Raw genomic sequence first — 57671 nt, 5'->3', positions numbered from 1 at the left:
GATCGACCGTCTGGCGGCGGTGCATGAGAAACTCATTGCCAACGAGGACAATGGCCGCTGGTTCGAAGCCGTCCGCGACAATTGGGAATTCCATCACTCGATCTACCAGGCGGCGCAAATGCCGGAGCTGCTGGCCATCATCGAGGGAATCTGGCTGCGCAACGGACCGCTGGTGAACTACCAGTACCCGCACGCCCGGCCGACCTATGACGGCCGCCACCGGCATCTCGACATTCTTGAAGCGCTGCGGGCGCGCGACGAGAACGGTGTGCGCAAGGGCATTCAGCAGGACATGATCGAAGGCGGCCGCCTGCTGGTCAAGGTTCTCGAACGGCTGAACGACGGCGCGGTCACGCCGGAGGAACTGCGCCGCGCTGCGCAGAACGGCCGACTGGTGTCGGCCACCGGCTGAACAGTTTGTTCCTTTCCACCGCATTGGCGCCGGTCACGCCACCTGCGCCGCGGCGGCCATGCCCGCATCGGCAGCCTGCAGGGCGAGATCTATATCTTTTGCGGTGTGCGCAGCACTCAGGAACATGTTGTGCCGGGGATGGAAATAGGCGCCTTCGCGCAAGGCGGCCGAGCAGAAGGCGTTGGCCAGCTTGAATTCGGTATCGCCGTCGAACAGCACCATCGGCATCGACACCGGACCTGTCTGTCGCAGCGAAAGACCATGCTTCTTCGCTGCAGCATCGAGGCCTGAGCGCAGCCTGTCGCCGGCCTGTGTCATGTGGGTGACGGCGTCGGTATCGCGCAGTGTGCTGATGGTGGCGATCGCCGCGGCCATTGCGACGGCGCCATACCAGAACGAACCCGTCACATAGACCTTTGTCGCGGCTTCGCGAAACCGGTCGGTGCCTGTGATGGCGGCCAGCGGATAGCCATTGGCGATCGCCTTCGAGAAGGCGGACAGGTCCGGCCGTACGCCGAGCGGCTCCCAGCTACCGGCGAGGTCGATGCGGAAGCCGGCGCGCACATCGTCGACGATCAATGCCGCATCGGCAGCGGTGGTGAGTTCGCGCGCCCGTTTGGCGAAGGCGGCGGTCGGCAGTTCCTGGTCGCGGGCGATGTCGTGCCGGAAGGCAGTGACGACGACAGCAGCGAGATCGTTGCCGGCCTGCTCGACGGCCGCTTCGAGGCTGGCGACGTCATTGTAGTCGAAATGGATCAGATGGGCGCGGTCCTCGGCGGTGACGCCGGCCAGCGATGGCGTGCACCACGGCACGGCGCCGTGATAGGAGCCGCGCGCGACCAGCACCTTGCGTCGGCCGGTGCCGGCGCGCGCGATCGTCACGCAGGCCGTGGTGGCGTCGGTGCCGTTCTTCTGCAGCATTGCCCAGTCGGCATGCGCGACCGTCTTGACCAGCAGTTCCGCCAGTTCGACCAATACCTCGCCGGGGCCGTTCATCGCATCGCCGAGGCGACGCTGCCGCTCGGCCGCCTCTTCGACCGCTTGATGATGGTGGCCGAGAATGTTGGGCCCCCAACTGCACATCAGGTCGATGTATTCGTGCCCGTCGACGTCCCAGACCCGGCAGCCGTCGGCGCGTTCGAAGAATTGTGGATAGGCGGAGCCGAGATAGCGCGTCGCCATGTGTCCCCACATGCCGCCCGGAATGACCGAGGCCGCACGCTCGCGCAGCAACTGGTCCTTGGAGTTGATCAGGGAAGGCATGACGAGGTCTCCGCTCATTGATATATCATATATTGAATGTGATGTTGGAAGAACAGGATTTGCTGGCCTTCCGGGATGGAGAACAGGGAGGCGACTGTCGCCTCCCCGTATTGTTTTGCTCAGTGGCTGAGTTCTGCCAGCGGCAGGTTGCAGCAGGCGCTGTAGCGCACGCCCTTGACGTCCGACTTGTAGGCCAGGATCAGGTTCGGGCTGATCAGCGGCAGGATGATCCTGTCCTTGATCATCTCCTCGCCGGCCTGGTGCCACAGCTTGGCGGCCTCGTCGCCGCTTGCCGCAAGGGCTGCCTTGTAGATATCCGCTTCCTTCGGGTTGAGCACCGACGGGTCGCGCTCCGCGCCGGCACGGCGCGACCAAGGGCTGCCCTTCGTCATGGCGAAATAGTCGATGTATTGCGAGGTGCCGTAATAGTCCGGCGCGTAGAACACCGCCGTCATCGGGATGCCGTCGCCATTGACGCGCTCGCGCCAATTGGCGAAGGGGATCGGCTGCAGGTCGAGCTTGATGTTGATCTTGGCCAGATCCTGCTGGACCTTCTGCATCAAGAGCGAGAGATCGACGCCGTAGACGTTCATGCCGGGGAACGCCGCCTCCATCTCGAAGCCGTCGGCATGTCCGGCCTTGGCCAGAAGTTCCTTTGCCTTGGCAACGTCATAGGGCTGCGCCTCGAAGCCCGAACCGCCGGGGAAGCCGAGCGGGATCGGCGCGCTGATCAGCTGACCCTCGGAGCCGATGGTGAAGTCGAGGATAGCAGGACGGTCGAGACCGAGCGAAATGGCCTCGCGCACTTCGGGCGTCAGCGGCACCTTGTTGGCCTTGGCGCCGGGCGACAGCGCCACATAGATGAAGTTGTAGGACGGCACGGTCTCGATCTTGACGTCGCTGCCGGTCATCGTCTTGGCCGTGTCCGGGTCGATCTGCATGGCGATATCGGCGGTGCCGCTCTGCAGCATCTGCGCCTGCGCCACCGCATCCTTGGTCTGGCGTATGACGACTTCGCTCAGCGCCGGCGCCGTGCGCCAGTACTTGTCGTTGCGCGCCAGCCGCAGTTCCGAATTGGGCTCATAGGATTTCAGCACGAACGGCGCGCTGCCGGCCGAATGGGCCAGGAACCAGGCCTCGGCATTGTCTGTCGTCGAAGCGTCCGCATCGGCCTTGGCGCCGGCTTCGGAAGCAACCTTGCTGTTGACGACCGCTGCGTAGGGCGCCGCCGCGATGTTGAGGAATTCGGAGCTCGGCGCGACCATCTTGACGACGACCGTATGCGCGTCCGGAGTCTCGATCGAGGCGACATTGTCCATCAGGAACGAGGCGCTGCCCTTGAGGTTCTTCAGCCGCTCCCAGGACCATTTGACGTCCTTGGCTTCGACAGGCGAACCGTCCGAGAATTTGGCGGCCGGGTCGAGCGTGAAGGTGAAGCTGCTCTGGTCGGCATTGCCTTCCCACTTCGAGGCGAGCAGCGGGATCAGCTTGTTGTCCTTGTCCAGCGTCAGCAGCGATTCGTAGACGCTGGAATTGTAGATCTGGCAGGTGTCGCAGAAGGCGCGGTGCGGATCGAGCGAATTGAGGTCGATGTTACGCGCGATGACCAGCGGCTTGCTGTCCTGCGCGAAGGTGGCAGGCGCCCAGAAGGCGCTGGTGGCCAGCAGCACGGCCGCCAGCATCGTCGCCCTGGTCTTGGCTCTTGGTAGGATCGTCATGTCCATTTCATTCTCCCATTTTCTTGTCAGATCTTTGTGGCAATGCGTTGCTCTATCCACCCACGGCAATGAGGGATTGAAGCGCGGCCTTGAGCTTATCAGCGCCGCCCAGTGCGGCGCGGTTGAGCGGGGCCGATACGACGGGAGCCGAGAGGCTTCCCGTCACATGCAGGATCTCGTGATCGAGATAGTCGAACACGCGATCCTGAATCTCTTGTGTCAGCCGTCCGCCAAGCGACAGTCCACGCTGCACCTGCTCGACGACGGCCACCCGGTTGGTCTTGCGGATCGAGGCCTCCACCATCGGCCAGTCGAGCCCGGTCGGATCGAGGCTGCGCAGGTCGATGATCTCGGCATCGACGCCGGTCTCCTCGACCACCTGCTTGGCGACGGCGACCATGCTGGCACTGGTGAGCAAGGTGCAGGCACTGCCCGGCCTGACGGTTTTCGCCTTGCCGAGTCGCACGCAATAATCGCGGTCATCCGCAGGCACAGGCCCTTCGCTCGGGAACAGTTCGACATGCTCGATGACGACGACCGGATCGTCGCATTTCAGCGCCGAATTCATCAGGCCGATATAGTCGAAGGGCGTCGTCGGGGCGACGATGCGCCAGCCGGGAAACAGCGCGAACAGGCCGGACGGATCGCCCGAATGCTGCGAGCCGTAGCCGGTGTGCGGCGAGACGCGCACCCGGATCACGATCGGCACCGGGAAGCCGCCGCCGAACATGTGGCGCACCTTGCTGACCGCGTTGAACAGCTGGTCGGCGGCAACCAGGCAGAAATCGCCGAACATGATCTCGACGATAGGCCGCAGCCCGCAAAGCGCTGCACCCAGCGCCACGCCGACAAAACCGTTCTCGGCGATGGGCATTGCCAGTACACGCTCCGGCCAGCGTTCCAGCGCACCCTTTGTGGCGCCCGAAACGCCGCCGCGCAGCCGGTGCACATCCTCGCCCATGATAATGATGCGCGGGTCCTGCTCCATGGCGCGAGCGATGACCTCGGAGGCGGCAACCATGAACTTGACCGGCCTGGTATCGGCAGGCGGCACGTCCTCGATCTCGAGGAAGCGCTCGTCCTTGAGTTCGGAAAGATCGCCTCGTATCTGATTGTCGACGCCGCCTGGGTCCGGCCACAGATGGTCGGGAATGCGCAGCGCGTTGCCGCTCATCTCGGTGAGCGAATCGGCGGCGGTGTTGACCACCTCCATGACGCGCTGGTCGAGTGTGCCGAGGTCGGAAGCGTTCAAAATGCCCATCGACTTCAGGCGAGCCGCCATCGTGACCAGCGGATCGCGCGCTTTCCAGGCGTCTTCCTCGGCCCGCGTGCGGTAGCCGAATTCGCTACCCGGGCGCGCGCCGCTCTGATGCAGGAAGCGGTAGCAAAGCGCCTCGACCAGCACCGGGCCACCGTCTTCCTCGATCGCCCGGCGCGCCTCGCGCATGGCATGGTGGACCGCCACCACATCCATGCCGTCGCATTCGATGCCGCGAAAGCCGAGCATAGGTCCGCGCGAGGCCAGCCGCGTCTCGCGCGTCTGCTCGTTGATGTGCGTCGAGACGGCATAGAGATTGTTTTCGGCGAAAAAGATCACCGGCAGCCGGTAGAGCGCGGCGATGTTCATCGCCTCATAGGCCGGCCCCGCCATCATCGTGCCGTCGCCGAAAAAGGCGACCGAGATGTTGCCGGTACCGAGCAGCTTGTCGGCCAGCGCATAGCCGGCCGCATGCGGCAGGTTGCCGCCAATGATCGCGCTGGTGCCAGGGATGCCGGAGGCATCGTCGCGCATATGCATCGAGCCGCCACGGCCGCCGCAATAGCCTGACTTGAGGCCCATGATCTCGGCCATCAAGCCGCGCACCGAGCCCTGCATGTCCGGGTTGAAAGCGTCATGCAACGGGTCGAATCCGCCGGGCGTCTGCGCGTTGACAAGCTTGGCCAAGACCTGGTGATGGGCGCGGTGGGTGCCGTTGATGCGGTCGCCCGTACCGAGCACGGACATGGCGCCGACCGCCGTCGCCTCTTGTCCGATGCTGGCATGCGCCGGACCATGCACCAGCCCGGCATTGGCGAGATCGAGCACTTTTTCCTCGAAACGGCGGATGAGCAGCATCTGCTGATACCAGCGCACCACGCTCGAAACCTCGGCGTCGTTCCAGTCCGAATCGTCGACGTCGAGCCGCAACCAGGGCGCCGATGGCTGGATCGATGTCTGCTGGACCATGTCAGCTATTTCCGTTCTGGTAGATGATATATCAAATATTTTCTCAGTCGATTGCGTCCGGGCACTTTTCCTGGGCACTGCACTGGCTTGCGGGCATCACACAAATGGAATTAAATTTCATTTTCTGTGCGAAGCCGAGACTAAGCCGGGACGGCGGCGTTCCGCAAGAGGAATTTTGAAGCCAGTTTTCGAGCCATTCCGGCGACAAGCCCTGCACCAATTCACGGAGGGAGCGGCTCTGCAAATCAGGCATTCGGCTGGCGGATCGGCTGGGTAAGCGAGCGGCTAGCGATCGGCCTGATGCTGGAAGAACTGCAAAAACAATTCCCGCTCGGTGGTGATGTCGAGCTTCTCGTAGATGCGCCGGCGATGGTTCTTGACCGTGCCGACGGTGATGCCGAGGCGCTCGGCGATGTTGGCCGTCGGGTGGCCGGCGAGGATCAACTGAACCAATTCCCGCTCGCGCAGCGACAGCTCCGGCCACAGGCTGGCCGGGATCGTCGGCTCCTGCCGGGGCGAGGCGCCGGGGCCTGTCGGCGCCGACGTGCGGGAGAATTTGGTTCCGCGCGCCTTGATGTCGAGCGCATGCAGCGCCTCGAATACAGGCAACCGCTCGTCCAGCAAAGCGATCTCGCTGTCCTTGAATGAGGTGGTCGAACGGTCGAGGAAGATGCCGAGGCACCAGTCGCCGGCATCGGCAAGCATGATGCCGACCTCGTCGCAGATCTCCGACTGCGCCAGGAAGCCGGCAATGTACTGGCCGCGCTTGGCCTCGTCGTCGGCGAGCCGTTTCAGCGGCATGATGCCCAGCCTGCGCTCGCGCCGCCACGAGGCATAGAACGGGTCGAACACGTAGTAATTGTGGAGATAGCGCCGGACCATCTCATCCGAGAAGCGCCGGTGCTTGATGAATTCGGGTGTCTGCGTCGCCGAATAGCGCGTCACCGTGACGAGGTCGTGGTCGATGTCGGCGCCGATCAGGTCGATCAGGCAGTCGACATGCCTGTCCGTGCCGATGGCGGCGATCGCTTTGGCGAGCGGCGCCCAGATATTGCCCATGCGCATGCCCTTTTCTCGGCGATGTCAGCCCAACCGTCATTGTGTCTTTAGGCATATGGCGCGAGGCCATCCAATGAATCTAGGCTGGCGTCAACCTAGACCAGATCCCGAGGCGACCGTGACCCAACCCAATCTCACCGCCCCCATCGTCGGCAACCCAATCGTGATTGGCATCGACGCCGGCGGCACCATGACCGACACGATCCTTGTCGATCAGGACGGCCACTTCAAGATCGGCAAGTCGGCGACCACGCCGAAGAACGAAGCCGAGGGTTTCCTGGCCTCGGCCGAGGACGCGGCGGATGCCTGGGGCATCTCGCTGGAATCATTGTTTTCAGGCGTCAACGTCGTGCTCTATTCCGGCACCGGCATGCTGAACACGCTGTTGTCGCGCACCGGCCGCCGGCTCGGCCTGATTACCACCAAGGGCCTCGAGGACATGATCCTGATGGGCCGCGGTCTGCAGGCCTGGGCCGACTATTCCTATGCCGACCGGCTGCATGCGGTCACCCACCATCATCCCGATCCGCTGGTGCCGCGCCGCCGCACCCATGGGGTCACCGAGCGCATCGACCAGTTCGGCGACGTCGTGCTGCCGCTCTATGAGCACGAGGTTTCTGCAGCCGCCAAAAAACTGATCGCCGACAAGGTCGAAGCGATCTGCATCATGACCATCTTCTCGCATGTCAATCCGGTGCACGAGAAGCGCATCGCCGAGATCTGCCGTGAGGAGGTCGACAAGGCCGGCGCCGACATCATCGTCTACACCAGCCATGAGGTCCGCCCGGTCATCCGCGAGCAGTCGCGGCTGAACTCGGTGCTGATCGAGGCCTACGCGACTTCGCGCGGCCGCAAGCAGCTTAGGGGTATCGAGGACGTCTCGAAGAAATACGGCTTCAAATATGGCGTGCAGACGCTGCTCTCCTTCGGCGGCCTGACCTCGATCAACCATCCGCGCCTGCATGAAACCATGATCTCCGGCCCGATCGGCGGCATCCTCGGTGCTGCCTATGTCGGCAAGCTGATCGGCAATGATTCGCTGATCTGCTCGGACATGGGCGGCACCTCCTTCGACATGGGCGTCATCACGCGCGGCCAGACGCGGATCGAGAACGAGCCGCTGATGGATCGTTTCAAGCTCAACGTGCCGACGCTGCACCTCGACACGATCGGTGCCGGCGCCGGCATGATCCTCAAGGTCGATCCGCTGACCAAGAAAGTCTCGCTTGGACCGGAAAGCGCCGGCTCCGATCCAGGTCCGATTTGCTTCGCCAGGGGCGGCACCGAACCGACCATTGCCGATTGCGATGCGATTCTCGGCCGGCTCAACCCGCACTATTTCCTCGGCGGCAAGGTCGTGCTGCAGGTCGAAAAGGCCCGCCGCGCCTTCCAGGAGAAATGCTCCGACATCCTGGGCGTCGGTCTGGAGGAAGCCGCCGAAGGCATGATCGACATGCTGGAGGCCGACGCCAACAACGCGCTGCGCCGCGTCATTTCGGGCCAGGGCATCCATCCCTCCGAGTTCACGCTGCTGTCCTATGGCGGCTCTGGCCCGCTGCACCTGGCCGGCTGTTCCAGGGGCATCGGCTTCAAGGACATCATCACCTTCCAGTTTGCGGCCGCCTTCTCCGCCTTCGGCTGCACCACGGCTGATTTCATGCGCCGGCATTCGGTGTCGACGCAGCACGACATCCCGTCACGCGCCGATAAGGCGACGCTGGCCGCCTTCGGCGTCAAGGTCACCACGGTCTGGAACGATCTGACCAAGGCCGCGGTCGACGAGATGATCGCCGACGGCCATGCGCGCGAGAAGATCAGGACCGTGCCGTTCCTGATGATGCGCTACACCGGCCAGCTCGAGGATGTCGAAGTCATGGCGCCGCTGGCTGAGGTCAACTCGGCCGACGACATGCGCAGGGTTATCGACGAGTTCGAGGCGGTCTACGCCAAGGTCAATCATCGCGTGTCGCGCTATGGCGAGGCCGGCTTCACCATCACCGAACTCGGGCTGATCGCCACCGCCGACAAGGTCAAGCCGGTGCTGCTCAAGCGGCCGCTTGGCAAGTCGGATCCGGCTTCCGCGCACAAGGGCGTGCGCGAGGCCTATATCGGCGGACGCTGGCACAAGGCCAATCTCTACGAGATGGACCTGCTGCAGCCCGGTCACGAAGTCATCGGTCCGGCCATCATCGAACACCCCGCCACCACGCTCGTCGTTCATCCGCAGGACCGCGTCCATGTCGATGAATGGACGCTGCTGCACTACACCCACGCTTGAGAGGGCACCGCCATGTTGGACAAACCTGCCTCGGCCCTGCGCCTTCGCGAAAGACTGCTCGATTCCGAGCGGCTGATGGAAGAGACCGGCTGCTATGACGGCATCACGGAACTCACGCTGCGCAACCAGGATCCGCTGAAGTTCGAGACGCTGCACACCAAGCTGCGCGCCTATTGCGTCTCGGCTCGCGAAATGGCCCGCCGCATCTCGGCCTCGCCCGGCGTGCGCGAAGTCGGCGAGATGGTGGTCGCCATCTATACGCCCGAAGGCGACGCCATCGCGCTCTCCAACGGCATCATGGTGCATGTCCATACGATGAGCCGCTTCATCAAATGGATGATCAAGAACAATTACGAGGAAAACCCGAAAATCCGTGAAGGCGATATCTTCGCCAACAACGACGCCTTCATCGGCACCGTGCAGGTGCCTGATGTCATGGATGTGGTGCCGATCTTCCATGAAGGCACGCTGGTCGGCTGGGCCGGTGCCGTCTGCCACGAACTGGAAGCCGGCGGCATCACGCCGGGCGGCGATGTCTGCCTGGCGCAGGAGCGCTTCACCGAAGGCCTGTTCGTCTGCGCCGAGAAGATCGGCGAGAATGACGAGATCCGGCGCGACTACGTCATCCGCTGCGAGCGCAATCTGCGCATGCCGATCTACTGGGTGCTCGACGAGAAGGCCAAGGTCGCCTCCTGCATCGACATGCGCGAAAGCGTCAAGCAGCTCATCTCGGAGATCGGCCTCGACTACTGGATGAAGGTGTCGAAGGAGTTCATCGAGGAAGGCCGTCGCGCCCAGCTCGCCCGCACCCGCCAGCTCACCGTGCCCGGCATCTACCGCGGCCACACGTTCTACGGCCATGTCACGGCGGGAAAGCCCGGCTTCCAGCTGCTCGGCGATCCCGACTGGCTCTACAACATCCCGATCGAGATGGAGATCACGTCAGACGGCAAGATCACCATGGACTTCGAGGGCACGCAGCCCTGGGGCTACCATTCGATGAACTGCACGCCGGCCGGCATGGATGGCGGCATGTTCGTGACGCTGACCCAGCACATGAATTTCGAAGGCCTGGTCAATGACGGTGCCTGGATGGCGACCGAACTGAAACTGCCGCACGGCACCTGGACCAACCCCGACAACGAGATGGTGGCCACCGCCACCTCTTGGGCGCTGCTGCTGCCGGCCTACGGCGTTTTCCAGCGGCTTTTGTCGCGCAGTTTTGTCGCGCGCGGCTTCGTCGAGGAGGCCTTTGTCGGCCAGGTCAACAGCCCGATGATCGAGATGGGCGGCGAAAGCCAATACGGCACGCCGTTCGGCATGGCGCATTTCGAGTGCGCTGCCGCCGGGTCCGGTGCGCTCGCCATCAAGGACGGTCTCGACACCGCCTATGTCGGCTGGAACCCGGAATCCGACATGGGCAACATCGAGGTCTGGGAACAGTCGATGCCGATGGTCTATATCGGCCGTTCGATCGTGCCGAATTCCGGCGGCGCCGGTAAATATCGCGGTGGCTGTTCCTTCGTCTCGACCTGGCTGATCAACAAGACCTCACATCTGCGGCTCCACACCTCCGAGCACTCCTCGCGCGTGTTCGACAATGGCGGCATGTGCGGTGGTTATCCGGCGCCGACCTGCCAGAAGCATCGCGCGGTGCGCAACTCAGACATTCACGAACTGGCGGCAAAAGGCGAACCGCTGGCGCATTCGCCCGGCATCGACCCTGACGTCTCCGACTACGAGAAGAACATCGGCGGCGACCATGTCGTGGTCGAAGGCCCCTACATCACCTCGCCGCACAAATCCGGCGACATCTTCAGCCATTCGTACAATGGCGGCGGCGGCTATGGCGACGTGCTGGAGCGCGATCCGATCAAGACGGCATGGGATGTCGAGAACGGCTTTCTCACCCGTGAAGCGGCGGACCAGGTTTTCGGAATTGTGCTGAAGGACGATGAAGACGGTTATCCCGTCGCCGATATCGACGCCACGGTCGAACGCCGCGCCGCCATGCGCAAAGAGCGCCTGGCTAAGGCGATCCCGGTGACGGATTGGATCGCCAAGGAGCGTGGCCGCGTCGGAAAGGCCGACTTCGCGCCCGAAGTGAAGAAAATGTACGCCAGCGCGATCAAGCTGTCGTCGCGCTTCACCAAGGAATTCAGCGATTTCTGGAACGTCGACGCCAAATCGATCTTCACGCCGGGAGCCAAGCCATGACCTCATACAGCAAGGAAGTCCTTGGCGATCTGGCCGCCGGCAAGCTGCCCTGGCCGCAGACAAGGCGCATCATGAGTGCCTACAAGGATGACGACCGTTTCTTCAAGATGGTTGCCGTCTATCAGGATCGTGTCGCCTGGAAGGACCCGATCCTGCTGCCGGTCTCGGACCATCTGTTCATCTGCCAGAGTGGCGATGAGCGCATTACCCGCTGCGAATGCGGCCACTCCTTCGGCGACTATCGGAAGAACTGGAAGCTCAACGCCGCGATTAACGTGCGCAACACCGAGGAGGCTTTGCGCGAGATCTATCCCAACAGCGATCTCCCTGATCCCGAATGGATGGAAATCCGGGAGTTCATCTGCCCGGAGTGCGGGACGCTGCATGAGGTCGAGGCGGCGGCACCCGGTTATCCCATCGTGCATGATTTCGAACCCGACCTCGAAGGCTTTTATCGCGAATGGCTGGGCAGACCGCTTCAGGGGTCCTGAACGCTCGTCGATGGAGGGCTGCGCCGCTGTGATTGCCAAATCCGGTCAGGACTGATTGCCTGCCCAAACGAAGCGGAGACCGTGCGCCATGAACAACCTTTCCGGCCGTAGCGCCATCGTGACCGGCGGTTTCTCGGGCATGGGCTTCGCCATTGCCACGGCTTTGGCCGAGGCTGGGGCCAATGTCGCCGTCGGCTCCTACATCGCGCCTGCCGGCGCCGACAGATCCGATGCCGCCTACTATCCGGCCGCCGACGAGATCGAGCGCGTGCGCTCGGCCCTTGCCGCCCATGGAACGAAAGTTCACGCCGCACACCTTGACGTTCGCGACAGCGACGTCACCAACCGTTTCGCGGCTGACGCCGAGACGGCCATCGGCCCCGCCGACATTCTGGTCAACGCCGCCGGCACCACCGCCGAGCAGCCGGTCTGCGGCCATTCCGACGCGCTTTGGGACAAGATCGTCGACACCAACCTGACCGGCGCCTTCCGCGTCACGCGTGCCGTGCTGCCGGGTATGATCGAGCGCGGCTGGGGCCGCATCGTCAACATTGGCTCGACGGCCGCCTTGGTCGGGTGGAAGGACAACCCGGCCTACTGCGCGTCCAAGGCCGGCCTGCTGGGTCTCACCCGCTGCGTGGCGCTGGAAGGGGCGGCGCATGGCGTCACCTGCGTTATGATCAGCCCGACCTGGGTCGAGACCGAACTGATGCGCCGCAATGTGGCGCAGGTCGTCGAGCGCGAAGGCAAGGGGCGCACGCCAGAGGAAGCGATGGCCGAGATCGCCAGGGGCAACCCGCAGCAGCGCCTGCTGCAGCCGCGGGAGATCGCGGCTTTGGCAGTCTTCCTGTGCTCGGATCTCGCCAAGGGCATCACCATGGAAAACATCCAGATCACCGGCGGAGCGCTTTGGTAGCGTCTCGGACGCGCAACCGGCTGATCTCTCCGCAGATGCCTCGCTGTAAGACAAGGTGACCGGATTTGCCATTGAGCGCCGGGCGCAATAGGTTATATTGCACTGCACAATGGAGACGCCGTTTATTGCACGCCCATGTCTGCGAAGATTCCGGCCGGCTCATGGCTTGCCGGCCCTGGGTCGTGTCGGCGGGACTCTGAGATGAAGATTCCAAAGTCCCTGCTGATCGATCCCGAGAAGAATTCGGTCTATGGCGCCTTTGCCGTAGCCGTTTCGATCTGGGCGTTTTCTTATTCGGTCATCTTCGGCCAGATATTGATCCTGGCCTACTATGCGGTCTGGCTCCCGCTCGTCCTGGTCGACTACCGGCGGTTTGTGAGGCATCTGTCCAGCGCCTGGCTGCCGCTGCTGTTTGCTGCCTATGTCTGCTTCTCGGTTTTCTGGTCGCAGGCTCCCGGCGTCACCGCAAGGACGTCGGTCCAGTATTTTTCCCATATTGCCTGCGCCTACGTAGCTGCGCGCACCGTCAGCGTGCGCACGCTGACCATAGGGGCGCTGATCGGGATATTTGTCGTCCTCATCTATTCGCTGAAGGTCGGGAACTATTCCGAGGATGTCCTCGACGGCACCGTGAACTTCGTCGGCGCCTTCGCCTCCAAGAACCAGATCGGCTTTGTCGGCTCGCTCGGCATCTATTTCTGCGTTGTCTTCCTTGCGTTCTACAGGCGCGGCCGGCTGAGCTTCATCCTGGCGGTGCCCGTCGTGCTGCTGTCGGCCTATGTCCTGGTCGCCTCGCATTCCGCCACCTCGATGGCCTCGATACCCGCGGTTCTGGCGCTGGTGGCGCTTCTTGCGATGAGCAAACTTCTGTCACGACGCTATCGCCGGGTCATCTTCCTGATCGGCGCCGGCCTGCTGGTCGTGACGGCCTTCGTCGCCTTGAATCTCGGGTTGATGGACTTCGTCCTCGGCCTCTTCGGCAAGGATTCGACGCTCACCGGGCGAACCTACCTGTGGGAGCAAGGCTGGAACACGGTCCAGAAATCGCCGATTCTCGGCGTCGGCTATGCCGCCTATTGGGTGCAGGGTTTCGCTGAAGCCGAGCGGCTGTGGAACGAATTCTACATCACCACCCGCACCGGCTTCCACTTCCACAACACCTATATCGAGGCCCTCGTCGAACTCGGCTTCGTCGGAGCGACGCTGGTGTCGCTGATCATGCTGCGCACGCTATACGGCCACGTCTCGGCGGTGATCTTCAAGGCATGGCAGGCGGACTCGGTGATCCTTTTCGGCGTGATGGTCCTGCTGCTGATCCGCTCCTTCGTCGAGGTCGAGATACTCAACCCCTACATCATGGGTTCTTTCCTGATGTATTTCAGCTTCTTCAAGCTGGCGCGGCTGCCTGTTACCCGCAGGCGGCGGTCGCCGGCTCTGGAGCCGGCTGACGCGGCCGGGGGCGAGACTGACTGGCCTCGGTATGCCGGCCATCCGGCGGGCGCCGGTCCCTCATAAATTATCATCTCGCGGGCTGAAGGGGGCGGTCTTCCTTTTTGAGCAAGCATGTGCTCGGACGGGAAGCCTCGATCCCGTGACGGCTATTATAGTTTCCGCAGGGAGATGTTCAAACAACTGAGCCAGAGCCTCATCCCGGTTTGTCGGGTGAGGCTCTGGCTCGAAACACCGGATCTGTTGGAAGTTGGTCTACTGGCTGGCCAGCGGCGCCAGCTTGATCTTGATCACATCGCCAGGCAGCACCGGGGTTTCTTCCTTGGCGGCTATTTCGCTGGTCTTGCCGTCGACATTGCGCACCAGTGAATAGAGCAGGGTCGGCTGCTGATCATTTGTCATAGCGGCCGCCATCGCGGGATCGCTGGCCTGGGCTATCAGGCCTTTCTGCATGTTCACCTTCAACGCGGCCTCGTTCAGGTCGGCTTCGGTCTGCTGCCGGTCAGTGGCGAGACTTGAACTCAAGGTGTTCTGGGCATCGATAGCATCCTGCTTCGCCTTGCTGATCGCCTGCTTGGCGGTGAGGATGGCGGTTTCGTAGTCCAGGATCTTGCCCTGCAGGTCGGCAACCGACTGGCGCGAATCCAGCAGTCGGGCGTTGGCGATCAGGCCTTTCTGCGCCAGCGGGCCGATGCTGGCGAGCTGCTGCTGCGCCAAGTCGACCTGCTGCTGCTGGTTGACGATCTTCTTCTGCAGCGATTCGATCTCGGATTCCAAAACCCCTTTGAGATCGTCGAGCGCTTCAAGCTTCAGCTTCAGCGCCTTTTGGTCCGCTGTCAGGATCGTCATCTCGTCCGCCACGATGGCTGGCAGTCTCGGATCGCCCTCGACCTCCTTCGGCACGTCGAAACTCGCCTTTCCGGCCATATCCGCATCGATGCGGGCGCGCCTTACGATCAGTCGGATGCGCTGGTCGTCGGAGATGTCGAACATGCCCTTGGCGGTGACCAGGTCCTTGCCGAGCTGGGGGCCGTAGTCGGCGTTTCGCCGGATGCCTCCGGCGACGCTGATGGCCTTCAACACCGTCAGGTCGGGCACATAAGGAAACTGGCCGGGGTTCTGGACTTCGCCCGAAATGTAGAAGGGCCGGAACTGCGCCATCTCGACCGAGGCTTCCGGCCTGTCTGACAAAGCGAGCTTTTTCTGCAAAGCCTCGCCGATCGCCGCCGCGATTTCGGACGTGGTCTTGCCGGAGGCCGGCAGTTCGCCGGCGAACGGCACCGACAGCGTGCCGGATGGACCGACCGTGTACTCGCCATTCACCGCCGACCAGTCACGGAATGTGCCTTCCACGGTCTGCCATTCGGCGACGCGGATGGTGAGCTTGTCCTGCGAGCCGAGGCGATAGTCGCCGGCGGCGGCGATGTGCGGGACGACGAGGGCCATGGCAAGGCATGTGGCCAGCAAACGCGCCCGCCGCAGCCGGCCGGAATCCGGGCCGCTGCGAAAGGTTTCGAACAAATCTGTTTTCAACTCAACGTTCCGATCCGCTATAGCCCCATCGCCCGATGAGCTTGCGTCGAATGGCCGACGCCAATGTCTGGCATTGGCCACCGGCCGGTCAGTAAGAACCGCGCGACATCCAGACGGCCGGGACGGTCTTGATGATGATGCGAACGTCCTCGAACAGCGACCAGTTCTCGACATAGTGACGGTCGAAGGCGACGCGGCTGTCATAGGACACATCGTTGCGGCCGCTGACCTGCCACAGGCCGGTCAGGCCCGGACGCGATTTCAGATAGTAGACGGCGGATGTGCCATAGATCTCTAGTTCGTCGCGCACAACCGGACGCGGACCGACAAGGCTCATATCGCCCTGCAGGATGTTGATGATCTGCGGCAACTCATCGAGGCTGAGTTTCCTCAGCACTGCTCCAACGCGGGTGACGCGCGGGTCGTTCTTCAGCTTGCGGGTCGCGATCCATTCCGCGTTGGCGTCCGGGTTGGTGGCGAGATAGGCTGCCAGCACCTTGTCGCCGTCCGGAACCATGGTGCGGAACTTCAGGCACGGAAAAATCCGTCCGCCCCGCCCGATTCGCCTGTGGCCGTAGAAAATCGAGCCGCCGTCGGAAAACTTGACGAGCAGCGCTATCATAACAAATAGCGGGCTGAGGGCGATCAAGCCAATCAGTGAACCGGTGATATCGAAGCTGCGTTTGAGCAGGCCGCCGATCGGCGGCGGAAAATCGATGTCAGCCTGCGAAAAGCTCGCGGTGGCCGACTTGGCAACGTCCCTCATGCCGTAAACTCCATGCGTTGAACGAATGGTTCACCACACGATACCAAAAAAATGTTGCAGCGCAACACACAATTTACCACCCCGTTGAAATAGTCACGTCATGAAATGACTAAATAATAAGCTTGCCATGCACAAATTTCGGCATATTTAGCACATTTGTGACAATAAATGGGCACAGCCGAAAAAATAGAGGCCTTTGTGGGGCGGTTTTTAGGCGGACCTACCTATTTGCCAAGGCGAGGTACAAACTAGTGCTTCATCATGCCGTGATGCTTGGTCAAAACCATATAAAATACTACTTAATATTGGCCATTTTACTGAAAAATATCGACGAGAGGATATCGGCCTAGCTCCCGTTGCGTGCATTGCAACATGGCAGAGTCGATCGCAAAAGCTCGATCAAAAATAACCGAAGTTGCCCTTGCCGCCTATTGCTCGCCTTAATAGAATTGCAAATTATACCTGTCACGGTGACGACAGGTGGAAAAGGCCGGAAGCAACCGGTCGAGAGTGGGCGACCTTAACAAGCCCACATGACAAGGGACGGCGCTCGGGTGGGGCAATCGCGATAATACCCGAGCCGGTTTATGGGCTGTTGGGTATGGCACTTCCAAAATTCATCCTCGGGATGATTTTCGCTCTGGCGATCGTCGTCGGCTGGTCCTGGCTGGGCGGTGCGTCGATAGGCACGATATTGGTGCGTGTCATCATCTGCGCCGTGACCATTCAGGCCGGCTATTTCGTGCTCATCTACACCATGATCGCCAGGAGCGCGCCGACGCCTGCCGACATAGCTCGTGACGCCGAGCGCAAACTGAACGCACCCGAGGTCGCCGAAAGCGAGAAGCTCGGCGGTGCCAGGCGCGGCCTGCATTGATGCAGACTGCTCAAACGTGGCCGGTTTGGCGGCAACGACATCCTTCGAGACAAAGGGACCAAAGCGCCGCGTGAATCCGTTTCGGCGCGACGCGTCCTGGCCGCCGGCTCACGCCACATCAGCGGGTTCGCTCTCCGACTGTTCCCCCAACAGCATCCTCGACAACCGGCTGCCGGTTTTTTCCTTCAGCCGCTGATATTGGCCGACCTCGACGATACGGCCGTTTTCCATCGCCACCACCCAGTCGGCGAAGGCGATCATCGACGGCCGGTGCGCGATGGTCAGGATCGTCATCGTACCGCGTAATCCGTCGATCGACCTGGCGATCAGCGACTGGTTCTGCCAGTCGAGCGCGCTGGTCGCCTCGTCGAGGATGAGCAGCGACGGCTTGCGCAGCAGCGCGCGCGCGAGCGCGATGCGCTGACGTTCGCCGCCCGAGAGCCGCACGCCGCGATCGCCGACCACCGCCTCGAGCCTGAGGTCGAGCCGTTCGACAAACTCGCCGGCGTGCGCCTGACGCAGCGCGGCCCACAGATCGCCATCGCTGGCCCGTGGCGCGGCGAGGCGCAGGTTCGCCGCGATCGTGTCGTGCAGGAGGAACACGTCCTGCGGCACATAGGCCACCTGGTCGCGCCAGCGACGGCGATTGCTGGCATCGATCTCGACGCCATCGACAAGCATCTTGCCAGTGGTGGGCTCCAGCAGGCCAAGCAGCATGTCGGCGATCGTGCTCTTGCCCGATCCGGACGGCCCGATCAGGGCGGTGACCTTGCCGGCCGGCAGGCCGAAGGTAATGCCGCTCACCACCGCCTTGTCGACAGCATCTCCGTAGGCGAAGGACACGCCGCGAATATTCAATCCCGTATTGAGGGAGAGTGTCCCGGCGTCGGCGAACTCGGTATGGCCGGGTTCGCGTTCGGCGTCGAAACGTGCCTGCAGGCTGCGCATTGCCGTAAAGGCGGGCAGGTTGATCAGCACTTGCTGGGCCTGCGTCTGCATGTCCATGAAGCGCGGCGCGATACGCATGAAGACCAGGAGCAGGACGACGATCTCGGCCAGCGACAGGTTGAAGCGGGCCAAAGCCACATAGATGAACAGGCTCAGGCCCACGACGCTCGCCACCTGGAATACAGCAGTGCCGATGGTGCTGTTGCGCACATAGTCGATGTTGTCGGCCTTCATCCTCTCAAGCGTCGACCGCAGCTGCGCGAAATAGCTGTCCTCGACGTTCAGGCTCTTGGCCACCTTGATGCCGCCGAGAAATTCCGAGACCGTCCGGTACTGGTCCTGGCGATTGGCGGTCAGCACACGGCCGAAGGCAGTGGCCCGTGCCCGGAAGGGCCGCAGCGCCACGAACATCAGGATGCCGACGACCACGGCAAACAGCGTCATGACCGGCGAGATGAACACGGAAACCAGGAGATAGCCGACCAGAAGAACGGCGATTTGCACCAGCATCAGCAGTGAGAAAGCCGCGCCCTGGACGCGGTCGATGTCGCCGGTCAGGGCATGATCGAGATCGGAACTGCGCATGCGTGTAAAAACGCCCCAGCGCGCCTTGCCGATGCTTTCGAACAGGTTCATGCGAACGCGATTGATGAAATCGAACAGCAATTTGGCCATGTAGACCGACTTGAAGCGATTGAACGCCGCCTGCGCCGCAACAAGCCCGACCAGCGCGCAAAGCACGGTCGTCAGTTGCAGCGTGCCATCAGGCACCAGCCAGCGCACGAAATCATCGTTGGGCAGCCGAACAGCGAAATCCTGGTCGGCACGTCCGACCAGATGCAGCAGCGGGACGAGCAGCAGGATCGAAATGCCCTCGGTCAGGCTGCCGAGGATGAGGAAGAACAGCGCCGTCCACGTTCGCCGGCCGCCGATCCGGGCAATGGTGGCGCCGAAGGCGGCAATTTCTCGAAACAGCGACAGGCGAAGGATTGGGGGCTTCGACATGGTTGCGCTCACAACCGCCGGCTGCCAGCCGACAGATCCTTTTCGATCAGTTCCACGGCTTCGCCGATCCTGTCCAGGCCCGTCGGGACTTCCAGCCGGTACACGCCGATATGGTTGGCAATCCATGAACATTGCCGAAGATGCGCCGTCGCGAAGTCGCCGGGCAGGGCCGCGCGGCCGAAGCGCGTCACATAGGAGAATTTGATGATGGCCGGCAGGGCGGCAATGGCGGGCAAGGGCGTGATGTCAGCCCTTTCGCCGCGCTCGAGGATATAGATCCTGGTCGCCGGCACCTCGTCGCCCGAAAAGCCACCGTTCAGGCGATGCTGCATCTTGTCGATCGCCGCATGCACTTGCGGCCGCACTTCCGCTTCCCCAAGCGAGATCGCCGCCGCGGCGTCGGCCGCCAGCTTGATCTGCGGAAAGCCCGGAACGGTCATTGGCTCACTCGGATTGGCGAGGTCCAGCGCCACCACGTCATCGGTAAGCAGTCGATGCCCGGCCCGGATCATCGCACTTGCGGTCGTCGACTTGCCGGCTCCCTTGTCACCCATGAAGATGGCGCTCGTGCCGGCGGCGGCGATGGCACTGGCATGCAGGACAAGCAGGCCGCGCCGGTGCAAGAGCAGCGCCATGACCGGACCAAGCAGCGGAAACGCGAGCAGCGCGTCGTCGACGCCGGGCGCCGGTTCGATGTCGATACGGCTGGAATCGGTGATCAGGAACGCGCCCACGGCATGCCACGCCAGATATTGCCGGTCCGGCTCGAAGCGAAAGTCGGTCGCGGCTTCGGGCGAGGGCTTTGGCAGGTCGATCGCGCCGACGGCAATCACGACATCCGCCGCCCCCGGCGCCGCCGGCTGCAGTTCGGGCAACGTCACCTCCGACGCGATGGTCAGGCCGTAGGCCCGGTAGAAGCGGCGTTCTCGCTTGACCCGGCCATGCGAAAAGGCATCATCATTGCATAGAGCGAGCGGCTCGTTGCGCGGCATCATGCGGGGCTCCCGCCATGCTGGAGCTGCCGCAGCCAGAGCGACAGCGAGGCCGAGCGCCAGACATACTGGACATCCAGGGGGGCTGCCTGATCGGGCTGGCGCAGCAGCCGCGCATAGGCGGCACTCACTTGCGGCAGATTGACGTAAGGGGCGATGCGTTTCGCATCCGAGACCAGCAGCTGTTCCAGGAGGTCGCGATGGTTGCGCAGCATGCCGTTGACGAGATTGGCAGTGAAGTCGATCTTGTCGCGCCGCCACTGCACCGCCTCCGGCAATACGCCTTGCATGGCGCGGCGCAGCACATAGCGGCCAAAACCGTGGCTCAGCTTCTCCTCGCCCGGCAGCGCCAGGCAGAACTCGACCAGCGGCTTGTCCCAGAAGGGGTAGCGCGGCTCGACCCCGAAATTGGCGGCGGCTTTGTCGAGAACCTCGAAAGCATGCGGGACATAGCCGTTCGACAGGATCCAGCGATGGCTCAAGGCATCGCTGGCCTGGACGCCGGGCGGCATGTAGCCGGCCCGGTGAAACCGGTCGACAAGCTCGGTGCGCTTGGCCAGGTCCGGATTGATCAGGTCGCGCCAGCTTCGTGCGCGCGAAACTTGCGCGGGCTTGCGGATCTTGTTCAGGGCACGGTTGGCCATATGCCTCAGCCTGGCGATGCGCCAGGCCGGCCCGTAGAGGGTCAGGAACTGGAGATAAAGGCCAAGCGTGCTGTCGCCATAGGTGTTGGAGGCGCTGCGGACCTCGCGCCACAGATCCATCCATCGGCCGCCATTCGCAAGCTCGTGCAGGTGGCCGTGGCCTTGTGAAACGACCTCGTCGCCACCATGGCCGTCCAGCAGCACCTTGATGCCCTTGGCGCCGGCAGTCCGGTAGATGCCGCGGGTGAGCGTCAGGCCCGGCGCCAGGAACGTTCCTTCCTGTTCTTCCAGCACGCGCTCGAATTCGGCAAATGGGGCATAGTTGCCAACCGGGATCAGCGTCGCGTCGACCTTCTGCTGGTCGAGAACGGCATCGATGAAGGGCCGCTCGTCCATCGGCGAGCCCTTCTCGAAAATCAGCGAGAAGGTTGGCAGCTTCGGCTTGCGCGCGGCGGCATTCTGCAGGCCGGCGACACAGGCGATAGACGAGGAATCGAGGCCGCCGCTCAGCATTGCTCCGACCGCCGAGGTCCCTCGCATGCGGTTGCGCACCGATTGCGAGAACAGATGGGCGAATTCCTCCGATGCATCCGACCGCAAGGGCCGCGCCGACGGCTCTATCTGCCAGTATCGGCGCAGCATCACCTGTTGCGCGGTAACGGTTAGGCTGTGCCGGGCCGGCAGGCTGAATATATCGCTGTAGGGGGTCGACTGCGGGTCGTCGGGAAGCCCGGCCAGGAAGCCGGAGATCTGGCGCTCGTTGACACGTGCGCGGATACCCTCGACGCCGAGGATCGGCCCGATCTCCGACGCAAAGGCAAAACGCCGGTCCGCCGCGTGGTAGTAGAACGGCTTGACGCCAAAATGATCGCGCGCGCAAAACAGCGATTGCCGCTCGTCATCCCAGATGGCGAAGGCGAAATCGCCTTGCAGATGCTCCGGGCAGGCTTCGCCCCAGCGCAGATAGGCCCGCATCAGCACGATCGCGTCGGCTACCGACTGGTCGCGGATACCGAGCCTGGCCAGCAACTCGTCACGGTTGTCCAGCCGGCAATCGGCGGTGATGGCGAGCCGGCCCCCAGCCATCGTCAAAGGGCCCGGACCGACTTCATCCGATGTGTTGAGCCAGGCGTGGCCAAGGGCGATGCTGGTGTCCAGCCACCAAGAACTGCCGTCAGGACCACGATGGCGCATGCGCGCCAGCATTTGCTGAATGTCGGCCGCCGCGACCGCCGGTGCGTTTGCTCCGCACAACAGGATTCCGGCGACGCCGCTCATCGGCTGCCGTGGTCGACGAGATGGGCGAAGCCGTCGATCGATCCGCCAAGCACGATATGGTTGTCGCTGACCAGCCAGGCATGTGCTTTCAACTGCTCGCCTGTGCCACGTTCGATGCCGATGCGTATCGTCGATTCATTGCCTTGGCGGGCGAGAATATACTGGCCGGAGAGCGCCTGGGTCAGGCACGTGGCGTAAGGGACGAAACGGGCCGCGGCGGCAACGCCCCAGGCGACACGCCGCAGTTCGCCCATTGAGGCGCACTGCGGCGCGTCGAGGCGCGTCACCAGGCTGCGTACACGATTGTAGGACAACAGCGTCAGCCCCAGCCGAACTGTCGCCACCACCAGCAGGCAATAGCCAAGGAAGATCATTTCCGAGCCACTCAGGGAGAAAATCCTGACCAGCCCGCGCCGGCTTCCCCCGCGCTTCGTCTGCTTGACGTTTGTTTCTCTCGCCGGTTCCTGCCGTAAAGCCGTGGCCCGCGAAGACAAGGCCCGCGAAACCAGGGCCCGTGAAACCAGGGACTTGTGCTGGACCGGCTTAGACAAGTGCCTCATGATGCCGTCTCGCAAGCCCATTATCGGCCAGGCCCTTCAGCAATGCGTCGACATCGGCCTGGCAGCGCGCCGGGTCGACATTGTAGCGCGCAAGCACGGCGCTGCGGATGTCGCCGATCGACCGGGGTTCCTGGATCAAATCCCAGATGAAGGCGCCGACGCCATTCAGGCTGTAGTAGACATTGGATTTGAGATTGAGCAGCGCCAAGCCATCTCCGAACTCGCAAGCCACGGCATCCTTGGTCGCGCACACGCTATCGTGGTCGCCCAGATCACGGTCGGATAGCTCCCCGTTCATCCCCAAACCTCGCTGACAAAACGCTGCGACATCTCCAGGTGGCGCAGGAGAAATCGGGAGGCTGGCCCCCCGACCCCTCTTACGTCTGCTTTTGAATCCAGAGTCCCAACATGTCACTCTGGAATCGGCTGTAAGTCTCAGGAGAACGTCAGGTCGCCAATCGGCGTATGCGCGGGGAACGATGCGTCGATCGCCGTGCTGCCGCCGCCGCCCTGGGTGATGGTCTCAATCGAACCATGGACCGTCAGGCTTGGCGTTTCATATTCATGCTTTTCAACATTCTGTTCCATTTTACTCTCCGATTTAGGACTGGAAACGGCCTGTCGAGTGCCGTCAGCACTTTTATGCTGCAATGCAATAGCTGCACGGCAGCATTTATGAGTCAAGACTGTTTTACTTTCTGTTAATCAATTACGGTTGCTGGCGTCGTCACATGAGCGGCATGCCTAAAACTTGTCATTTTTTAGCCGATTCCTTGTGCACGACGATCGCGCCTGTGCTGATTCTTTAAGCATTTGATTTTGCTTGCATAACCCGTTTGCGTTGTGCCTATATTTAGGCCTCTCTAATGAAAAGAATTTCCATTTGAGAAATCGTCCGGAGATTGCCTAAGCCGACGTGGCAAGGGACATTTCAACCGCGGTTTTCACTGCTTTCCGATGCCACCTCGATAGACGCTTTGGTGGCAAAAATTCGCACTGCAGAAGGAAAGGCTTTACGGCATCGAGGTTTTTGGTGATGCTTGCTTCGCACTTGCAGCATAAGTGTCGGCGCGAAACGCTTTCTTGGGAGACTGTGCGCTAAATGGCCTTGCCGGATGGCTCATACGAACGATTGCGCGCCGCCGGCTGTGCCGGCGAGGTGGCCTATGTGCAGGCTTGCCTGCGATTGTTTTTCGCCGGCCCGGGCGCGGGCGACGTTTCGATGCGCCATCTTGACGGTGAAAAAATTGCCGAGATTGCCAGGCTGAACAAGGTCGCCGTCTTTGTCCTCAAGGCGCTTTCGCGCGCACCCGCGCTTCAGAGGCCAACTAAGCTTTTCCAATGGCTCGACACCTACCGCAGGAAAACGGTTTCGATGAACGCGTCCTGCATCATGGATTCGATGGCGATCCAGGACGTGCTGCGCGCCAGCGAGATCGATTTCGTTTTTCTGAAGGGTCCGTTCCAGCAGCAACTTCTCTACGACGACCATTTTATGAAGCCCTCGGGCGATGTCGACATCCTGGTTTCGCCGCTCGGATTTTTCAGGGCGCGTGATGCGCTTCGCAAGATCGGCTATGAGGTATCAGGCAAGTCGAGCTCCGTCTGGTGGGTCCGCTTCCTCGGCGAACAGCACATGACCCGGGACGACGGGCCGAGGTCGTCCACCGTCGATCTCCACTACCGCCTCCAGCAGCCCGGCTCGCCAAGCCCGCGCGACGCGGACGGGTTCCTGCGGCGCAAGCGACAGGTCGAAATCGCCGGTGCGACGGTGCCGTTCACCTCGGTGGCCGATACATTGCTTTTGTCCTGCATCAGCGTCGCCAAGGCACTTTTCAACCGGGAACCCTGCGCCGGATACGTCTGTGATATCGGCGCCAGCGCCGGCCGCCTCGACGAGGCGGATCAGCAGCGTTTGCTCGATGCCGCTACCGCGCAAGGTCTGGACGACACGCTGCTGCTTGGCCTGCGCGCCGCCGACGTGCTACTCGGCGGTGCCGGCACGCTGCTGTCGCAGCGCGCGACCAGGATCCTGCCGCGCATCGGCAATGAGGATCTGCTCAGCATGGTCATCGCGCCGTGGCTGCCGTCGCTGCGGTGGCCGCAGCGGCGAACGGTGCTTTGGGAACTGTGCGGCCGCGCGCCGGTCCGCTATCTGGCCGAAGCAGGCTGGGCGGCGTCCGCCGATATCAGCCGCCGCATCTTCGAGCGGCCGGCGAGTCGCTGAAGGTAAATTGGATGCTGATGGCAATTCTGTAGTGCATCGAACGAGTACGGGGCGAGGGCAAATCGATATTACCTGTACGAGAGGCAAATCCATGTCGATGACGAAATCCGAGGTCTGCGTGATCATCGCGGCAAAAAACGCCGCAGCGACAATCGCCGTCGCCATCGCATCCGCATTGCGCGAACCGGAAGTGGCGGAGGTCGTGGTCGTCGACGATGCCTCCACCGACGACACCGCCGGTGTCGCACGATCCGCCGATGATGGCAGCGGGCGGCTCTCCGTGATGCGCCTCGATGTCAATCGCGGCCCCTCCTTTGCCCGCAACGCAGCCATCGCCGGCTCGAAATCGCCGTTCATCAGCATTCTCGATGCCGACGATTTCTTCCTCGAAGGCCGGTTTCGCAACTTGTTTGCCGGCGCCGATTGGGATTTCGCCGCCGACAACATCATGCTGATCAGGGATGATGCGACAGGCGACGCGACGAAAATCGTCGCGCCGCAATTTGCCGCCGATCCGGAATTCCTCGATTTCGAGCGTTTCGTCGAAGGCAACATCTCCAGGCGCCGCGTGCAGAGGGGCGAACTGGGCTTTTTGAAGCCGGTGATCAGCCGTGCCTTCCTCGACCGCCATGGGTTGAGCTACGACGAGAGCCTGCGGCTGGGCGAGGACTATGAACTCTACGCCCGCGCGGTCGCATGCGGGGCGCGGTTCAAGGTCATTCGCTCCTGCGGCTACGGCGCCATCGTCCGCGCCGATTCCCTGAGCGGCCGCCACAAGACCCAGGACCTGAAGCGTCTGGCCGATGCGGATCTGGCGCTGCTGGCGATCGACAGCCTGCCGGAAGGCTCGAAGGCGGTGCTGCGGCGGCATGAACGGCACGTGCGCGACAAATATCGGCTGCGTAATTTCCTTGACGTCAAGGCCGAGCGGGGGCTGGGCTCGGCTGCGGCTTACGCCTTCGCCAGCCTGTCCAACCTCGTCCCCATCGTCCAGGGCGTGGCTTCCGACAAGCTCGAGGCGCTGTTTCGTCGTGTCGGCCTTGTGTCCAGCCAAAAGCCTGTGCCGCCGCTGCGCTTTCTGATGGCCGGAACCAGCACGGGCAAGGAACGCTGAGAGCGGTCCCGATGCAGCGATTTGTCCACTCGCGGCATGTCATCACGCAAACCATTTCGGCCGGATTTATGAGTTTACGAATTGGGTGGTTGCCTCGCGGCTCCGACGATGGCAGTCTATGTTGCGGTGCAGCATAGTGGACGACCAGCCGAACTTGGCCCCCGATCGGATTGGTCTGATGTCTCTCCCTCAAAAGGAGCACGACAACGCAACACGAGTTTTTGAGCCCCGGCTGCGGGGATCGGCCAGAAGCCCGGCCCACAAGCCGGCGATGACGGGAACCTGAGTTCATGGCCTCGATATTCGGTTTCAGATCAAGGGATCCGGCCCGCGACCGTCAGGCCGATGTTTCACGTCTCGATCGTCTGGCAAAGCTGTTCGAGCAGATTGCGGCCGAGATCGAGGCCGAGAGAACCGGGCTTGAGAATCGCTACCGGACGACGTCGACCAACGCCGCCTTTCTGGTCGAAGCGATGGAAAACGGCTCTGCTTCCGACAAGCGGTCTTCGGAAGTCAGCGCACTGACACAGTCGATCCTGAATTGCGAGCGCCGCATCGCGGCGCTGTCGCGCCAGGACGGCATGATGAAAGAGCTCCGTCATTCGCTGGATACGGTCTTTGACGAGGATGCCTCCTCGGCCGCCGCGGCGGAATTCGCCTGGCCGGCAGGCGCCGGCAGAGATTGAACGTGAAGGCTCGGAACTGTTGCAACAGATTTGATGCAAGGCGGGAAGCAGAAGCAATCGAGAGGGTCACAAGGAAGGTCAAGGTTGGCCCGTGCAGGAGCGGTTCGAACGTCGACTTTGGGTTGGGGACACACAGCGCAAAGGTGAGTTTGGTATGAATTGGAATCCGAAACCTACGACGGCAATTGACGCACCGCCTCTCGCATATCGGACCGGACAAGCCGCCCGGCGGCTGGGGTCGCTCGGTGCGTTGCTGCTGGCTGCTCTTGGCGGTTTCCTGGCAACCCCTTCCCATGCCCAGGACATTCCGACATCGCCGTCCTTTGTCGATGATTTCAAAAGCTTCGACCGCACGCGCTGGTATGTTTCCGACGGCTGGAGCAACGGCAGCCATCAGAATTGCACCTGGTCGAAAAATATGGTCGAACTGTCGAATGGTGTGCTGTCGCTCGGCTTCGAAAAGCAGACGCTGAAGGATCGCGACTACGTCTGCGGCGAGATCCAGACCAAGCAGCGCTTCGGCTATGGCACCTATGAGGCACGGCTGAAGACCGATACCGGCTCCGGCCTCAACGCCGCGTTCTTCACCTATATAGGTCCAAGCGACAAGCAGCCCTGGGACGAGATCGACTTCGAGGTCCTGACCAAGGACACCTCCAAGGTGCAGGTCAACGCCTATATCGCGGGCAAGGGCAAGAACGAGAAACTGGTCGACGTACCGGGCGGCACGGAGAAGGCCTTCAACGACTACGCCTTCGTCTGGCAGAAGGACAGCTTGCGATGGTACGTCAACGGCCAACTGGTGAACACGATTACCGACCCGGCGAAGCTGCCCAGCCATGCACAGAAGATATTCTTCAGCTTTTGGGGTAGCGATACGATGAAGGGCTGGATGGGAGCGTTCGCGGATCCGGGCCGCAAGCTTTCCCTGCAGGTCGAGCGGGTCGCCTTCACGGCGCTCGGCGAACCCTGTCAATTTCCGGAATCGCTGGCATGCAGTGTAAAGTAGTTGGGAAAGTCGATTTGAACCGGCGGGGCCGAAAACGGTCCGCTGCCTTGCATGGGAATGAAACCGAATGAATTTGACGGTGTTTGGAATTGGCTATGTCGGCCTCGTGCAGGCGGCGGTGCTTGCCGAAGTCGGGCACCAGGTGGTGTGCGTCGACATCGACGCCGCCAAGGTCGAGCGGCTCAACCAGGGCCTGGTTCCCATTTTCGAACCCGGTTTGGAAAACCTCGTTAAGGAGAACCATGCCGCCGGCCGCATCAAGTTCACAACGGATGCCGCCGCCGCTGTCAGGCACGGCGAGATCCAGATGATCGCGGTCGGCACGCCGCCGGGCGAGGACGGCTCGGCCGACCTCAAATATGTGCTGGCAGTCGCCGAGACCATCGGCCGCGAAATGGACAAACCCAAGATCGTCGTAGGCAAGTCGACGGTGCCGGTCGGCACCTGCGAAAAGGTGAAGGCCAGGATCGCCGACACGCTGAAGAAAAGAGGCCGCGAGGACCTGGCTTTTGATGTCGCTTCAAATCCGGAATTCCTCAAGGAAGGGTCCGCGGTTGCCGACTGCATGAAGCCGGACCGCATCATCGTCGGCACCGACAGCGAGGACACCGAGGCTGTGATGCGCGAACTCTACGCGCCGTTCAATCGCAACCACGAGAAGATGATCGTGATGGACGTGCGCAGCGCAGAATTCACCAAATATGCCGCCAACTGCATGCTGGCGACCAAGATCAGCTTCATGAACGAGATGGCCAATCTGGCCGAACAACTCGGCGCCGACATCGAGGAGGTCCGCAAGGGCATCGGCAGCGATCCGCGCATCGGCTACCATTTCATCTATCCGGGCCTCGGCTATGGCGGCTCGTGCTTCCCGAAGGATGTGCGGGCGCTGATCAAGACCGCCGAAGGCGTCAAGTTCGACGCCAAGCTGCTGCGCGCCGTTGAGGAGCGCAACAACGCACAGAAATCGGTTCTCTTCGACAAGGTGGACCGCTATTTCAAGGGCAACCTCAAAGGCAGGACCTTTGCGCTCTGGGGTCTGGCCTTCAAGCCCAACACCGACGACATGCGTGAGGCGCCGGCGCGCGTCCTGATGGAGGCGCTCTGGAAGGCCGGCGCCAATGTGCAGGCCTATGATCCCGAGGCGATGCAGGAATGCCAGGCCATCTACGGGCTGCGCGACGACCTGCTTCTGTGCGGCACCAAGGAGGCGGCGCTTCGCGGCGCCGATGCGCTGCTGATCGCCACAGAATGGAAGAGCTTTCGCGCGCCGTCCTTCGACGCGGTGAAGGACGCGCTGACCACGCCGGTCATCTTCGACGGCCGCAACCTCTATGACCCCAAGGTCATCGCCCGCCACGGCATCGAATATCACTCGATCGGCAGAATGGCGGCATGAGACAGGGCCCTGGCAGCCGGATGCAAGACCGGTCCGCACACGGCCTGCGGGCGCTGGGGTTGAGCGCGTATTTCTGTGTGGAGTTGTAGCTGATGGTGCTGGACGTAAAGCCGGAGCAAATCACCAAGAATCATTTCGATCTCGTCGCGATCGGTTCCGGCTTCGGTTCGGCCTTCTTCCTGCATGAGTTCGCCAGGCGCCGAAAGGCGCGCATTCTGGTGCTGGAGTGGGGACGCCACAACACCCATGAATGGCAGCTCGAACAGAACGTTAACACCGACATCGAAGACGAGACGACCTACAAGACCAATTCCGACAAGCCGTGGAACTACACGATCGGACTGGGTGGCGGGACGAACTGCTGGTTCGCGCAGACGCCAAGATTTCATCCCAATGATTTCCGGCTGAAAAGCACCTACGGCATCGGCAATGACTGGCCGATCAGTTATGACGACGTCGAGCCGTTCTACTGCGACGCGGAAGACATCATGTCGATCTCCGGCGACCCCGACATGGCGGCGATGCTGCCCCGCTCGAAGCCGTTTCCGCAACCGCCGCATCGCATGTCGACACCGGACAGGATGATGAAGGCGGCGCAGCCCGACCAGCACTTCGTCATGCCAACCGCGCGGGCTCGCGTGCCGACCGCGCAGCGCAGCTCGTGCTGTGCCAATCTGCGTTGCTGGCTGTGCCCGGTCGACGCCAAATTCACCGTCAACAACGGGTTGATGCACGTCTTCGAGCATCCCGACATCTCGGTCTGCCTCGGTGCGGAAGTGCGCCGGCTCGATCACGTCGGCGGCGCTGTCCGTTCGGTCACGTTCAGCCATGACGGCAAGGAATACCAGGTCAGCGGCGATCTCTTCATTCTCGGCGCCAATGCCATCCAGAGTGCGGCGATCATGCTGCGATCCGGCCTGGGCGGCGAATTTGTCGGCAGCGGCCTGCATGAATCCTACGGCTGGAATTTCGAGGTCTATCTCGACGGTGTCGACAATTTCGACGGCAGCACCATCACAACCGGCCTGAATTTCGGCCTCTATGATGGTCCTCACCGATCGGAGCATGCGGCGGCACTGGTCTATTTCGAGAACCGCTGGCAGCACGGAATGCGTGCCGAAAAGGGGCGGCTACGCCAGGCGCTGCCGTTGGTCGTGGTCACCGAGAACCTGCTCGACCCCGAGAACTACGTCACGCTTGACGCGGATGACAATGCCTTCGTCAGCTTCAAGGCGCCTTCGGACTACGCGGTGAAGGGCATGGCGCGCGCTCTGGAGAAATTGCCTGACCTTCTGGCGCCGCTGCCGGTCGAAAAGCTCTTCGACCGCGGCATTCGGCCGACCGAATCGCACGTCCAGGGCACGCTGAGGATGGGCACCGGCCCGGCCGATTCTGTGGTCGACAGCGGCATGATCCACCATCAGCTCAGAAACCTGGTCGTCGTCGGCACCAGCACCTATCCGAGCTGCTCCTGCGCCAACCCGAGCCTGACCGCGGCAGCGCTGTCCTTGCGGGCGGCGAGCCGGATCGCGTGAAAGGAGGTATCGCATGATCGAGATTTCCAGACGCTCGGCCCTGGCCGTCTTGGCTGGCGGAGTGGTTTCGACGGGGGTCGCCTACGCCACCGTTTCCTCCTTCTCGGACGAGGATCTGGTGCGCGTCACGCTGGAAAAATATCTTGGCAAGTTGAACATCCGCATCGAGCATCTGCAGCAGTTCGTGCTGGCGTTCCGCGACAGGAATCCATGGAATTTCCCAAGCGAAAAACTGAGTGACGCCGTCACCCTGGTGGAGGAGCTCAAACTGGGCGCCGCGCGTCGCTTGCTGCCCCGGCGGAAGCGGGAAGATCTGCTGCATTTCGACCGCTGGGTCGTCGCCGAATTCCATATGCTGACGGACTACGCCTGGCGCAGTTCGCCCAACGACCCGATCCGGTTTACCGGCTGGCAATCCTGTACCAATCCCTTCGCCAATCTGGAGCCGCCGAAACTTGCCTGACGTCGAAAGCGAGGCGGCGGCCTTTGCCTGTTGTCTTCGAGCAAGGAATACGAGATGCGACAAGGAGCCCGATCATGAAAGTTCTCTTTGCAGGCGGCAACGGCTACCCGCCCGAGTTCAGTGGCGGCGTTCAGTCGAGCACGCATCATCTGGCCGAACAGCTGATCGAGCACGGTCATGAAGCCGCTGTGCTCGCCGCCCTGTTCGGTGACGGTGTCTTCGGCTTCAAGGCGCGCGCCAAGATGAAGCTGTTGCGGCAGCCGGCGGTTGTCGACAGCTATCCCGGCTATCCGGTGGTGCGGGCCTGGTTTCCCTGGGAAGCGGCGGGTTATGCCGTCGACAGGCTGAAGCCCGATGTCGCCGTGGTCCAGTGTCACAAATCGGTTCCGATCGGCAAGGCGCTGCAGGCGGAGGGCGTGCCTTTGGTCGTTTATCTCCGCAATGTCGAGTTCCATGAACTGGGCGGCGATCTGCGCGAATTGCATTCGGCGCTCTACATTGCCAATTCGGACTTCACCGCGCGAACCTACAAAAAAGAATTCGGCATCGAGGCAGCGGTGATCCCGCCAACCATCAACCCGGCGCATTACTCGACGCCGACGACGGGCCAGTTCGTCACGCTGATCAACCCCTATGAGGAAAAGGGATTTGAGCTCGCGGTGCGGATTGCCGGCGCCTGCCGCGAAATTCCATTCCTGTTCGTCGAAAGCTGGAAGCTCGACGACGATCACCGGGCGCGGATCGAACAGACGATCGCTCCCTTGGGCAATGTCGTCCTGGAGAGCCGCACCAGCGACATGAAGACGGTCTATGGTCGCACGAAGATCCTGCTTGCTCCCAGCAAGTGGGAAGAGGCGTGGGGCCGCGTCGCTTCGGAGGCCCATTGCAGCGGAATCCCCGTTATCGGTTCGCGGCGCGGCGGTCTGCCCGAGGCTGTCGGCTCCGGTGGCGTGGTGCTGGATTACGATGCTCCGCTGGCCGATTGGGTCGCGGCCGTCAGGCGGCTGTGGAACGACAACCAGGAATATGACCGGCTTTCCGGTCTCGCTCGCAGCTTCGCCGGGCGCCCGGAACTCGATCCCGATCGCCAGTTCATCACCTTCTTCTCGATACTGGACAGGGCCATGCAGCAGCGCGCGCGACAGGCGGCCTGACGACGCCGCCTGAGCAGGTCAGGCCGGACGCTTGACCCGGCTTTTCAGCGTCTCGTAGCCGCGGGCGCCAAGCAGTGCGCGGGCAATGGTCTTGGCGGCGCTCTTGCGGCCCTCTTGCGACTTGATCTGCCGCAGCCTTGCCGGCAGGTTGCGGGCCGCCTGGCCAAGTGCCGGCAGCGACAGCGCGTCGGGGAAGCTGACCATATGCGTTTCGACGCACAGCACCGGCTTGCCTGACAGTTCGGTGATCTTCAGCGCCTGTTCGTGCTCGCTCTCGATGAACAGGATGGCATCGGACTTGCGGTAGAAATCGGCCTTGAAACTGCCATGCGCGCCGAGTCGTTGCCGTTCCGCCTTGCTCGGCAGATCGAGCATGATCAGCTGGTCGTATTTGATCTCATGCTTGGCGAGCCATGCCTCGGTGAGCGCGCGGTATTTCTCCAGCCGGCTGGTGACCAGCCAGCCGATCCTGTGGGTCGCCACATGGAGCGGCCGCGCTTCGCTGAGGAATTTCTCATAGGCCGGGCCGTCGTCGTTTTCCGCCTCTGTCGGGTCGAGGCACAGCACGCCGTCAATGTCGACGCAGCATTGCGCCAGGAATTTGTGATGCATGAAGTTCCACTGGAACATGCGCGGATGCGGCACGACCTCGAAGACGAGGTCGGTTTCCTGGTGCAGGGGCTCAAGGCCGAACACGGCGGCAAAGGTGAAGTCCGCCTCGATGCCCGCAGCCTGGATGCGGGCGCGTGCGTCGCGCATGGCATTGCCGCCGGCGACGCTGTCGTCGATCACCAGCACCTTGCGCATCTCGGAAACCTTGCGGTCGAGAGCGGCCCGGCGCTTGGTGACGCCTGATGTGTAGATTCGCCCAGCCAGGAAGCTGTCGAGATCGGTCATCGGAATGTTCGCCGCAAGGCTGACCAGCGTCGCTGCCAAAACGCCGCTTCTCGGCACACCGACGACCAGGTCGATGTCGCGCGGCAGCCGGTGCAGGCCCCTGACGATGGCGTCGTTCATATCGGAGATCGATCGGTAGTGCATGGTTCAGACCTGGTCCTGGAGGAGATGTCCGTAGCAGTCGAAGACGCCCAAATTATTGCGCTTCGCGCGGCGCTGCCGCAGGCAGCCTTGCCGGCAGCATCTTGAGCGCCTCGCGCAAGGCTTCGCGGCCGGAGGCGAATGCCAGTGCGATGATGATCGTGATGAGGTAGGCGAACACGGCGCTGCTGGCCAGGGCGACGACATGCTGCTGCGGCAGCGCTGGCTTGACGAACCAGATCGCGGCCAGCGCCAGATGGGCGCCAAGCACGAACGGCGTTGCCGCGCGCAGCACATGATGCGCCTGCAGCGGTCCGCTCTTGCCGACATAGAGCCATAGGAAAGGCGTCCGCAGATATTCGCTGATCGCATAGGCGATCGCCACGCCCAGCGCGCCATAGGGCAGGCCGAGCATGAAAGCCAGCACCGACGTCACGGCCGTTATGATGCCCCAGCGCATGAAATCGCCGGAGCGGCCCTGGCTGACGAAAAGCCACCCCGCCGGATTGTTGAGCGGCTGCAGCAGCCCGGCAAAGCCGAGCGCCAGGAAAATCGAGGCGCTTGCGCGCCATTGCTCGCCGAGCACGAAGGGGATCAGCACATCCGACATCGCGGTGGCGAAGGCGACACCGGGAAGCGCCACCAGCAGGATCAGCGGCATGACGCGCAGATAGGCGCTGCGGTAGCGATCCGGCTCGTCCTTCAGCCTGGAAAGTGCTGGAACCATCACCTTCGACAAGGGGTTGGTGATCTGGCTCAGCGGAAACAGAAGCAGCTTGTAGGCGCGGTCATAGAGGCCGAGCTGCGCCTCGCCCCAATATTTGCCGATCAGCACGTTGTCGAGGTTGCGGGCAAAGAAATTGGCGAAGTTGAAGCCGGTGATGCCGGCGCCGAAATTGATCAGCTCGCCGATGCCGGCGACCTTGCGCGGCAGGCCCGGACGCCAGCGCGAACTCGCCCAGTAGCAGAGCGTCGGCAGCACGGCACCGGTCAGCGTGCCGGCAAACAGGGCCCAATAGGAGCGATCGATGAAGGTCCAGGCGATCGACACGGCAAGCCCGGCGATGGCGCTGGCGACGTCGATGACGGCCAGCCGGCCGAACTGCATACGGCGCGTCAAGAGCGCCAGATGCTGGGCGCCAAGCCCATAGGCCATGATCTGCAGCCCGAACGCAGCCACCAGACCTGTCACGCGCGGCTCGCCGTAGAAGGCAGCAACCAGCGGCGCCGCACCCGCAAGCACGCAAGCCAGGATCGCGCTGACGGCGACATTGATCCAGAAGAGGTAGTTCACCTCCTCATGCCGGATGCCTGATTTCTGGATCGTTGCCTGGGTCAGGCCGAAATCCTGGAACAGTGCGATAAAGGCAAGCACCGGCGCGCACATCGCCACGACACCGAAATCCTGTGGCGACAACAACCGGGACAGGACGATAACCGACAGAATCTGTGTCGCGACCCGCACCGATTGCGCCATGGCCGTGACGACCGCGCCGCGCCCAACCGATTTGCGCAAGGAGCCTTCTGGCGGATCGAATGCATTGGCTTCCAAATTCAGGATTCCTGATTTTTTACGTGGATTTTCGAGCCCGAAAATCCACGACCGCCGCCGACCACAAACTACGGCAATAATTTTGCAGTGCAACAGAAAACGTGAACCGCCGCACCAAAAATGTTGCGATGCAGCAAGACCTGTACTAGCATTCCCTTGGGTGGGCCAACAGCGGTCGAGTTTTTATGCTGCATGTCTTGTACCTAGTGCACGACGTTTCCGACCCGGCGGTGCGCCGGCGGATCACGATGCTCAGGGCAGGTGGGGCCCAGGTCACCTTGGCCGGCTTCCGTCGCACCGCGAATCCGATTGCGGATATCGAGGGACTGCGCCCGATCGACCTCGGCGGGACGCGTGACGGGCGATTCGGCCAACGCCTCGCGGCCGTAGCCAAAGCAGCCGTTTCGATAGGCTCGAAGCTGGGCGGCATGCCAAAGCCGGATGTCATCGTCGCGCGCAACCTGGAAATGCTGGCGCTTGCCCGCCGCGCCAGGTCACCCTTCGGTGCATCGGTTCCGATCGTATACGAGTGCCTCGACATTCATCGGCTTGTGCTGCGCAACGATGTCCTGGGCAAGGCGCTGCGTGCCACCGAACGATTTCTGGCCAGGGATGTGAAGCTGCTGGTGACCAGTTCGCCTGCCTTCATCGCCAATTATTTCAAGCCGTTCGGCCAGGTCGCGGCACCCATCGAGCTGGTCGAAAACAAATATTTCGAGGCCGCGACGATTGTGCCCGGCGCTCCGGAGGCTGAAGAGAGCCCGGTCGGCCCGCCATGGCGGATCGGCTGGTTCGGCGCGCTGCGCTGCCGCCGCTCGCTCGAGCTGCTGGCTGATTTCTCCCGCCGCATGGAGGGCCGCTTCGAGATCGTGCTGCGCGGCCGTCCGGCTTTGTCGGAATTCCCGGACTTTCACGGCTTTGTCGAAGCCGAGCCATGGCTATCGTTTCTCGGGCCCTACCGCAATCCGGAAGACATGGCGGCGATCTACAACGATGTCCATTTTTCCTGGGCGATCGATTTCTTCGAAGCGGGGCAGAACTCCGAATGGCTTCTGCCCAACCGGCTCTATGAGGGTTGCCGTTTCGGCGCGGTGCCGATCTCGATGGGCAATACCGAGACCGGGCGGTTCCTCAAGCAGCAGGATATCGGCGTGCTGTTGCCGCAAGCGTCGCCCGAAGCGCTCGAAGCCGCGCTAGGCAAGATGGAGGAGCATCGCTTCGCCAGGCTGAAGGGGCGTGTTCTGGCGCGCAACCCGAGAACCTGGAGCTACGATCGCAGCGATTGCCGTGTGCTTGTCGAGCGTCTGCGCAGCCTGACGGCCGTGCCCGGTTCGTTTCCCGCCGAGGCATTGGCTTAGGATGGCCGGGAATGGACAGGGGCAAGATGGACAGAGGTTGATGATGCAGACGGAAAAACCCTCATCCAGCCTGATCGTCATCCCATGCCTGAACGAAGCCGCCCATATCGGTGCGCTGCTCGATCAATTGCGGCCCGCGGCCGCCCGGCTTGGCGCCCGGATCATCGTCGCCGACGGCGGCAGCACCGACGGCACGCTTTCCATCGTAGACGACGTCATTGCCAGGGACCCGCGGGTTATCCTGCTCCACAACAAGCGGCGTATCCAGAGCGCGGCGATCAATCTCGCCGTCGGTACTTTCGGCGATGGTGCCGACTATCTCATCCGCATCGATGCGCATGGCGGTTATCCCGACGATTATTGCGACCGGCTGGTCGAGGAAGCCCTGGCTACATCAGCGGATTCGGTTGTCGTTTCGATGCTCACCAGCGGCAGCGGTGCCGTGCAGAAGGCGGCGGCCGCGGCGCAGAACTCCAAGCTCGGCACCGGCGGCTCGAAGCATAGGCATCTTTCGCAGGGACAGTGGATCGATCACGGCCATCATGCACTGATGCGGATATCGGCGTTCGGTGCCGTCGGCGGCTATGACGAAACGTTCAGCCACAACGAGGACGCCGAGCTCGATTATCGCCTGCGCAAGGCCGGCTACAAGATCTGGATGAGCGGCAAGACGCAGATGGTCTACTACCCGCGCGCCTCGCTCTCAGGCCTCTATTTCCAGTATCTCGGCTACGGTCGCGGGCGTGCCAAGAATGTGCTGAAGCATCGCGTCATCCCGAAGGTGAGGCAGATGGTGCCGCTGCTGGTGTTCCCGGTGGTGCTGCTGGCGGCCTTCTCCTTTGTGCACTGGCTGGCGGCGGTGCCGCTGCTGCTGTGGGCGTCGGTGTGCCTGGGCTACGGGCTGGTGACGGCTATCCGCCAGCGCAAGGCCGACGTTGCGCTGGCCGGTGTCTCGGCCATGGTCATGCATCTTGGCTGGTCGGTCGGCTTCTGGCTGCAGCTTCTCGGCCTCGGCTCGCGACGAGGAGTGGCCTGATGGCGGTGTCGGCAAAGAACCGCAGCATCGACATCGGCGTCTGCACCTTCCGCCGGCCGGAACTGGCCGACACGCTGCGCTCGCTCGACGCCATGGAGATGCCGGTGGGATTCGATGTCCGCATCGTCGTCGCCGACAATGACGACACCCCATCGGCCCGTGACCTGGTGGCGGCGCTGTCGCGGGAATTGACGGTGCCGATCCACTATCAGCACGCCCCGGCGCGCAACATCTCGATCGCCCGCAACGCCTGCCTCGATGCGAGCACCGCGGATTTCGTCGCCTTCATCGATGACGACGAGACGGCCACGACGCCATGGCTTGCCGAACTGGTCGCGATGGCGCAGCAAAGCGGTGCCGCCGCCGTGCTCGGCCCGGTCAGGGCGCGCTATCGCCCGGACGCGCCGGACTGGATGCAGCGCGGCGATTTCCATTCGACCTTGCCCGTCTGGGTGCGCGGCGAGATCCAGACCGGCTACACCTGCAACGTTCTGCTGCGGATGGGCTCGGACAGCCTGCGCGGCCGCCGCTTCAGCCTGGCGCGTGGCCAGACCGGCGGCGAGGACACCGAATTCTTCGACCAGATGCATAAGGCAGGCGGCCGCATCGCCTTCTCGCCCGAGGCGTGGGTCGAGGAGGTGGTGCCGCGCTCCAGGGCGGCATTCGATTGGCTCGGCCGCCGCCGCTTCCGCGTCGGCCAGACGCATGGCCATCTCCTGGGCAGCAGCGCCAGCGGAATCGGTCTGGCCAAGCAGGTCGGCCTGGCCTCGGCAAAGGCCATCTATTGCTTCGCCTCGGCACTTCCGGTCGTCGTCAGTCCGGTACGCAGGAACCGCAGCGTGCTGCGCGGCATTATGCATGTTGGTGTCGTCAGCGGCCTCGTCGGCATCCGCGAAATCCGCCTCTATGGCCAGCCGTCGCCACAGGAGGGAGGCAAGCGTGCAGCCTGACGTCAGCTCTATCCCCGATGTTTCCTTCGTTATTGCCGCCTACAATGCCGAGACGACCCTTGATCGGGCGATCGCCAGCGCCATCGCCCAGAAGGGTGTCAGCGTCGAAATCATCGTCGTCGACGACAAGTCGCGCGATGCGACGCTCGATGTTGCGCGGGCCTATCCCGGGGATATCGTCCGTGTCATCGCCCTGCCAAGCAATCGCGGCCCGGGCGGCGCCAGGAATGCCGGCCTCGATGCCGCCCGCGGCAGATGGATCGCGGTTCTCGATTCCGACGACGCGGTCTTTCCCGGCCGGCTCGCCAGGATGATCGCGCGTGCCGAAAGCGCGGATGCCCAGATCGCCGTCGACAATCTGCAGGTCGTTCGCGAGGACGGCGTTATCGAGGACGCGATGTTTCCGCGGCAATATCTGGAAGGCTTGCGCGAGATTTCGCTGGCCACCTACATCGCCGGCAACGTCGTCTTCGAATCCAAGTTCAACCTCGGCTACCTCAAGCCGATCTTCCAGCGCGAGTTCCTGAACGAAAACCGGCTTCGCTATGACGAGAAGCTGAGGATCGGCGAAGACTACATCCTCTTTGCCGCCGCCCTGGCCAAGGGCGGAAAATGCGTCGTCGCGCCCGATATCGGCTATGCCTACCATATTCGCAGCGTCTCCATTTCGCGCGTGCTCGAGCTTCACCACGTCGAAGCCATGCGCAGGGCGGATGCCGTGTTCGCTCAAACCCATCGGATGGATGAGGCCGCGCAAGCCGCGTTCGCGCGGCGTGGCCGCAGCCTGCGCAAGGCGGCATCGTTTCTGTCACTGGTACAGCACATCAAGGCGCGGTCCCCGCTCAAGGCGATCCGGACTGCGCTCAGCGACCCGGCGGCGGTCAGGCATATGGGCATGCCGATCGCCGTGCGGTTGCGAAGAATGGCGGCACAATTTGCCGTCGGGGCGGGGAGGTGAAGATGCAGGCACATGGAGGGAGTTTTCGTGGCCTGTGAACGGATTGAAGTCGATCTCCTCAGAAGGAATTTGCGATGAAGAAAATCAGGAAGGCCGTGATACCGGTGGCGGGGCTTGGAACGCGGTTCCTGCCGGCGACCAAGTCGATGCCGAAGGAAATGCTTCCCGTCGTCGACAGGCCTGTCGTCCAATATGCGGTGGACGAGGCCTTCGAGGCGGGCATCGAGCACATCGTCTTCGTGACCGGTCGCAACAAGGCGGTGATCGAGGACTATTTCGACCTGCATCCGGAATTGATCGGCACCCTGGAGCAGACCGGCAAGAAGACCCAGCTGGAGGCGCTCGAAAGCATGCTGCCTGTGGCCGGCGCCACCAGCTTCATCCGCCAGCAATCCCCGCAAGGCCTCGGCCATGCCGTCTGGTGCGCGCGCGAGGTTATCGGCAACGAGCCCTTCGCCTTGCTGCTGCCGGACATGGTGTCCTTCGGCGGTCGCGGATGCCTCGCCGAAACCGTCGAGCTTTATGAGCGCACGGGCGGCAACGTAATCGCCGTCGAGCGTTGCGAACCCAGCGAGACCAACAAATATGGCATCGTTGGCCGTGGCGCCGAGATCGGCGGCGGTTTCGAGGTGACGGCCATGGTCGAGAAGCCGGCGCCGGCCAATGCGCCTTCGAACTTCTACATCAACGGCCGCTACATCCTGCAGCCGGAGATTTTCGCGCTCCTGGGCAATCAGCAGCGCGGCGCCGGCAACGAGATTCAACTGACGGATGCCATGGTTCGTCTGTCGAAGGATCAGCCGTTCTTCGCCCAGCCTTTCCTCGGCCGCATGTTCGACTGTGGTTCCAAGGAAGGGTTCATCCAGGCCAACATCGCCTTCGCGCTGGCGCGCGACGACATGAAGGGTCCGGTTTTCGAGATGCTTCAGGAGTTCGTCCGGTCGCATGAACGCCAGGAAGAAGCCGCATAATGCCCATCTTTCGGGAGTATCGTCAGATGGCCGGCGAAGAGGGGCCGGCAGGTTCTCTCCGTCTGGCACGACGCTTGCATTGCTCTGGCGATGCTCCCGATCTTCGAGGCGCCTGCAAGCCAAGGCATGATCCCTGAAAGTGGGTCCCGGTTTCCGGAAAAGATCATGTTGAAACAGTAAGATAGAGCCAATTGCGATCAATCGGAATAGGACCGGCTCTAGAATTGGACCGAAGATGAATTATGCCAACTTTCCTCTCGACAAGAGGATGCCATTGCCGAATTCGGACGCAGGAGACGGCGAAGACTTCATCGATATCGAGCGGCTGCTTGGCATGGCCGCACGGCAGGCCAAGGTGGTTGCCGTGTGTGCCGTCATCGGTCTCTTCCTGGGCCTGCTCTATTTGCAGACAACGCCGCCCAAATATCAGTCGATCGCCAGCGTGCTGATCGACGAGGGCTTGAACAAAATCGTCGACGACATTTCGGCGACGTCGACAACCATGCAGACCGATTCCGCCATCCTGAGCCAGATCGAGATCCTGACCTCGACGCGGCTTGCCGCCGTGGTCGTCGACAAGCTGAAGCTCGACCAGAACGACACGTTCATGAATCCGCCCCAGTCGGCGCTTGCCCAAGGCATAGGCCTCATCCGCGGCCTGATCCAGTATGTCCGCCCCAGCTCTTCCATGCCGGGTGGCGCTGACTTCAGCAAGCTCGACCCGGCCGCCCGCGATGCGCTGATCGCCACGTCGCGCCGCGACTACGCGATCCTCAAGCTGCAGAACGAGATCCGGGCGGAACGCGTCGGCCGAAGCTACGTCATCGCGCTCGGCTATCAGGCGACGGATCCGGCCTTGGCAAACGCCATCACCAAGGCCTATGCCGATGCCTATCTCGCCGATCAGCTCGATGCCAGCTTCGATGCCACCGAGCGGGCTGCGGTCTGGCTGCAGGGCCGGTTGACGGAGTTGCGCCAGAGCTCGCAGGCAGCTTCGCTCGCGGTTGAGAAATTCAGGGCCGAACATGGGCTGGCCGCCAACAGCGATGGCCAGCTGATGAGCGACAAGCAGCTTTCCGACCTCAACGCCCAGCTTATCGTGGCGCAGGCCGATACCGCACGCGCCAGCGCCCGCTACCAGCAGTACAAGGCCATCGTCGACAGCGGCTCCGAAAACGCTTTCAAGGATGCCGCCATATCGAGCGACCAGCCAAGCAGCTCGGTCATATCGGCGCTCAAGACCCGCTACCTCACAGTGGCCAAGCGGCTGCAGGACGTCGAGGCGAATTTCGGCCCCGAGCACCCGCAGGCGGTGGCTCTCTCCAAGGAGAAGGCCGACATATCGACGCAGATTTTCGGCGAGCTGAAGCAGCTGACCGAAAGCTATCGCAACGAATATGAGGTGGCGCAGGCACGCGAGACCGCGCTCAGGGCCAACGTCGCGGCCGCGCAAGGCAAGAGTTCCGTCGACAACCAGACGCAAGTCAAGCTGCGTGAACTCGATCAGCAGGCGACGGCGCTCACCACGCTCTATCAGACATTCCTGGGTCGTTACGAGGAAGCCGCGCAGCAGCAATCCTTCCCGGTCGGCAAGATCCGCATCATCTCCGACGCGTCGATGCCGATGGCGGCCTCAAGCCCGCGCACCATCGTCGTGCTCGGACTTTCGCTGGTGCTTGGCCTGCTGATGGGCGCCGGCTTTGGTGGCCTGAACGAGTTCAACGAACGCTTCTTCAGGACCGGCGAGGACGTGCGCGACCGCGTCAACCTGAAATTCCTCGGCTACCTGCCGACGATCGGCGGCAAGCTCGGCAAGGAAGAAAAGCCGGGCGAGACCCAGGTGGACGCCAAGACCACCCAATCGCTGTCTTCAGCCGAAAAGCGGGCGCGCATGCGGGTCAGCATCGATTCTCCAGCCTCGATGTTCTCCGAAACGCTGCGCAGCGCCAAGATCGCCTTCGACGTCGTGATGGAAGGGCAAGGCAGCCGCGTCATCGGCATCATCTCGGTGCTTCCCGGCGAGGGCAAGTCGACGGTCGCGGCAAATCTCGCCGGCTTGCTTGCCGCCAATGGCTCCAAGACGCTGCTGATCGACGGCGACTTGCGCAATCCCGGCCTCAGCCGAGGCCTTGGCATGGAAACCGAGCAGGGCTTGATGGAAGCGGTGGTCGGCGGCCAGACCTGGCAGTCCGTCGGCAAGATCGACAGGCAGACGAAGCTGGCGATCATCCCGGCGGTGCTGCGCGGTCACTTCTCGCATACCAGCGAACTTCTCTCCTCGGCCGGCATGCGGCGCTTCATCGAGAACGCCAAGGAGACGTTCGAATACATCGTCGTCGATCTGCCGCCGCTCGGACCGGTGGTCGACGCCAAGGCCTTCGCGCCATTGGTCGACGGTTTTGTACTGGTCACCGAGTGGGGGCGCACCCCGCGCGCGATGGTCAGGTCGATGCTGGAATCCGAACCCTATGTCGCCAACAAGATCGTCGGCGCGGTGCTGAACAAGGTCGATTTGAAGAAACTGGCCAAATACGGCTCGTTCGGCGGTTCGGAAAAATTCTTCGATAAATATTCGAGCTACTATCTGGAAAAGTCGGAAGTGCGCGGCAAGGCGCCGGTCTGACGTCGACCGTTGCGCGAGTGGGTCCACTCTGAAGTGTATCGATCTTCAGGCCAGCACACCTGAATATCGTTGCCCGTCAGGAGAAGATCAGCCTGCCTTGCTTGTCGGCGATCCTGACGGCGGTCAGGCGTCCGCTCTGGAAGGCGGCCGTGTCGATGCCGAGCCGGCGCCCTTCGAGCTTCGGGACATCCACCGGCGTATGCCCGTGCACCACCCAGCGGTCGAGCAGGTGCGTTGCCTCGAAGAAGTCCGAACGGATGTTGATCAGGTCATGGTCGGTTTGCGCCGCAAGGTCGACGCCGGGCCTGATGCCGGCGTGGACAAACACGAACTTACGCGAACGGACCATGATCGGCAGCCCGCGCAGGAAGCTGACGTGATCGTCCGGAATGATCTCCCTTATGCGCCGGTCGATCTGCGCGCTGCTCCCGTAGAGGCTGGTGAGGCGCGCCGGATCGATGCCATAGGAAAACAGGGTTTGCAGGCCGCCCGTCGCCAGCCAGGGTTCGCGGGACAGATTTCCGTCGAGATAGTTCAGCATTGCCACTTCGTGGTTGCCCGCAAGACAAATGCGCTGAAATCCTTTCGGCGGCGGCGCCAGGAGGTGATCGAGCACCCGCGCCGACTGAAACCCCCGGTCGATGTAGTCGCCAAGCATGACGATGATCTTGCGGCTCTGGAAGCGCAGCGAATCGAGCAGGATCTTCTGCTCCAGCGCGCGGAGTTCCTTGTAGCAGCCATGCACGTCGCCGATCGCATAGACGACGGCGTCCTGCATGTCGATATCGAGGCGCGGACGCGCCGCGATGCGGGGTTTTCGCTGGAACAGGGTCACGTGCCGGGCGTCTCGAGGCAAGCTCTCATGCCGAAGGCATAAGTGCCTGTTATCATGCCCGAAACGAAGAATTCCGCAATCGTGGAAAATGCAGATGCGCCGGGTCGGCACCGCCAATGCATGTCGCTCGGAAGTGAGCTCCGTTTTGGGAGAGCGATCCGTGGAACAAAGGCCTGGAGTGGGCCTGAATCCGCTCAGGCGCGACATGCTTTAGGTCGGCGGCCGGCCCGGTCTGCCGGACCGTCGTCAGGCTGCCTTGAGCCGATAACGGAAAACGGTATGGTCGAGCAGCAGCCGGATGCGTGGTTCGGCCTCGGTTGCCACTAGCCAGCTTGCCGCGATCATCGTCGCGCCGACGACCGCCATCGAGAACAGATGCGGCAGACCGGCGCGGACCAGGATGCCGAGCAGGGCCGCGCCGACGACATCGTGCAGCAGGTAGAGCGGATAGGTCATCAGCCCGATCCGGCGCCAGCCGCTCCAGGAGAGGTCGAGCCGCAGCGACCACGCCATCAGCGCGATGCCTATGAGGAAGATGAGGATCGGCGGGGCGAAGGGCATATCACGCCCGACCTTCAGGATATGAACGTCGACCGAACTGGCGATCTGCAGCACGCCACCGGCCAGGAACAGGGCGCAGAAGGCTAGGCGGGCGGCTGTCACCGCCTTGAAGCGCATCAGCCACAGCATGACGCCGGTGGCGAAGAACACGCCGTGATGCACCAGAAGCAGGTCGAGCGTGCGTGTTTCGGCAAGGTCGGCCCAGTCGAGCGGGTAGTAGAGGCACCAGAACAGCGCGCTGACCAGGCCGATGACGAGGGCCACAATTTCCATTAGATGGAAGCGGCCGAGCCGCAGCAAGGTCCAGACGACGGCATAGAAGGCGATCTCGATGCCGAGCGTCCAGTAGACGCTGTCCACCCATGGCGCGTAAGGGGCGAACAGGCCGGTGCGGACGAGCCTGACGACGGCATCGGTCGGCCAGCTGAGGCCGACGATCAAAAGCACCGCCGCAGTGACCGGCGCACAGATCCACACGGCCGGCGCCAGCCGTTTCACCCTGGCTTCGAAAAACCGCAGGGGTGTCGACCTTTCGGCGCTGAAGGCGATGACGAAGCCGCTGATGACGAAGAAGACCTGGACGCCGACCCAGCCGGATTCGACCCAGGCGCCTATTGCCGGCTGCGGGGGAACGCCGCCCGTGGCGCGCGCCGAAACACCGTCAGGATACGCCCACACCCAGAAGCCATAGTGGTAGACCATGACCATGACGGCGGCGAGAAAGCGCAGGATGTCGACGCCGCCAAATGTAATCTTCTGCTGAGCCATGCGACCTTTGTCGATGGCCCCCCGCGAACGACTTTAGGGTGCATTGCTGCGTCGCACAATAAAAGTATTGCTTGCCGATCGAAAAGTCGTCCGCGGCCCACCTTCAGTGGCTCAAAGGCCGATCCCACGTTCCTTCAGCGCCGCAGTGATCTCGTCGAGGATGACCGGATCGTCGATGGTTGCCGGCATGGCCCATTCCTCCTTGTCGGCGATCTTCTGCATGGTGCCGCGCAGGATCTTGCCCGATCGCGTCTTGGGCAGGCGCTTGATCGTCACCACCGTCTTGAAGGCGGCGACCGGGCCGATGCGTTCGCGCACCAGGCCGACCACCTCGTTCTCGATGGAGCCGATATCGCGGGTCACACCCGCATTCAGCACCACGAAGCCCAGCGGAACCTGGCCCTTCATGGCGTCGGCAATGCCGATGACCGCGCATTCGGCGACATCGGGATGGGCCGAAAGCACCTCTTCCATGGCGCCGGTTGACAGCCGGTGGCCGGCGACGTTGATGATGTCGTCGGTGCGGGCCATGACGTAGAGATAGCCGTCCTCGTCGACCATGCCGGCATCCGCCGTCTTGTAGAAGCCGGGGAACTCGTCGAGATAGGCCTGGCGGAACCGTTGATCGGCATTCCACAGCGTTGGCAGGCAGCCGGCCGGCAGCGGCAGTTTGATCACCACATTGCCCAGCGTGCCGCGCTGCACCTCATGGCCGGCATCGTCGAGAACGCGGATGTCGTAGCCGGGCATCGGCACGCCGGGCGAGCCGTATTTCACCGGCAGCAGGCCAAGGCCGGCGGGATTGATCGTCATCGGCGAGCCGGTCTCTGTCTGCCACCAATGGTCGACCACAGGCACATTCAGCTTCTGCTCCGCCCATTTGATGGTTTCCGGGTCGGCGCGCTCGCCGGCAAGAAACAGCGTGCGGAATTTCGAGAGGTCGTGTTTGGCAATGAACTCGCCCTTCGGGTCCTGCCCCTTGATGGCGCGGAATGCGGTCGGCGCGGTGAACAGCGCGACCACGCCATGCTCCGCTATCACCCGCCAGTAGGTGCCGGCATCGGGCGTGCCGACAGGCTTGCCCTCGAACAGGATGCTGGTGCAGCCATGCAGCAGCGGTCCGTAGACGATGTAGGAATGGCCGACCACCCAGCCGACATCGGATGCCGCCCAGAACACCTCGCCCGGCTTGACGCCGAACTCGTTTTCCATCGTCCATTTCAGCGCGACCATATGGCCGCCATTGTCGCGCACGATGCCCTTGGGCTGACCGGTCGTGCCCGATGTGTAGATGATGTAGAGCGGATCGGTGGCAAGCACCGGCACGCAATCGACATTGGCGCCCGCTGCCCGTTCGCGGGCGACGGCATCGGCGTAGTCGATGTCGAAATGCTCCTTCAACTCGCATCGCAACTGGTCGCGCTGCAGGATCAGGCAGGCGTCCGGCTTGTGGCGGGAGATCTCGATCGCCTTGTCGAGCAACGGCTTGTAGGCAACGACGCGGCCGGGCTCCAGGCCACAGGATGCCGAAATGATCAGCTTCGGCCTGGCATCGTCGATGCGGGTGGCAAGCTCATGCGAGGCGAAGCCGCCGAAGACCACCGAATGCACCGCGCCGATGCGGGCGCAGGCGAGCATGGCGATGGCCGCCTCGGCCACCATCGGCATGTAGATGATGACGCGGTCGCCCTTGCGAATGCCGCGGTTCTTCAGCACCGAGGTCAGCGCGACGACCTCGCGCTTCAGCTCGGCATAAGTGAACTTTTTCACGGTTCCGGCAATCGCACTGTCATGGATCAGCGCGATCTGGTCGGCGCGGCCGCCGGCGACGTGGCGGTCGAGGGCATTGTAGCAGGTGTTGCAGGTGGCGCCGGTGAACCAGCGGCCATAGACACCGGCATTGGCGTCGAACACCTTGTCCCAGGGCGAATACCAGTCGATGGCGCCGGCCGCATCCGCCCAGAATTGTTCCGGATCGCGTTTCCAGCCTTCATAGACCTCGTGATAGCGTGAAGCCATCCATACCTCCCCGGGAAATGTTTTTCTTCCTTCCAGATAGCGCGCTCTACCCTTGGCCGCAAATCCACGCCATTGTGACGACGGCATCGACCTGGCGCTTGGGGGCAAGCAGCTATGAACTGCGAGACGGGACTGGGGTGGTGATGTCTGCTGCTGTTCGGATCATCGGGCGCTTTTCGCTATCGTCGGTCATGGGCGCCGTACTTGCTATGTCCACCGGAACCGCTGAAGCCGGCGATGCCGCGGCACGGCACATCATCGGCTTTTCGCCGGATGGCGCTTATTTCGCCTTCGAGCAATATGGAACGCTCGACGCCGGCGCCTCGGACTCCGGCTGGTCTGAGATCGACATCATCGATACCCGTACGGATCGGTTCGTTGGCGGTAAGCCGATCCTCGTCGTCGATGAGACGGAGGAGGCGACACTGACGCTGGAGCAGGCGAGGGCGCAGGCCGCCGCTCAGGCGGCGCCCATTCTCGCCCATTATGCAATCACATCCCCAGCCGAGCAGACAGCGTCCGACAAATTCACCTTTCCGGGTGAAATGGTTGCCTACAACGACATCTCCCGCCTCGAACAGGTGTCGCAGAAATGGCTGTCGCCGCTCCATGGCGAAACGGGCGTTTCGACCATCCAGCTCGACGAGATCCTGGCAGCCAGCACGAGCGATTGTTCGGCGAGTTTCGCAACGACGGAGCAGCGCGACACATCTGGCAAGGCACTCGGCTTCCGGCTGACGCTGCAAGGCCAGGACGGCAAGCCGTTCAAGATCCTGCACGAGGACAAGACCGTGCCGGGCTCAAGAAACTGCCCGACCTCCTACAGCCTGTCGGAATCCTACGAACTTACCCCGGCCGGCAAGCCGGCGGTGATCGTTGTGCTGGTGCAGCGTTTCAGCCAGGGTTTCGAGGGGCGCGATCGCCGCTTCCTCGCAGTGACCGGGCAGCCACGCTGAGAGGTCACGCCCAAGCGCCGGCAGCCGCTCTGTCTCAAGGTTGTTTCTAGATCGGCAGGGCCACAAGCATGAGGCCAATGCCGCCAGCGATCAAAATGGCTGTCGCCAGCGCTTTTCTATGACGTTCGAAGCTCGTCGGAGCTCGCTCCCAATTGTAACGCATACGCTATCTCCCCAATACCCAGGCAGGTTTTACCTTACTTAGGGGAAGAAATGCAACGTCCGCTGCCGGCAGCCCGCTGTTTGTCACGTTTCATCGATGACTATTTCTGGGCCGAATGCGGCCGGGAAGACGCAACCGAGCAGGTTCTAACGCGACTGGCGCGGAGAATCTGTCAGCAAGGCCGTTGGTCCCCTGAACTGGGCTCCCGTGATCGGCCGATAGACAGCGCTCCACCTCCGCGCTATCTGATTTCCGGGATGAGCATGGCTTGGAGGGGGCGTGGTGGAAATAGTCTCTGGAACCGTTCTGCGGCTGGCCGAGGATGCCTCGGTGCAGCATGTGGGCGATGGCGCAGTCGTGCTTTTGGCGCGCAGCGGCCAGCTCTATACATGCAACGGCACGACCGAAGCCTTTCTCGACAAGGTGGACGGCGCGCGCAACCTCGACCAGATCGTCGACCTGCTTTGCGAGGAGTTCGAGGTCGACAAGGGGACGCTCGATCAGGACATGGCGGCACTGGCCACGGATCTGATCTCGGAAGGTATCCTCGCCGCGCCAGGTGCTTGATGGCTGACGGCCCGCTCCTGCGCGCTCTTTTTCGCTGCCATCTCTGGGCGAGCGCGCGGCTGATGCCGGTCCTTGTCACCAACCGGAGCTTCGAGGAGGTGCTCAAATGGGCGCCGCTCGCCTCGTCGACGCCCTATCGCGGTCTGGCGTCCGCCTACATCGTCGCGAGCGTCAACCGCACGGTCCGCCATCCCTGGCTGATGCGTGACCGCAGGTGCTTGAGGGAAGGTCTGCTCGGTCATCGTTTCCTGCGACTAGCCGGCTTCGATCCGGACCTGCGCTTCGGCGTCGAACCGCAGTCGATGCAAGCGCAGCGTCTATCGGCGCATTGCTGGGTCTGCCTCGACGGCAAGCCGGTGGTCAGCGACAAGCTTCCCGGCATGGTCGAGATCTATCGTCATCATGCCGATGCCGTAAAGGCGCGTCCCGCTTGACCAGACCTTCAGCCTGCTATGGCCTCAACGGCCTGATCCTTGGCATATCGGCCGAGCGCTCCGAGCTGTGGCAGGATTTCGACCGGATGCTGGGCAGCCTGCGCATAGAGGAACCCGTCGCGCCGGACTTTCGTCTTGAGATCACCGAAACAGACACGCTGGACGAGACACCCAATGGATCCCTGGTCTTCGATGGCGAGGTGCCGGAGGATGGTCCCTGCCGGATGATCGAGGATGGCGGCATTGTCCATCTGGTCTTTCCCGGGCGCCAAACCGTTGCGATCAATGGTGGGGAAGGTTGGGCCGAACTCCGGATTAGCACCGGTACGAAAGCCGCCTGGACGCCGTCGATGTTGGTCCTGGATGCCGCGCTCGACGCCGGTGGCCAGCATATGCTGCATACGGCCGGGCTGACCTTGCCTGACCGCGATGCGGTGGTGCTGATCCACGCCCCGAGCGGCACCGGCAAGACCACGACGTCGCTGGCGCTGGCAACACAGGGCTTTGGCCTCTGCTCCGACGACGCCATGATCCTGAATGTCGCTTCGGGCAAGGTTGTAGCCTGGGGCTTGCCGCGCGCCGTCAAAATCCACCGGAAGACTGCCGAAATGATCCCGCAGGTGGCGCCATGCCTTGGCCAGACGTGGGATCGCAACGGCGAACAGCCGGTCTCGTTAGAACGGTTGGGCGGTATCATCCGGGTGGAAAACGCATCCGCCCGGCCGGTGGCGGCGCTTCTGCACCTGGCGCGTTCCGCCGACGGGCAGACCCGGCTCGTCGCCATGGCCAGGACCGACGCGATGGTGGCGCTGGCAGTCGACAATGTCCGCACCGGCATGACCGGGCTGCTGCCGATGCAGAAGCGCAGGCTGGCGACCATCGCCGGGCTGGTCAATGCGGTGCCGACCTTCCAGCTCGAAGTAGGCGCGCGCCCGGCTGACGCTGCGGCGCTGATCCGCGGCACCCTGGATTGACGTCAAGTCAGGCTACTTGCGGCCTGGCCTTGGCCAATCTCTGAATCCACCGGAAGGCGTCGCGGCGCAGGCGTGAGCCCAGTCTGTCCCTGGAATTGACGCCAAGCAGCGTATTCGTTGTGATCAACCGCCTGGCCAGCCGTATGGAGAGGTCGGGCTTGATGCGGCCGGCGAGTTCGAGCGCGCGGCTCTCGTCGAACAGCTGGCCGGTCACATTGAGCACGATTGCCAACTCCAGTTCGATGCCGGTCATACGGGCAGCGTCGAACAGGCGTGCTTCCGCTTCGGGTGATTGCAGCGCCCGCACCCCTTGCAGCACGTCCACGCAAAGCTGCAGGCGGTGGAATTTGTGGCCGCCGGCGGCGTGCACGATGGCGATCGTTAGAAGAGCCGCCGGCGTGTCCGTCGCTTCGCCATCGATGGCGCGCAATTCAGGGAAACCCAGCGACAGGCGCCGCCGCATGCCGGTGTCATGCACGAGGTCGCCATGCAGTTCGACCAGCAGGCTGGAATTCTCTTTTTCCAGCCATTTGAATTCCTGCAATTCGTAGGATTCGGCCTCGTTGCTGCCAAGCTCGAAGCCGCATGCCGCGATCACCTGGTTTGCCCTGGCCAGATTGGCGGGTTCGACCAGGATGTCGATGTCGGTGAAGGGCCTGTCGGCGACGTTGCGGTAGAGCTTTCGCGCGAAGACGGGTCCCTTGACGATCCGCGCCGGAATATTGTCCGCCGCCAGTCCCTTCATGATGCGGTCGCCATGATACTTCAACAGCATCGACTGGCCGGTGGCGATCGTTGCCTTCTGGCGCAGATCCTCCAGCTTGCCGTGCAGGTCGGCATCCGCTGGCAGCCGCGCGTCCCCGCTGAGCTTGCGCAACATGATCGGCAGCACGCCGTGAAACTCGGCATTGTCGAGCAGCGCCGTCAGCGTCTTTGCCGACAAATCTTCGCCGCCTGCCGCCGCCTCGGGGTCAGCGAAGCGCAGCAAGAGTCTTTCTTCGGCGGAAGTAAGCGGTGGCAGCATCAACCCAGCTAGCATTGCGAGCAAGTCAGGAATGGTTGCAGAAAAGCCTAATGTAAGCCAGCTTTTACATGCCCCAGCGCAGCGCCGCAGTGTGTACCGGCGCGTCCCAGAACGCGGTCGTCTCGTCGTCGAGCATGGTCAGCGTGATCGAGCAGCCGGCCATGTCGAGCGAGGTGACATAGGAGCCGACCAGCGAACGGGTCACCGTCACGCCCTGTTTCTCGAAAATCGCGCGCGCGCTGTTGTACATCAGATAGAGTTCCATCAGCGGCGTGCCGCCGAAGCCGTTGACGAACAGCAGCGCCGGGCCTTTCGCCCTGTCGCCGAGATCGCCGAGGATCGCGGCGCAAATCTCCTGCGCGATCGCATCGGCGCTTTTCAGCGCATCGCGCCGGCGGCCGGGCTCGCCATGGATGCCGACGCCGAACTCCATCTCGCCGTCGCCGATATCGAAAGTCGGCTTGCCCGCCGCCGGCACGGTGCAACTGGTCAGCGCCACGCCCATCGAGCGGGTAGCAGCGTTGACGCGGTCGCCAAGCGCCTTCAGCGACGCCAGAGCCAGGCCATGTTCGGCCGCCGCGCCGACGATCTTTTCCACCACCAGCGTGCCGGCGACGCCACGCCGGCCCGTCGTATAGGAAGAATTCTCGACCGCGACATCGTCATTGGTCACGATCTGCTGGACGCCTTCCGACATTTCGGCCGCCATCTCGAAATTCATGACGTCGCCCTCATAGTTCTTGACGATGAACAGGCAGCCGGCGCCGGTGTCGACGGCCTCTGCCGCCGCCAGCATCTGGTCCGGTGTCGGCGAGGTGAACACCTGGCCGGGGCAGGCGGCGTCCAGCATGCCGTGACCGACAAAGCCGCCATGCAGCGGCTCGTGACCGGAACCGCCGCCGGAGATCAGCGCCGCCTTGCCCGGCCGCAAGGTCTTGCGGCGGATGAATTTGTGCTCGTCGCCGAGCACGAGGATGTCGGCATGGGCGGCGACGAAGCCGTCGAGGCTTTCGGTCAGCACCGTGTCCACCGAATTGATAAACTTCTTCACGGCCGTCTCCTCCCGAAATAGGCCAGATAGCAAGTGATCAGCCACTCTTGCCGGTGATGCTGGTGATCTTTTGGATAAAATCGTTCACCGCCTTATCGAGCGCGGCGTTCTGCTTGTCGTCGCCGAAATCCGGCACGATCAGCGAGACATGCCGCGTCTTGCGCATGCCTGATGCGATCGACATCTTGCCTGGATGCGCCTGGTGATAGGCGGCGAGAAACTGGTCGCGCTCGGCCGGGCTGAAATGGCAGACGGAAAATATAGCCGGCAAATGTTTTGACGGAATCGGGATCGAATAGGCAGGACTGGAAATCTGCGTGACGAAGCTGCGGTGCTTGCCGAGCGCATCGGCCAGGCGCTGGCGCATACCGGACGGGCGCTGGTCGATAACCTGCGACAGGATCGTCTTGTAGGCGCGGATCGCCTCTTCGGAACCGGGTTCGGGTGTCCTGTCGACCATGCCGGCCGCGCCTAGACAGAAACGTCCGCGACGGCCGCCTTGGCCATGGCGAGTTGCGCCGGCGCGACGGAAAGATCGCGCAGGCCTGCCTCGATCAGTGACGGGATCGAGGCTGGATCGCCGGCTGCATCGCCGCACAGGCTGACCGGGATCTCTTCCCGCTGGCCAAACGCGGTCACGGCAGCGATCAGCCGCAGCACGGCCGGATGACGGACCGAATTGAGATGCGCCACGGCAGCGTTGTCGCGGGCGGCCGCCATGACATACTGGGTGAGATCATTGGAGCCGATCGAGAAGAAGGCGGCATCGGTAAAGGCTTCCGGTACGATCGCCACCGACGGCACTTCGACCATGATGCCGAGCGGCGGCATGTTGTGTGCGACGCCGCGTGCGGCAAGTGCAGTCTGCTCTTCGGCGAACATCGCCGCTGCCTGTCGGTATTCCTCCACAATGGCGATCATAGGGAACATCACTTTCAGGCTGCCATGGACAGCGGCGCGCAGCAGCGCCCGGATCTGTACACGAAACACCTCGGGTCTTGCCAGCGACAGCCTGATCCCGCGCAGGCCGAGAAACGGATTGCTCTCCTCGACCGTAAAGCCGGGCACCGGCTTGTCGCCGCCGGCGTCAACGGTGCGGATCGTCACCGGTTTTTCACCGGCCCACTCCAGCACCTTGCGATAGGCGCGATACTGCGTCTCCTCATCCGGCAGCGTCTTGCCGAACAGGAATTCGGTGCGCATCAACCCGACTCCGTCGCAGGTCGTAATGTCGATGAGGTCGACATCGGACGGGTCGGCGATGTTGACCTGCACGCGCACCGCCGTGCCGGCCTTGGTCACCGCCGGTCGCGCCAGGAACGTCCCGGCCCGGTCGCTGCGCGCCCGGAATGATGAGGACGATTGGCGAAAAGCAGCGATTTCAGTCTTGGAGGGTGACAGCACAATGCCGCCATGTTCGGCGTCGAGCAGCGCTGTGCCGGTTAGACGAGCCAGCGAAGTGCCCAACCCGACAACCATCGGCACGCCGCGCGAACGCGCCAGCATGGCGACGTGGCTGGCGGTGCTGCCCGCCTTCAGTGCGATGCCGCCGCCGCGGCTCCAGTCGGTTTCGAGAAAACGCGTCGGCGCGATATCCCAGCCGTAGAGGATGGCGCCGGTTGGCGCCTGGACGTCGCCATCCTCGGACAGCGCCCGCAGCACCTGGTCCCTGATATCGCGTATGTCGGCGGCCCGTGCGCGGAAATAATCCTGGTCTGAAGCGTCGTAGCCGGCAATCTCGGTATCAAGCGCTTGCCGCCAGGCTTTGTCGGCTGGCAGGCCGGTGCGGATCGCGGCAAAGGCCGGGCTGCTCAGCGCATCGTCTCGCAGCATGGCGATCTGAAACTCGAGAATGTCGGCGGCATCACCCTCGGCCATCTCGCTCAATGCGGTGAGACGGCTTGTCGCGACGGCGATTGCGGCTTCGAGCGCGGCCTTCTCGTCGTCGGCTGTTTCTTTGCCGACATAGGATACGACAGTCTGGTCGAGGTCGAACAGTGGCCCCTCGGCATAGCCGGCCGAGGCCGAAATGCCTTGCAGTCTAAGCGGTTCGGACATGGTCCGCGCCTTCGTCGAAATCGCGCCGCACCAGTTCGACCAACGCGTCGACGGCATCATTGGCGCCGTCACCGCTGGCCCTGATGTGCAGCACGGTGCCCTTCGGCGCCTTGGCCGCCATCACCTTGACGATGCTTTTGGCGTCGAACCATGGCCCGTTGGCGGCCAGTGCGATTTCCACCTCCGCGGCAAAGCTCTTGGCCAGCTTGGTGAACTTCACCGAAGGACGCGCGTGCAGACCCACCTCGTGGGTGATCACAACGGTCGCTTCGGCGGATGCGGACATGTCTTTCAAAATTCCCGTTCGTTCACGACGGCGACAATTCATGTGCCGTCGCCACCACTTCCCGCAGCGAGGCGCCGCCGGAGGCCTCGGTCGCTGCCATCACCGCGCCTTCGACGATCGGCGCGTTGCAGACTATGATCTTGTGCGACCGTGGCTCGCCGATCATCTCCACCGCCATTTCCGAGTTGGTCTCGGCGCCGCCGAGATCGACCAGAATGGCGACACCGGCTTCCGACCAGGCCTTGTCGATGGCGCCCATGATCGCCTCGACATTGGTGCCGAGCCCGCCATGGCCGTTTCCGCCGCACCATGCAAGCGGCACTTCGTCGCCCACCATCTGCCGCACCATGTCGGCCGTGCCCTCGGCAACCAGCGGCGAATGCGAGACGATGACGATGCCGACATTGCTCATGCGCTTTCCCCGAGGCTGTGCGCCACTGTGCGCACCAGCAGCGCGGTTGAGCGCGCGCCGGCGTCCATATGACCGATCGATCGGTCGCCCAGGAACGAGGCGCGGCCACGCAAGGCTTTCATAGGCACGGTCGCGTCGGCCGCGGCGTCGGCGATATCGGCGATTTCAAGAGCTGTCTTTCCCTGCAGCAGCGCGTCATGCACCGGCTGCAGCACGTCGAGCATGGTTTTTTGTCCGATCTGCGATTTGCCGCGTGCTGCCACAGCTTCGATCGCCTTGCCGAACGCCGCCGTCAGATTGGCGCGATCGGGTTTCGCCGAAATCTCCTTGCCGAGTGCCAGGAACAGGGTGCCGAACAGCGGGCCGGAGGCGCCGCCGACCGTCATCACCAGCTTGGTGCCGATCGCCTTCAGGGCATCGGGCAGCGGTTTGGCCGAAAATGCTTCGGCTTCGGCGCGCACGGCCTCGAAGCCGCGCTTCATGTTCAGCCCGTGGTCGCCGTCGCCGATCGCCTGGTCGAGCGCCGTCAATTCCTCGGCGTTCGCGGCGATCGTATCCGAGGCGGCCGCGATCAGCCGGGCAAGGTTCAACGCCGCCATGTCACCCGCATTCCCGGTTTCCATCTTGCCGGCAGTATCGAAAGAACGGTCATTCGACAACTGGAGCATACGTCAGGCCGCTTCATGCAATGCCGCGGCCGCCGCGAAGACTTCGGCCACCGCGTGAGCGCCGGGGTCGACCACACCTTGCAGCTTGCTGCCGACATAGGCCGACCGCCCGGCTTTTGCCTTGTCCATGGCGGCCGTGGCCTCGGCACCATGGCGGGCTGCTGTTGCCGCCTCCTCCAGGCCGTTCGCGTCGAGTGCTTTGAGCGCCGGCTCAAGCGCATCGACCATGGTTCTATCGCCAATTCTGGCGCCGCCATAAAAGGTCATCCGTTCAAGGCCGGCAAGCAGCGCCTGGGCCAGGCTCGCGCCGCGGCCCAGAGCCTGCGCCGCCGCCGTGAAGAAGATCGACAGCAGCACGCCGCTGGAGCCGCCCATCGACGCGCTCAGAATGTCGCCTATCGCGCCAAGGGTGGCTGCAGGCTCGGCAAGCGGCAGCGTGTCGAGCCGCTCGAGAACACTGCGCGCGCCGGTCGCCACCGTCGAACCGGTGTCGCCGTCGCCTGTTTTGGCGTCCAGTCCGTTCAAAGTCGCTTCGAGCGCGATCAGCCTTTCGCAGATGGTAACGAGAAGAGACCGGGTCCGCGCATCCTGGCTGGGCTTGCGTGCCACGCTTTGTCCGGCCGCTTTCGCCATCGGCACGACGGCAGGTGAAACAACCGGCTTTGCCGGCATCCAGGCGTGAGGGCCGACCGGCGCCAGCAAGGCCGTCTCGCGCGCGGGGTCGAGCCGGATCAACGACAGCGAGAAGCCGTTCATGTTGAGCGCCGTCATCAGCAGGCCCGGGCCGATCGTCAGTTTGATGGTTTTAACCAACGGCGAGGCAAGCACCGCATTGGCGATAACGGACATTTCGAGCGGCGGCACCGAACCGAGATTGTTGATCAGCAAGGCGTAGGTGGCCTTGGGATCAAGCCGTGCCGCGAGGCGCTCCGCCATAATCGCCACCAGCCTATCGGCGCTCTGCACCGCAATCCGCTCGACGCCCGGCTCGCCGTGAATGCCAAGGCCGAGTTCGCCATCGTTCTCGCCAAATCTGTCTTCGTGCGGCTGGCCCGGGATCGAGCAGGACGACAGCGACATGCCGAGCGAAACGATGTCCTTGGCCGCCGCCCGCGCCGCTGCCGCGATTTCAGCCAGATCGTGGCCGGCTTCCGACAGGTGGCCGGCGATCTTGTGCACGAACAAGGTGCCGGCAACGCCGCGCGGCTGGGTGATGTCGGGCAAAGCGATATCGTCGGCGACAATGACCATCTCGACACGAAACCCTTCGGCGCGCGCCTTCTCTGCCGCCAGGCCGAAATTGAGACGGTCGCCGGTGTAGTTCTTGACGATCAGCAGGCAGCCGGCCGGGCCGGTGACCGCGCGAATGGCGGCCAGCACCGCTTCGACGCTTGGCGAGGCAAAGATCTCGCCCGAAACCGCCGCCGTCAGCATGCCCCTGCCGACGAAACCGGCATGTGAAGGCTCGTGCCCGGCCCCGCCGCCGGAGACGACACTGACTTTCGTCTTGTCCCAGTCGGCGCGCAGGACGACCTTGATCTCGGGATAGCCGTCGAGGCGCGCGAGATCGCCGGAGCCAATGGTTCGTAGCAGGCCGTCCAGCGCCTCGGTGACGATCGTTTCCCTGCGATTGAAAAAGTGCTTCATCGATTCGTCCCGTACTGGCAAAGTCAAAACCGGTGCTGAATCACCGAAAACCGCTCACATCAATCGCTGTCCATCGGCGCCGAAATACAGCGGCGCCCGGTAGCGGATCACCACTTTGTCGCCCTGCGCCAGATCCGTGTCGGGATCGGTCAGCGTCACCAGTTTCTTGGTGCCTACCGTCACATGCAAATGGTTCTGGTCACCGAGATGCTCGACCCAGTCGACAACGCCGTCAGCATGGCCATTCGCGGCCTTCGCGATCGTCAGATGCTCGGTGCGCGCGCCGATCGTCTTGGTGCCGGCCGGTGCGCCGCCGTCAGGCAGCAGCCCGGTCGGCAGAAGATTGATCGCCGGCTGGCCGAGCCTCGCCGCGACATGCAGGTTTGCCGGCTCTGAATAGATGGTGCGCGGCGAGCCGATCTGCACCAGCACGCCCTCGGTGAGGATGCCGATGCGGTCTGCCATCGTCATCGCCTCGATCTGGTCGTGGGTGACGTAGAGCATGGTGGCGCCGAGCTCGGTCTGGATGCGCTTCAGCTCGA

General features: G+C 62.9%; 51 protein-coding genes (2 of these 51 cut by a window edge). 25 read left to right on the top strand and 26 right to left on the bottom strand.

Features of this window, described 5'->3' with window-relative positions; translation table 11 throughout:
* Window positions 1-412, top strand: partial view of a GntR family transcriptional regulator gene (locus tag MESCI_RS01295; protein WP_013528131.1) — the 3' portion only. 326 nt of this gene lie to the left of the window's left edge; 412 of the gene's 738 nt are visible here — the last part of the coding sequence; its start codon lies off the left edge, out of view; it ends in the stop codon at window positions 410-412.
* A 33-nt stretch (window positions 413-445) separates the two neighbouring features.
* Here the strand turns inward: MESCI_RS01295 and MESCI_RS01290 are convergent, their stop codons facing one another.
* The 4 genes from MESCI_RS01290 to MESCI_RS01275 form a co-directional block, all read right to left on the bottom strand.
* Window positions 446-1675, bottom strand: coding sequence for an aminotransferase class III-fold pyridoxal phosphate-dependent enzyme (locus MESCI_RS01290; protein WP_013528130.1), 1230 nt, complete (start codon window positions 1673-1675; stop codon window positions 446-448).
* 119 nt (window positions 1676-1794) lie between these two features.
* A complete protein-coding gene (locus MESCI_RS01285; RefSeq protein WP_164747171.1) occupies window positions 1795-3357 on the bottom strand; it encodes an ABC transporter substrate-binding protein in 1563 nt (520 codons plus the stop codon).
* 88 nt (window positions 3358-3445) lie between these two features.
* Window positions 3446-5620 carry a dehydrogenase E1 component subunit alpha/beta gene (locus tag MESCI_RS01280; RefSeq protein ID WP_013528128.1) on the bottom strand — a complete coding sequence of 725 codons (2175 nt, stop codon included), beginning with the start codon at window positions 5618-5620 and terminating at the stop codon, window positions 3446-3448.
* Between the two features lie 285 nt (window positions 5621-5905).
* Window positions 5906-6685, bottom strand: a complete 780-nt coding sequence (locus tag MESCI_RS01275; RefSeq protein ID WP_013528127.1) for a helix-turn-helix transcriptional regulator — start codon at window positions 6683-6685, stop codon at window positions 5906-5908.
* A gap of 112 nt (window positions 6686-6797) precedes the next feature.
* On the opposite strand from MESCI_RS01275, the gene MESCI_RS01270 reads away from it, so the two are divergent.
* The 5 genes from MESCI_RS01270 to MESCI_RS01250 all read left to right on the top strand — a co-directional run bounded on the left by MESCI_RS01270 (window position 6798) and on the right by MESCI_RS01250 (window position 14096).
* Entirely contained in the window at window positions 6798-8957 is a 2160-nt protein-coding gene (locus MESCI_RS01270; RefSeq protein ID WP_013528126.1) for a hydantoinase/oxoprolinase family protein, read from the top strand.
* 12 nt (window positions 8958-8969) lie between these two features.
* Complete coding sequence (locus MESCI_RS01265; protein ID WP_013528125.1) at window positions 8970-11174, top strand: hydantoinase B/oxoprolinase family protein; 2205 nt, start codon at window positions 8970-8972, stop codon at window positions 11172-11174.
* The gene (locus tag MESCI_RS01260) at window positions 11171-11665 is read left to right on the top strand and encodes an acetone carboxylase subunit gamma (RefSeq protein ID WP_013528124.1); all 495 of its coding nucleotides are present in this window, start codon (window positions 11171-11173) and stop codon (window positions 11663-11665) included. The genes MESCI_RS01265 and MESCI_RS01260 overlap by 4 nt, the downstream gene beginning before the upstream one ends.
* Before the next feature lie 88 nt (window positions 11666-11753).
* The gene (locus MESCI_RS01255; RefSeq protein ID WP_013528123.1) at window positions 11754-12581 is read left to right on the top strand and encodes an SDR family NAD(P)-dependent oxidoreductase; all 828 of its coding nucleotides are present in this window, start codon (window positions 11754-11756) and stop codon (window positions 12579-12581) included.
* A gap of 201 nt (window positions 12582-12782) precedes the next feature.
* Complete coding sequence (locus MESCI_RS01250; protein WP_013528122.1) at window positions 12783-14096, top strand: O-antigen ligase family protein; 1314 nt, start codon at window positions 12783-12785, stop codon at window positions 14094-14096.
* Window positions 14097-14285: 189 nt separating this feature from the next.
* Here MESCI_RS01250 and MESCI_RS01245 read toward each other — a convergent pair whose 3' ends face one another.
* Window positions 14286-15551: a polysaccharide biosynthesis/export family protein gene (locus MESCI_RS01245; protein ID WP_164919989.1), complete on the bottom strand. Its 1266-nt coding sequence runs from the start codon at window positions 15549-15551 to the stop codon at window positions 14286-14288.
* 100 nt (window positions 15552-15651) lie between these two features.
* Window positions 15652-16329 carry a sugar transferase gene (locus MESCI_RS01240; RefSeq protein WP_013528120.1) on the bottom strand — a complete coding sequence of 226 codons (678 nt, stop codon included), beginning with the start codon at window positions 16327-16329 and terminating at the stop codon, window positions 15652-15654.
* A gap of 601 nt (window positions 16330-16930) precedes the next feature.
* On the opposite strand from MESCI_RS01240, the gene MESCI_RS01235 reads away from it, so the two are divergent.
* Window positions 16931-17206, top strand: a complete 276-nt coding sequence (locus tag MESCI_RS01235; protein WP_013528119.1) for an exopolysaccharide production repressor ExoX protein — start codon at window positions 16931-16933, stop codon at window positions 17204-17206.
* Window positions 17207-17314: 108 nt separating this feature from the next.
* Here the strand turns inward: MESCI_RS01235 and MESCI_RS01230 are convergent, their stop codons facing one another.
* The 6 genes from MESCI_RS01230 to MESCI_RS01205 form a co-directional block, all read right to left on the bottom strand.
* Window positions 17315-19159 (bottom strand): ABC transporter ATP-binding protein, encoded by a 1845-nt coding sequence (locus MESCI_RS01230; protein WP_013528118.1) that lies wholly within the window; start codon window positions 19157-19159, stop codon window positions 17315-17317.
* Between the two features lie 8 nt (window positions 19160-19167).
* The gene (locus tag MESCI_RS01225) at window positions 19168-20154 is read right to left on the bottom strand and encodes a phosphoenolpyruvate carboxykinase (ATP) (RefSeq protein WP_013528117.1); all 987 of its coding nucleotides are present in this window, start codon (window positions 20152-20154) and stop codon (window positions 19168-19170) included.
* Entirely contained in the window at window positions 20151-22073 is a 1923-nt protein-coding gene (locus MESCI_RS01220) for a lasso peptide isopeptide bond-forming cyclase (protein ID WP_013528116.1), read from the bottom strand. The genes MESCI_RS01225 and MESCI_RS01220 overlap by 4 nt, the downstream gene beginning before the upstream one ends.
* Entirely contained in the window at window positions 22070-22447 is a 378-nt protein-coding gene (locus MESCI_RS01215; RefSeq protein ID WP_245268582.1) for a lasso peptide biosynthesis B2 protein, read from the bottom strand. Before MESCI_RS01215 ends, MESCI_RS01220 begins: the two co-directional genes overlap by 4 nt.
* A 169-nt stretch (window positions 22448-22616) precedes the next feature.
* Window positions 22617-22931 (bottom strand): PqqD family protein, encoded by a 315-nt coding sequence (locus MESCI_RS01210; protein WP_013528114.1) that lies wholly within the window; start codon window positions 22929-22931, stop codon window positions 22617-22619.
* Between the two features lie 137 nt (window positions 22932-23068).
* A complete protein-coding gene (locus tag MESCI_RS01205) occupies window positions 23069-23221 on the bottom strand; it encodes a lasso peptide (protein ID WP_010913078.1) in 153 nt (50 codons plus the stop codon).
* A 514-nt stretch (window positions 23222-23735) separates the two neighbouring features.
* On the opposite strand from MESCI_RS01205, the gene MESCI_RS01200 reads away from it, so the two are divergent.
* From MESCI_RS01200 to MESCI_RS01165, 8 genes are all read left to right on the top strand, one after another.
* On the top strand, window positions 23736-24860 hold the full coding sequence (locus MESCI_RS01200) for a nucleotidyltransferase family protein (RefSeq protein ID WP_013528113.1): 1125 nt from the start codon (window positions 23736-23738) through the stop codon (window positions 24858-24860).
* Window positions 24861-24951: 91 nt separating this feature from the next.
* Entirely contained in the window at window positions 24952-25974 is a 1023-nt protein-coding gene (locus MESCI_RS01195) for a glycosyltransferase family 2 protein (protein WP_013528112.1), read from the top strand.
* A gap of 290 nt (window positions 25975-26264) precedes the next feature.
* Window positions 26265-26660 carry a hypothetical protein gene (locus MESCI_RS01190; protein ID WP_013528111.1) on the top strand — a complete coding sequence of 132 codons (396 nt, stop codon included), beginning with the start codon at window positions 26265-26267 and terminating at the stop codon, window positions 26658-26660.
* Window positions 26661-26814: 154 nt separating this feature from the next.
* On the top strand, window positions 26815-27669 hold the full coding sequence (gene exoK, locus MESCI_RS01185; RefSeq protein ID WP_013528110.1) for an endo-1,3-1,4-beta-glycanase ExoK: 855 nt from the start codon (window positions 26815-26817) through the stop codon (window positions 27667-27669).
* Window positions 27670-27736: 67 nt separating this feature from the next.
* Window positions 27737-29068, top strand: coding sequence for a UDP-glucose dehydrogenase family protein (locus MESCI_RS01180; RefSeq protein WP_013528109.1), 1332 nt, complete (start codon window positions 27737-27739; stop codon window positions 29066-29068).
* 92 nt (window positions 29069-29160) lie between these two features.
* Window positions 29161-30603, top strand: a complete 1443-nt coding sequence (locus tag MESCI_RS01175) for a GMC oxidoreductase (protein ID WP_013528108.1) — start codon at window positions 29161-29163, stop codon at window positions 30601-30603.
* 13 nt (window positions 30604-30616) lie between these two features.
* On the top strand, window positions 30617-31066 hold the full coding sequence (locus tag MESCI_RS01170; protein ID WP_013528107.1) for a hypothetical protein: 450 nt from the start codon (window positions 30617-30619) through the stop codon (window positions 31064-31066).
* A gap of 74 nt (window positions 31067-31140) precedes the next feature.
* A complete protein-coding gene (locus MESCI_RS01165) occupies window positions 31141-32220 on the top strand; it encodes a glycosyltransferase (protein ID WP_013528106.1) in 1080 nt (359 codons plus the stop codon).
* A gap of 18 nt (window positions 32221-32238) precedes the next feature.
* Here MESCI_RS01165 and MESCI_RS01160 read toward each other — a convergent pair whose 3' ends face one another.
* Window positions 32239-33261 (bottom strand): phosphoribosyltransferase family protein, encoded by a 1023-nt coding sequence (locus tag MESCI_RS01160; RefSeq protein WP_013528105.1) that lies wholly within the window; start codon window positions 33259-33261, stop codon window positions 32239-32241.
* Window positions 33262-33313: 52 nt separating this feature from the next.
* Complete coding sequence (locus tag MESCI_RS01155; protein WP_013528104.1) at window positions 33314-34810, bottom strand: lipopolysaccharide biosynthesis protein; 1497 nt, start codon at window positions 34808-34810, stop codon at window positions 33314-33316.
* A 185-nt stretch (window positions 34811-34995) separates the two neighbouring features.
* Between MESCI_RS01155 and MESCI_RS01150 the strand changes: the two genes are divergently transcribed.
* The 6 genes from MESCI_RS01150 to MESCI_RS01125 all read left to right on the top strand — a co-directional run bounded on the left by MESCI_RS01150 (window position 34996) and on the right by MESCI_RS01125 (window position 42706).
* Window positions 34996-36168: a glycosyltransferase family protein gene (locus MESCI_RS01150; RefSeq protein ID WP_013528103.1), complete on the top strand. Its 1173-nt coding sequence runs from the start codon at window positions 34996-34998 to the stop codon at window positions 36166-36168.
* Between the two features lie 43 nt (window positions 36169-36211).
* Complete coding sequence (locus tag MESCI_RS01145) at window positions 36212-37204, top strand: glycosyltransferase family 2 protein (RefSeq protein WP_013528102.1); 993 nt, start codon at window positions 36212-36214, stop codon at window positions 37202-37204.
* Window positions 37204-38154 carry a glycosyltransferase family 2 protein gene (locus tag MESCI_RS01140; RefSeq protein ID WP_013528101.1) on the top strand — a complete coding sequence of 317 codons (951 nt, stop codon included), beginning with the start codon at window positions 37204-37206 and terminating at the stop codon, window positions 38152-38154. The genes MESCI_RS01145 and MESCI_RS01140 overlap by 1 nt, the downstream gene beginning before the upstream one ends.
* On the top strand, window positions 38144-39112 hold the full coding sequence (locus MESCI_RS01135; protein WP_013528100.1) for a glycosyltransferase family 2 protein: 969 nt from the start codon (window positions 38144-38146) through the stop codon (window positions 39110-39112). The genes MESCI_RS01140 and MESCI_RS01135 overlap by 11 nt, the downstream gene beginning before the upstream one ends.
* Window positions 39113-39186: 74 nt before the next feature.
* Window positions 39187-40083 (top strand): UTP--glucose-1-phosphate uridylyltransferase, encoded by an 897-nt coding sequence (locus MESCI_RS01130; protein ID WP_013528099.1) that lies wholly within the window; start codon window positions 39187-39189, stop codon window positions 40081-40083.
* A gap of 235 nt (window positions 40084-40318) precedes the next feature.
* Window positions 40319-42706 carry a polysaccharide biosynthesis tyrosine autokinase gene (locus tag MESCI_RS01125; RefSeq protein WP_013528098.1) on the top strand — a complete coding sequence of 796 codons (2388 nt, stop codon included), beginning with the start codon at window positions 40319-40321 and terminating at the stop codon, window positions 42704-42706.
* Window positions 42707-42782: 76 nt separating this feature from the next.
* Here MESCI_RS01125 and MESCI_RS01120 read toward each other — a convergent pair whose 3' ends face one another.
* The 3 genes from MESCI_RS01120 to MESCI_RS01110 all read right to left on the bottom strand — a co-directional run bounded on the left by MESCI_RS01120 (window position 42783) and on the right by MESCI_RS01110 (window position 46889).
* Window positions 42783-43541 (bottom strand): metallophosphoesterase family protein, encoded by a 759-nt coding sequence (locus MESCI_RS01120; RefSeq protein WP_013528097.1) that lies wholly within the window; start codon window positions 43539-43541, stop codon window positions 42783-42785.
* Between the two features lie 246 nt (window positions 43542-43787).
* Window positions 43788-44870, bottom strand: coding sequence for an acyltransferase family protein (locus MESCI_RS01115; RefSeq protein ID WP_013528096.1), 1083 nt, complete (start codon window positions 44868-44870; stop codon window positions 43788-43790).
* Window positions 44871-44981: 111 nt separating this feature from the next.
* The gene (locus MESCI_RS01110) at window positions 44982-46889 is read right to left on the bottom strand and encodes a propionyl-CoA synthetase (RefSeq protein WP_013528095.1); all 1908 of its coding nucleotides are present in this window, start codon (window positions 46887-46889) and stop codon (window positions 44982-44984) included.
* A gap of 143 nt (window positions 46890-47032) precedes the next feature.
* Between MESCI_RS01110 and MESCI_RS01105 the strand changes: the two genes are divergently transcribed.
* From MESCI_RS01105 to MESCI_RS01090, 4 genes are all read left to right on the top strand, one after another.
* Entirely contained in the window at window positions 47033-47845 is an 813-nt protein-coding gene (locus MESCI_RS01105) for a DUF2259 domain-containing protein (protein WP_164753479.1), read from the top strand.
* 442 nt (window positions 47846-48287) lie between these two features.
* Window positions 48288-48575 carry a PqqD family protein gene (locus MESCI_RS01100; protein WP_032898709.1) on the top strand — a complete coding sequence of 96 codons (288 nt, stop codon included), beginning with the start codon at window positions 48288-48290 and terminating at the stop codon, window positions 48573-48575.
* Window positions 48575-49009 carry a lasso peptide biosynthesis B2 protein gene (locus MESCI_RS01095; protein ID WP_013528092.1) on the top strand — a complete coding sequence of 145 codons (435 nt, stop codon included), beginning with the start codon at window positions 48575-48577 and terminating at the stop codon, window positions 49007-49009. The genes MESCI_RS01100 and MESCI_RS01095 overlap by 1 nt, the downstream gene beginning before the upstream one ends.
* Complete coding sequence (locus tag MESCI_RS01090; RefSeq protein WP_013528091.1) at window positions 49006-49983, top strand: phosphoenolpyruvate carboxykinase (ATP); 978 nt, start codon at window positions 49006-49008, stop codon at window positions 49981-49983. The genes MESCI_RS01095 and MESCI_RS01090 overlap by 4 nt, the downstream gene beginning before the upstream one ends.
* 7 nt (window positions 49984-49990) lie before the next feature.
* On the opposite strand, the gene MESCI_RS01085 is transcribed toward MESCI_RS01090, so the two are convergent.
* From MESCI_RS01085 to MESCI_RS01045, 9 genes are all read right to left on the bottom strand, one after another.
* Window positions 49991-51007, bottom strand: coding sequence for a nucleotidyltransferase family protein (locus MESCI_RS01085; protein WP_024501819.1), 1017 nt, complete (start codon window positions 51005-51007; stop codon window positions 49991-49993).
* Between the two features lie 64 nt (window positions 51008-51071).
* Window positions 51072-52058, bottom strand: coding sequence for a dihydroxyacetone kinase subunit DhaK (dhaK, locus tag MESCI_RS01080; RefSeq protein WP_013528089.1), 987 nt, complete (start codon window positions 52056-52058; stop codon window positions 51072-51074).
* 37 nt (window positions 52059-52095) lie between these two features.
* Window positions 52096-52518: a hypothetical protein gene (locus MESCI_RS01075; protein WP_013528088.1), complete on the bottom strand. Its 423-nt coding sequence runs from the start codon at window positions 52516-52518 to the stop codon at window positions 52096-52098.
* Window positions 52519-52529: 11 nt separating this feature from the next.
* Window positions 52530-54116 carry a phosphoenolpyruvate--protein phosphotransferase gene (ptsP, locus tag MESCI_RS01070; protein ID WP_013528087.1) on the bottom strand — a complete coding sequence of 529 codons (1587 nt, stop codon included), beginning with the start codon at window positions 54114-54116 and terminating at the stop codon, window positions 52530-52532.
* A complete protein-coding gene (locus tag MESCI_RS01065) occupies window positions 54100-54402 on the bottom strand; it encodes an HPr family phosphocarrier protein (RefSeq protein WP_013528086.1) in 303 nt (100 codons plus the stop codon). Before MESCI_RS01065 ends, ptsP begins: the two co-directional genes overlap by 17 nt.
* A 22-nt stretch (window positions 54403-54424) precedes the next feature.
* Complete coding sequence (gene dhaM, locus MESCI_RS01060) at window positions 54425-54814, bottom strand: dihydroxyacetone kinase phosphoryl donor subunit DhaM (RefSeq protein ID WP_013528085.1); 390 nt, start codon at window positions 54812-54814, stop codon at window positions 54425-54427.
* Window positions 54811-55413, bottom strand: a complete 603-nt coding sequence (gene dhaL, locus MESCI_RS01055) for a dihydroxyacetone kinase subunit DhaL (RefSeq protein ID WP_013528084.1) — start codon at window positions 55411-55413, stop codon at window positions 54811-54813. The genes dhaM and dhaL overlap by 4 nt, the downstream gene beginning before the upstream one ends.
* Window positions 55414-55485: 72 nt before the next feature.
* Window positions 55486-57129: a dihydroxyacetone kinase subunit DhaK gene (locus MESCI_RS01050; RefSeq protein ID WP_013528083.1), complete on the bottom strand. Its 1644-nt coding sequence runs from the start codon at window positions 57127-57129 to the stop codon at window positions 55486-55488.
* 54 nt (window positions 57130-57183) lie between these two features.
* Window positions 57184-57671: the 3' portion of an ABC transporter ATP-binding protein gene (locus tag MESCI_RS01045; RefSeq protein ID WP_013528082.1), read on the bottom strand. Its footprint extends 526 nt past the window's final position; only the last 488 of its 1014 coding nucleotides appear in the window; its start codon lies off the right edge, out of view; it ends in the stop codon at window positions 57184-57186.

The sequence above is a fragment of the Mesorhizobium ciceri biovar biserrulae WSM1271 genome (assembly GCF_000185905.1).
Taxonomy (GTDB): domain Bacteria; phylum Pseudomonadota; class Alphaproteobacteria; order Rhizobiales; family Rhizobiaceae; genus Mesorhizobium; species Mesorhizobium ciceri.
Note: the sequence above shows the minus strand (reverse complement) of the source record. Positions and strands in the feature narration are given on the sequence as shown.

Bases quoted from the DNA above. Each gene is read 5' to 3' on its own strand.
- MESCI_RS01290 (WP_013528130.1), bottom strand. From the start codon at position 1,675: ATGCCTTCCCTGATCAACTCCAAGGACCAGTTGCTGCGCGAGCGTGCG.
- MESCI_RS01285 (WP_164747171.1), bottom strand. From the start codon at position 3,357: ATGCTGGCGGCCGTGCTGCTGGCCACCAGCGCCTTCTGGGCGCCTGCC.
- MESCI_RS01280 (WP_013528128.1), bottom strand. From the start codon at position 5,620: ATGGTCCAGCAGACATCGATCCAGCCATCGGCGCCCTGGTTGCGGCTC.
- MESCI_RS01275 (WP_013528127.1), bottom strand. From the start codon at position 6,685: ATGCGCATGGGCAATATCTGGGCGCCGCTCGCCAAAGCGATCGCCGCC.
- MESCI_RS01265 (WP_013528125.1), top strand. From the start codon at position 8,970: ATGTTGGACAAACCTGCCTCGGCCCTGCGCCTTCGCGAAAGACTGCTC.
- MESCI_RS01260 (WP_013528124.1), top strand. From the start codon at position 11,171: ATGACCTCATACAGCAAGGAAGTCCTTGGCGATCTGGCCGCCGGCAAG.
- MESCI_RS01255 (WP_013528123.1), top strand. From the start codon at position 11,754: ATGAACAACCTTTCCGGCCGTAGCGCCATCGTGACCGGCGGTTTCTCG.
- MESCI_RS01250 (WP_013528122.1), top strand. From the start codon at position 12,783: ATGAAGATTCCAAAGTCCCTGCTGATCGATCCCGAGAAGAATTCGGTC.
- MESCI_RS01240 (WP_013528120.1), bottom strand. From the start codon at position 16,329: ATGAGGGACGTTGCCAAGTCGGCCACCGCGAGCTTTTCGCAGGCTGAC.
- MESCI_RS01235 (WP_013528119.1), top strand. From the start codon at position 16,931: ATGGCACTTCCAAAATTCATCCTCGGGATGATTTTCGCTCTGGCGATC.
- MESCI_RS01230 (WP_013528118.1), bottom strand. From the start codon at position 19,159: ATGTCGAAGCCCCCAATCCTTCGCCTGTCGCTGTTTCGAGAAATTGCC.
- MESCI_RS01225 (WP_013528117.1), bottom strand. From the start codon at position 20,154: ATGATGCCGCGCAACGAGCCGCTCGCTCTATGCAATGATGATGCCTTT.
- MESCI_RS01220 (WP_013528116.1), bottom strand. From the start codon at position 22,073: ATGAGCGGCGTCGCCGGAATCCTGTTGTGCGGAGCAAACGCACCGGCG.
- MESCI_RS01215 (WP_245268582.1), bottom strand. From the start codon at position 22,447: ATGATCTTCCTTGGCTATTGCCTGCTGGTGGTGGCGACAGTTCGGCTG.
- MESCI_RS01210 (WP_013528114.1), bottom strand. From the start codon at position 22,931: ATGAACGGGGAGCTATCCGACCGTGATCTGGGCGACCACGATAGCGTG.
- MESCI_RS01205 (WP_010913078.1), bottom strand. From the start codon at position 23,221: ATGGAACAGAATGTTGAAAAGCATGAATATGAAACGCCAAGCCTGACG.
- MESCI_RS01200 (WP_013528113.1), top strand. From the start codon at position 23,736: ATGGCCTTGCCGGATGGCTCATACGAACGATTGCGCGCCGCCGGCTGT.
- MESCI_RS01195 (WP_013528112.1), top strand. From the start codon at position 24,952: ATGTCGATGACGAAATCCGAGGTCTGCGTGATCATCGCGGCAAAAAAC.
- MESCI_RS01190 (WP_013528111.1), top strand. From the start codon at position 26,265: ATGGCCTCGATATTCGGTTTCAGATCAAGGGATCCGGCCCGCGACCGT.
- exoK (WP_013528110.1), top strand. From the start codon at position 26,815: ATGAATTGGAATCCGAAACCTACGACGGCAATTGACGCACCGCCTCTC.
- MESCI_RS01180 (WP_013528109.1), top strand. From the start codon at position 27,737: ATGAATTTGACGGTGTTTGGAATTGGCTATGTCGGCCTCGTGCAGGCG.
- MESCI_RS01175 (WP_013528108.1), top strand. From the start codon at position 29,161: ATGGTGCTGGACGTAAAGCCGGAGCAAATCACCAAGAATCATTTCGAT.
- MESCI_RS01170 (WP_013528107.1), top strand. From the start codon at position 30,617: ATGATCGAGATTTCCAGACGCTCGGCCCTGGCCGTCTTGGCTGGCGGA.
- MESCI_RS01165 (WP_013528106.1), top strand. From the start codon at position 31,141: ATGAAAGTTCTCTTTGCAGGCGGCAACGGCTACCCGCCCGAGTTCAGT.
- MESCI_RS01160 (WP_013528105.1), bottom strand. From the start codon at position 33,261: ATGCACTACCGATCGATCTCCGATATGAACGACGCCATCGTCAGGGGC.
- MESCI_RS01150 (WP_013528103.1), top strand. From the start codon at position 34,996: ATGCTGCATGTCTTGTACCTAGTGCACGACGTTTCCGACCCGGCGGTG.
- MESCI_RS01145 (WP_013528102.1), top strand. From the start codon at position 36,212: ATGCAGACGGAAAAACCCTCATCCAGCCTGATCGTCATCCCATGCCTG.
- MESCI_RS01140 (WP_013528101.1), top strand. From the start codon at position 37,204: ATGGCGGTGTCGGCAAAGAACCGCAGCATCGACATCGGCGTCTGCACC.
- MESCI_RS01130 (WP_013528099.1), top strand. From the start codon at position 39,187: ATGAAGAAAATCAGGAAGGCCGTGATACCGGTGGCGGGGCTTGGAACG.
- MESCI_RS01125 (WP_013528098.1), top strand. From the start codon at position 40,319: ATGAATTATGCCAACTTTCCTCTCGACAAGAGGATGCCATTGCCGAAT.
- MESCI_RS01115 (WP_013528096.1), bottom strand. From the start codon at position 44,870: ATGGCTCAGCAGAAGATTACATTTGGCGGCGTCGACATCCTGCGCTTT.
- MESCI_RS01110 (WP_013528095.1), bottom strand. From the start codon at position 46,889: ATGGCTTCACGCTATCACGAGGTCTATGAAGGCTGGAAACGCGATCCG.
- MESCI_RS01105 (WP_164753479.1), top strand. From the start codon at position 47,033: ATGTCTGCTGCTGTTCGGATCATCGGGCGCTTTTCGCTATCGTCGGTC.
- MESCI_RS01095 (WP_013528092.1), top strand. From the start codon at position 48,575: ATGGCTGACGGCCCGCTCCTGCGCGCTCTTTTTCGCTGCCATCTCTGG.
- MESCI_RS01085 (WP_024501819.1), bottom strand. From the start codon at position 51,007: ATGCTGCCACCGCTTACTTCCGCCGAAGAAAGACTCTTGCTGCGCTTC.
- MESCI_RS01075 (WP_013528088.1), bottom strand. From the start codon at position 52,518: ATGGTCGACAGGACACCCGAACCCGGTTCCGAAGAGGCGATCCGCGCC.
- ptsP (WP_013528087.1), bottom strand. From the start codon at position 54,116: ATGTCCGAACCGCTTAGACTGCAAGGCATTTCGGCCTCGGCCGGCTAT.
- MESCI_RS01065 (WP_013528086.1), bottom strand. From the start codon at position 54,402: ATGTCCGCATCCGCCGAAGCGACCGTTGTGATCACCCACGAGGTGGGT.
- dhaM (WP_013528085.1), bottom strand. From the start codon at position 54,814: ATGAGCAATGTCGGCATCGTCATCGTCTCGCATTCGCCGCTGGTTGCC.
- dhaL (WP_013528084.1), bottom strand. From the start codon at position 55,413: ATGGCGGCGTTGAACCTTGCCCGGCTGATCGCGGCCGCCTCGGATACG.
- MESCI_RS01050 (WP_013528083.1), bottom strand. From the start codon at position 57,129: ATGAAGCACTTTTTCAATCGCAGGGAAACGATCGTCACCGAGGCGCTG.